We start from the raw sequence: 54,380 nt of genomic DNA, 5'->3' as shown, positions 1-54,380 counted from the left end.
AGGCGGACGGGCTCGTCGACCAGCTCCGCGCGCTGACCCGGGTGCCCTACCGGCAGCTCGACCCGGTCGCCGGGCAGAGCGGCTTCCACGGCCGGCTGGTCGAGCAGCTCGCCTCGCTCGTCGCCGGGCTGCCCGCCGAGTCCCGGCGCCACGCCCGGCTGCTCGGCCTGCCCGACGCCGACCGGCTGCGGCACATCCTGTCCCGGCAGACGGTGACCGAACGCAGCCCGTCCCTGCTGCACGGCGACCTGAACCCGTGGAACCTGGTCCGCCGCGACGACGACCTCGCGCTGACCGTCATCGACTGGGAGCTGGCGGTGGTCGGCGACCCCCTCTACGACCTCGTCCGGCACCTGCACCTGACCCCGGCCCGCCCGGAGATCCGCGCCCGGATGTTCCGCCGCTGGGAGCGGAGCCTGCCGCCCGGGCACACCCGTGGCTGGCGCCAGGACTGGAAGGCGTACCGCCGGCTGGAGGCCGTGCGGTCCGCCTACATCGACCTCGACCGCATCGTCACCGGGGAGGGGCTCGACGCGCCCAACGTCCGCCGGGCGGTCGACTCCTACGCCGTCACCCTGGCGGTGGCCACCGGCGCGCTCGGCCTGCCGGCGGGCCGCCTGAGTACGGGCGTACGGCGGCGGCTGCGTACGCTCGCCCCATGACCGAGCCCGGCCTGCGCGAGCGCAAGAAGCAGCGGACGTACCGCGTCCTGTCCGACACCGCCGTCCGGCTGTTCCTGGAGCGGGGCTTCGACGCCGTGTCGGTCGCCGAGGTGGCCGCCGCGGCCGAGGTCTCCAAGCCGACGCTGTTCCGGTACTTCCCGGCCAAGGAGGACCTGGTCCTGTACCGGATCGCCGACCACGAGGGCGAGGCCGCGCGGGTGGTGGCCGAGGGGCCGGACCCGGTGACGGCGCTGTGCCGGCACTTCCTGGCGGGGCTGGAGCGGTGCGACCCGGTGACCGGGCTGAACGACGACCCCGAGGTGCTCGCCTTCCACCGCCTGCTCTACGGCACCCCCGCCCTCGCCGCCCGGATCCACGCCTACCAGGAACGCTCCGAGGCCGCGCTCGCCGACGCCCTCGGCGGCGGCCTGGAGGCCCGGCTGGCGGCGGCCCAGATCATCGCCGTACAGCGTGTCCTCGCGCTGGAGAACTGGCGGCGGATCGCGGCCGGGGAACGGCTCGCGGACGTACGCGAGGACGCCGTGGCCGCCGCCGGGCGGGCGTTCGGACGGCTGGCCGCCGCACTCCCCGATTTTGATAGACGGTAAATTATGTAACTCGGTAACGTCATTCCGGTACGCTCGGCGGAATGACGTCACCCGAACCCGCCCTCCGGGCCGCCCTCGCCCGGGAACGCGCCCATCACGAGCACTGCCGCGCCGCCCTCGCCGCGATGGTCGACGGCGCCCTGGACCACGTCGTCACCGGCGAGGACGTCTCCGCCTCCGGTGCCGACGCCGAGGTCCTCGGGTACCGGCTGCGCAGCCGCGCCAAGGCACTGCGCGAACTGCCGGAGGGCCCGCTGTTCTTCGGGCGGCTGGACCTCGCCGAGGGCCCGCTGCACATCGGACGGCTGCGGATCTCCGAGCACCCGGCCGCCCCGCCGCTGGTCGTCGACTGGCGGGCCCCCGTCTCCCGCGCCTTCTACCAGGCCACCGCCCGCGATCCACAGGGTGTGGAAGTCCGCCGCCGGTTCGGCTGGGCGCCGGGCAGCCGGGGCGACTCCGCCGACCTCACCGGCCTGGAGGACGAGCACCTCGGCCGGGGCGAGTCCCGCGCGAGCGAGATCGTCGCCCGGGAGATCGAACGCCCCCGGGTCGGACCCATGCGGGACATCGCCGCGACCATCCAGCCCGAGCAGGACGACCTCGTCCGCGCCGCCCTGACGGAGTCGCTCTGCGTGCAGGGTGCCCCCGGCACCGGCAAGACCGCGGTCGGCCTGCACCGGGCCGCGTACCTGCTCTACACCCACCCGCGCCGGATGCGGCGCGGCGGACTGCTGGTCCTCGGGCCCAGCCGCGCCTTCCTCGGCTACATCGAGGAGGTCCTGCCCGCCCTCGGGGAGAGCGGCGTACGGCAGTCGACGCTGACGGAGGAGATCGCCCGGCACCCGGTCACCGGTACCGACGAGGCGCGGACCGCCGCCGTCAAGCACGACGCCCGGATGGCCGAGGTGCTGCGCCGGGCGCTGTACGGGCGGGTGTCCGCGTCGGTGGCGGCGGATCTGGAGGTGCCGGACGGGTCGGTGCGGCGGCGGGTGCCGGCCGGGGAACTGGCGCGGATCGTGGCGGGCGTACGGGACGAGGAACCGCCGTACGACACCGGGCGGGAGCGGGTACGGGCCCGGATCGTGCGCCACCTCCAGGACCGGGCCGAACGGCGCGGGGAGACCTGCGGCGCGGCCTGGGTGCGGCGGATCGGGCGGTCCCGGCCGGTCACCGCCTGCCTGGACGCCGTATGGCCCCGGGTGCGGCCCGAGGAGGTCGTCGCCGGGCTGCTCGGCGATCCGGCGGCGCTGGCCGAGGCGGCCGACGGGGTGCTGGACGGCGAGGAGCGGAAGGCGCTGCTGTGGCGGCGTCCGCCGCGGTCCTGGCGGTCGGCGCGGTGGTCCGCCGCCGACCTGGTCCTCCTCGACGAGGCCGCCGGGCTGCTGGAGCGCCCCGAGGGGTACGGCCATGTCGTCGTCGACGAGGCGCAGGACCTCTCCCCGATGGAGTGCCGGGCCATCGCCCGCCGGGCCGCCTTCGGTTCGCTCACCGTCCTGGGCGACCTGGCGCAGGGGACCACGCCGTGGGCGGCGCGGTCCTGGCGGACGGTCCTCGGCCACCTCGGGCGGCCGGAGGCGGCCGTGGCGGAGCTGACCACCGGGCACCGGGTGCCGCAGGCGGTCGTCGGCCTCGCCAACCGGCTGCTCGGGCGGCTGGACGTGGACGTCCCGGCTCCCCGGTCCCTGCGCGGGGACGGCGAGTTGACGATGCGGCCGGTCGCGTCGTCCGGGGACGTACCGGACGCGGTCGTGGCCGCCGTGCGCGCCGCGCTCGCCCGGGAGGGGTCGGTCGGGGTGATCGCGGCCGACGCGGACCTGGACCGGGTGCGCGCGGCCCTCGCCGCCGCCGGGATCGCGGCGGCCGGCCCCGAGGACCCCGGCGCCCGTCCGGCCGTGGTCCCGGCGCGTGCGGTCAAGGGGCTGGAGTACGACCACGTCGTCGCCGTCGAACCGGCGGCGATCGCGGCGGCGGAGGAGCGGGGGCTCAACCGGCTCTACGTCGTCCTGACCCGGGCGGTGTCGCGGCTGGACGTGGTGCACGGGCGGCCGTTGCCGTTCTGAGCGCGGGTCAGGTCAGGAGGCCGCCCGGGGAGAGGGCCAGCTCGGCGAAGCGGTCGCCGATGCGCAGGTGGGTGGCGGCGTCCGGGTGGAGGCCGTCGGGCAGGGGGAGTTCGGCGTGGTCGGCCTCGCCGTACAGGGCGCGGCCGTCCAGGTGGCGCAGGTGCGGGTCGTCGGCCGAGCGGTCCCGGACGATGCGGGCGAGTTCCTCGCGGACGACGGTGAGGGTGAGCTTTCCGGCGGCGACCTCGGCGGGGTCGCCGGCGGCGTGGAAGCCGAGCCGGCCCTCGGCGAGCGCGGCGGGGTCGAAGGCGGTGGGGCCGGGGGTGTCCTCGTGCAGGGGGCAGTGGATCGGGGAGATCACCAGGAGGGGGGTCGTCGGGTGGCCCTCGCGGATCGTGTCCAGGAAGCCGTGCACGGCCGGGCCGAAGGCGCGCAGCCGCATCAGGTCGGCGTTGACGAGGTTGATGCCGATCTTGACGCTGATCAGGTCGGCGGGGGTGTCCCGCAGCGCGCGGGCGGTGAACGGGTCGAGCAGGGCGCTGCCGGCCAGGCCCAGGTTGACCAGCTCCACCCCGGCGCGCAGGGCGGCGCGGGCGGGCCAGGTGCCGGTGGGGTCCGCGGCGTCCGAGCCGTGGCTGATCGAACTGCCGTGGTGCAGCCAGACCTTGCGGCCCCGGTCGGGGACGGGCTCGGCGGGGGCGTCGGTGCGCAGGGCGACCAGCTCGGTCGTCTCGTTGTGCGGCAGCCAGATCTCGACGTCCTTGTCGTGGTCCGGGAGGTCCGTGAAGCGCAGGGTGGCGGGGGCGCCGGTGCGGTGCTCGGTGCCGCCCGTGCTCAGGTCGACGGTGAGGGTGTGGCCGCCGGCGGCGGTGGCCCGGGCGTGCGGGACGCCGTCGACGAGGAGTTCGTAGACGCCGTCCGGGCGGGGCGGGGCGCCGGTGTAGGCGCGCTTGGTGGGGAGGGTGTGGAGTTCGACGGTGGTGGCGCGGGTGCGGAAGGCCAGCCGCACGCCGGAGGGCTGGCTCTCGGCCAGGGCGAGCTGCGGGTCGGCGCACTGGGCGCGGGCGCGGGCGGGGAGCCGGTGCGGCAGCAGGCCGTGCGGGGTGCGTTCGAGGTCGAGGGCGCCGCGGAGGAGGCCCGGGGTGGTGAGGGGGACGGTGTGCATGGTCAGTGACCTGTCGGTGAGGGGGCGGGGGCCGCGGGCCAGTTGCGCAGCAGGGCGTCGAGGGCGTCGAGGACGCGGGACCAGGACTCGTCGGGGCCGGGGGAGCTGTGGCTGAAGCTGCCGCCCAGCTCCATGCTGACGTAGCCGTAGAAGACGCTGCCGAGGAGGCGGACGGCGTGGGTCTGGTCGGGTTCGGCCAGGTCGTAGCCGCGCAGCAGCGCCCGCGTCAGCTGGGCCTGCCGGACGCCCGCGCTGGCGGCGGCGGTCTGCGGGTCGAGCCGGAGCTGGGCCGCGGCGAAACGGCCGGGGTGCTCGCGGGCGTAGTCGCGGTAGACGTTGGCCAGGGCGGTCAGGGCGTCCCGCCCGGCCCGTCCGGCGAGCGCGTCGGCGGCCCGGTCGGCCAGCTCGGCGAGGGCGAGCAGGGCGATGCCGGTCTTCAGCTCCTGCGAGTTCCTCAGGTGGGAGTAGAGGCTCGCGACCTTGACGTCGAACCGCCTGGCCAGCGCCGACACGGTCACCTGCGCGAAGCCGGCCTCGTCCGCGAGGTCGGCACCGGCTGCGATCAGCCGCTCCCTGGTCAGTCCGGCTCTTGCCATGAGGGTCCTTTCGTTTGCCTAAAGCAGTATGTAGTTGCCTAAAGGGTTTAGGCAAGGGCCTGGTGAGGGAATGTGGGTCGACTGCTGGAGCTGGGGTGCGCCGGGGTGGCGCAGGGGTGGCGCGTCATGGCTAATGGCGTTAGCCTGAGTGTTATGGGTGATAGCGAAGGCGTGGGCGCGACCGCGTTCCTCGATGTCGACGGCGGCGTTGACGGCGGCGTTGACGGCGGCGGCGGGCGGCTGGCGTACGACGTGTCCGGCAGCGGACCGCTGGTGGTCCTGGTGCACGGCATGGGGGACAACCGGGCGGCCTTCCGGGAGGTGGCCGCGCGGCTGGTCGCCGGCGGGTACCGGGTCGCCGCGATGGATCTGCGGGGGCACGGTGAGTCCAGCGCCGGCTGGGCGTCGTACACCCGTACCGACACGGCTCGCGACGTCCTCGCCCTGATCCGGCACCTGGGCGGTCCCGCCGTCGTCGTCGGGCACTCCTTCAGCGGCGGTGCCGCCACCATCGCCGCGGCCGAGGAACCCGGTCTGGTCGACGGCGTCATCGAGATCGGTCCGTTCACCCGCCTCCAGAAGGTCGACGTCCGCGCGCTCTTCTCGAACGCCCGTTACCGCAAGGGCATGGCCCTGCTGATGGGCGCCGGCCTGCTGCGCGGCGTGGGGCTGTGGAAGCGCTACCTCCGCCACGCCTGCCCCGGTGCCAGGCCCGCCGGGTTCGACGCGCACCTCGCCGCGCTGGAGGCGGATCTGCGCAGGCCCGGCCGGATGGCCGTGCTCGCCAAGTCCGGCATGGCCTCGCCCGGCGACGCCGCCGCCCGGCTCGCCGACGTCCGCTGCCCCGCCCTGGTGGTCATGGGCACGCTCGACCCCGACTGGCCCGACCCCCGGGCGGAGGGCGAGGGCATCGTGGCCGCCCTGCCGGCCGGGCTGGGCCGCCTGGAGCTGGTCGAGGGCGCGGGGCACTACCCCCACACCCAGTTCCCCGGCACGGTCGCCGCGCTCGCCCTGGCCTTCCTGGCGGAGGTGCGGCGTGGCTAGGGCGGCGCTGTCCCCGGGCGCGGTCGTGGACGTCGCCCTCGCGATCCTCGACGAGAAGGGACCCGAGGCACTCACCCTCGCGGCGGTGTCCGCCCGGGCGGGGGTGGCCACCCCGTCCCTGTACAAGCACGTGCGCAACCTCGCCGAACTGCGCGCCCTGGTCTCCGCCCGCGTCATCGGCGACCTCGCCGACCAGGTCGGGGAGGCGGTTCTCGGCCGCTCGGCCGACGAGGCGATCCGCGCGCTGCTGACGGCCTGGCGGCGCTACGTCCAGCAGCACCCGAACCGCTACCTGGCCACCATCCAGAGCCCGGACCCGCGCACCGCCGAGGCCGGCGAACGGCTGATCGGCATCGTCGCCGCCGCCCTGCGCGCCTACGGCCTGGAGGACTCCGCCGCCGTCCACGCCATCCGCTGCCTGCGCGCGGCCGTCCACGGGTTCGCCGTACTGGAGGCCCAGGGCGGCTTCGGCCTCCCCGAGGACATGGACGACAGCTACGACCTGCTGATCCGCATGCTGACGGCGGGACTGCACGCACCGGGAGCGGCCGGCTGATCCGCGGGGTTGGCGTCCGCGGGGTGGCTGTCCGCGGGGTTGCTGTCCGTGGGGTCGGCCAGTCCGGTGGGGCCGGTGAGTCCGGTCGGGTTGGGGAGTCGGGTGGGGCCGGTGAGTCCGGTCGGGTTGGGGAGTCGGGTGGGGCCGGTGACGCCGGTCGGGTGGGGGAGTCCGGTGGGGCGGTGAGTCCCGTCGGGTTGGTGAGCCCGGTTGGGCCGGTGAGCCCGGTGAGCCCGGTGGGGCCGGTGAGTCCGGAGGAGTCGGCTAGTCCGTGGTCCGGCCGCACAGCGCGAGGTCGGTGAGCCGTTGGACCGCGCGCTCGGTGCGCAGCAGGTGCTCGGCGCCGGGGGTCTTGCCGCTGGCCGCGATGACGACGGAACGCCGCCCGTCCTCGGTGAACCCCGTACGGACCGTGCCGCCCTCCAGGTCACCGCCGTGGCCCCAGCGGTGGCCGCCGCAGGCCAGCGGCTGCCGCATCAGCCCCAGCCCGTACTCCATCCCGGGGAAGGCCTGGCGTATCTCGTCATTGGCCGGGACCGTGCGGCGCATCTGCGCGAGCTGCGCCGGTGGCAGCAGCCGTCCGTCGAACAGCGCGGTGAAGAACCTGTCCAGGTCGCGCTGTCCGCTGATGAGCGACCCGGCGGCGTCCGCCATGGACATCGTGCGTTCCGTCGTGTCGGTCCAGCCGGCGGAACCGGGGAAGCGCTGGTACGTGTGGGCGTGCGGACCGCGGATGCGGGGATCGTCGCCCGGTTCGTAGGTGTCCTTCAGCCCCAGCGGCCGGATGATCCGGTCCCGGACCTCCTGGGCCCAGGAGCGGCCGGTGACCTTCCGGACGACCATTCCGGCGACGATGTAGTTGGGGTTGGAGTAGTTCCAGTCCGGCGCCGGGTCGTCCGGGGCGGCGGGCGGGAAGTCGGGCGCGTGTTTCATCGCCCGGGCGACGCTCTCCTCCGGCGCCAGGTGGTCGTACCTGGTCCGCTCGAAGTCCGCCGCGGTCTGTCCGGTGTCCTCGGTGTAGTCGTAGTCGTGGATGCCGCTGGTGTGCTGGAGGAGGTTGCGCAGGGTGACGCGGCTGCCGTCGTTGCCGTTGCCGCTGATGACGCCGGGCAGCCACCGGTCGACGGTGTCGTCCAGCGACAGCCGCCCTTCGGCGGCCAGTTGCAGGACGACCGTCGCGGTGAAGGTCTTGGTGACGCTGGCGGCGCGGAAACGCTCGCCCCGGCCCACCGGACGGCCGCCGCCCAGCTCGGCCTCGCCGGCACTGGCCCGGATCCGGCGCCCGCCGTCGCGTATCTCGACGGAGGCGCCGACGTACCCGGCCTCCTTCAGCGTCCGGTCCAGCTCCCGTTGCAACTGGGCCCGGGTGAGCGGCGTACGCGCCGGGCCGCCGTCGGCCGACGCCGCGGCCGGTGACGTCGGGGCACCCGCCAGCACCGCTGCGGTGACGGTCACCGCAGCGGCCCGCCGTGCCCATGAGCTTCGCTCGGTAGCCATGCATCCACTGTCTCCGGGCCGCCCGCCCGGCGCCATGCGGCTGCCCACCAGAACGAGCTGAGGAAAACCGCACCCCGCCGGCCTCAGCCCTTGACCGCCTCCGCGATCCGCTGGGCGGCCTCGGCCGGGGTGAGGCGCGTGGTGTCGACGACCTCGGCCTCGGCGTGCAGCCAGGTGCGGGCGGCCTCGGCGTAGGGCTCCAGGTACTGGAGACGGAACGGGGAGTCCGGCCCGACGACCGTGTCACCCGCGATGCGCTCGCGCAGGGCCGCCCGGTCGGCGTGCAGGACGAAGTGCCGCACCGGGATGCCGTGCCGGTCGAGGCCGGTGCTGATCTCACGCCAGTACTGCTCGACCAGGACCGTCATCGGCACCACCAGGGTGCCGCCGGCGTAGTCGAGCACCCGGCGGGCGGTCTCGACGACGAGCGGTCGCCACGGCGGCCAGTGCTGGAAGTTCTCCGCCCCGGCGCCGGGCAGCTTCGGCTTGATGTCCATGAGCGTCTCGCCGACCTTCTCGGCGTCGAACACCCGCGAGTCCGGAATCAGCCGCTGCACGAGCGCGCCGGTCGTGGTCTTGCCCGCGCCGTGGGTGCCGTTGAGCCATACGATCATCGGCGCTCACGGTAGCGGGCCGGAGCCGTCGGGCGCGTGGGGCAGGTGAACACGCGGGCCGCAAGGCTGAGGAGTCACTGTTGCAAGCACCTTGCTTGCAATAGTTAGCAGAGTCGTGCATCGTGGAGGCATGGCATCGCTCAACGTCGGCAATCTCGGTGAGTACCTGCGCGAGCAGCGGCGCAACGCGCAGCTGTCGCTGCGGCAGCTCGCCGATGCCGCGGGGGTGTCCAATCCGTATCTGAGCCAGATCGAGCGCGGGCTGCGCAAGCCGAGCGCGGAGGTGCTCCAGCAGGTCGCCAAGGCGCTGCGGATCTCCGCCGAGACGCTGTACGTGCGGGCCGGGATCCTGGATGCCGAGCGGGACCGGGAGGAGTACCGGCGGGACGGTGCGACGACGGCCGTCATCCTCGCCGATCCCACGCTCACCGAGCGGCAGAAGCAGGTGCTGCTCCAGATCTACGAGTCGTTCCGCAAGGAGAACGGGTTCGTGGCCGGTGCGCAGGGCGCGGCGGAGGCTCAGGACGCGGAAGGGGGCGACGGCGCCCCCGGCGGTGCCCGCGACGACGTACGCGACCACGTGCGCGACGACGTTCGTGACCACGCGCGCGACGACGTACGTGACCACGCGCGCGACGACGTACGCGACGACACCTCCATACGCGGCCCGCGCGCGGCCGACGCGCGTGCCCGCAGGACCGGCGGCGACGACGCCGCCCCGCGGCGGACGGCCGGGTAGGAAGCGGCCACCGGCCGCCGGCCCCGCGCGGGAGACCCGTACGACGCCCCGAAAACCCTCAGCCGAACGTGATCCGGGAGGACCGTCACCATGGCCATCACCGACGATCTGCGCAAGACCCTCAGCGACCCCACGCCGCTCTACTTCGCCGCGGGCACCGCGGACCTGGCCTGGCAGCAGGCCAAGAAGGTGCCCGTCCTGGTGGACCAGCTGCGCACCGAGGCCCCCGCCCGTATCGAGGCGGTGCGCAACACCGACCCCAAGGCCGTCCAGGAGAAGGCGAGCGCCCGCGTCAAGGAGACGCAGGGGACGCTCCAGACCAAGGTCAACGAGTTCATCGGCTCCCTCGACACCGACCTCAAGAAGCTCGGCGAGACCGCCCAGGACCTCGCGCTGCGCTCGGTCGGCGTGGCCGCCGAGTACGCCGTGAAGGCCAAGGAGACCTACGAGAAGGTCGCCGAGCACGGCGAGCAGGCCGTGCGGACCTGGCGCGGCCAGGCCGCCGAGGGCATCGAGGACGTCGCCGAGGAGGTCGAGGAGCTGGCCGTGGCCGTCGAGCCGAAGGCCGAGCCGGTCAAGGTCGAGGAGGAGAAGCCCGCCCCGGCCACCCCGGTGGCGACTCCGGCGACCGCCGCCGCGGCGAAGAAGACCCCGGCCGCGCGGAAGGCCCCGGCGAAGAAGACCGCCACCACCGGCACCGCCGACACCACCAAGAAGTCCGCGCCGTCCGCCAAGTGACGACGGCGGAAGCCACGGACCGGGCACCCTCGGGGTGCCCGGTCCGTTGTGCGGGTACGGTGACGGCGTAGGGACGACCCGAGTCTGGTGGTGGACGTTGTGCTGATGCAGGGGTTCGCGGGCTTCATGTGGCTGCTGAGCATGGCCCTGATCGTGTTCAGCGGCTTCGCGTTGATCGACGCGGCCACGCGCCGTGAGGACGCCTACCGCGCGGCCGACAAGAAGACCAAGCCGTTCTGGCTGATCATCCTCGGGCTCGCCTTCGTGGTGAACCTGATCTTCAACATCCTGTCGTTCCTGCCGGTCATCGGTCTCATCGCCACGATCGTGTACATGGTCGACGTACGCCCCGCGCTGCGCGGCCTGCCGGGCGGTGGCCGCAATACCCGCCGGGGCAGCAGCAGCGACGGTCCGTACGGGCCGTACAACGGGGGCCGCTGACTCCCGCGCGGGCCGGCTTCCGCGCGGCGGGCCGACGGCTCAGGCCGGCCGGTCCAGCAGCACCACGGCCACGTCGTCCGCCAGCTCGCCGCCGTTCAGGCGGCGGACCTCGTTGACGGTGGCCCGCAGCAGTTCCTCTCCCCGCAGGCCCTCCTCGCGCTGCCGGCGCACCAGCTCCACCATTCCGTCCTGCCCGAGCCTTTCCCGGCCCTCGCCGACATGGCCCTCGATCAGCCCGTCGGTGTAGAGCATCAGGCTCCACTCGGCCCCCAGCTCCACCTGCGTCCGGGGCCAGCGCGCCCCCGGCAGCAGCCCGAGCGCCGGGCCGTTGTTGTCGTACGGCAGCAGCCGCGCGGGTACGCCGGGGCGGGCGACCAGCGGTGCCGGGTGCCCGGCCAGGCACAGTCCGGCCCGGCGGCCGTCCGGCGCGATGTCCACGGTGCACAGCGTCGCGAAGATCTCGTCGTCCCCGCGCTCGTGCTCCAGCACCTCCTGGAGCGTGCCCAGCAACTGGTCGCCGCAGAGCCCCGCCAGGGTCAGCGCGCGCCAGGCGATCCGCAGCTCCACGCCGAGCGCCGCCTCGTCCGGGCCGTGCCCGCAGACGTCGCCGATCATGGCGTGCACGGTGCCGTCGGGGGTGCGGACGACGTCGTAGAAGTCGCCGCCGAGCAGGGCGCGGGAGCGGCCGGGCCGGTAGCGGGCGGCGAACCGCAGCGAGGAGCCCTCCAGCAGCGGGGTCGGCAGCAGGCCGCGCTCCAGCCGGCGGTTCTCCTGGGCGCGCAGCCTGCCCTCGGCCAGCCGCCGCTCGGCGGAGTCGGACCGCTTGCGCTCGACGGCGTACCGGATGGCGCGGCTCAGCAGCCGTCCGTCCAGTTCGTCGCGGAAGAGGTAGTCCTGGGCGCCGACCGCCACCGCCTCGGCGCCGCGCTCGGCGTCGGACGACGAGGTGAGGGCGAGGACGGCGTGCCGGGGCGCGAGTTCCAGTACGTGCCTGAGGACCGCCAGTTCGTCGTCGTCCGCGCCGCCGGGGGCGGGGAGGGCGAGGTCCAGCAGGATGCAGTGGACGTCGTGGGTCAGCAGCCGCTCGGCCTCGGTGAGGTTGCGGGCGGTGCGGACGCGGATCGGCTTGCCGGTCTGGTCCAGCAGGTCGGGCACGATGGGCGAGCCGGCCGGGTCGTCCTCGATGAGCAGCAGGGTCAGGTTGGCGTGCGCGGCGGGCTCGGCGGCGGTCGGTTCCTGGTGGGAGTCCTGCCCGCCTGTGCCTGTGCCGGTGCCGGTGCCGGTGCCTGTGCTTGTGCCTGTGCTGGCGCCGGTGCCTGCGCTGGTGCCGGTGTCTCGGGTGGTGTCCTTCCGTGGTGGGGCCTGTTCGACGGAAGCGCCGCCGTCATGGGACGCGGCCTGCGCCTGACCACTCTCCACGGCCGGGATCGCTCTCTGCCGCGGTACGGGTACGGGCATCGTCCTGGTTCCTTCCCTCCCCCCGAGGGCATGGCGGGGCGAGGGACCTCGACCCACCGACGGGGACCATAGCGGGTGCCGGGCGGGCAGCGGAATGGTGCACGGCACCTGGGCTTGCCAACGGCCACTGTCATATGCCGCGTTCCGTACCGCAGTTGGACAGCCATCCGGGCCCCGGGGGATGACGAACGTCACGTCGCCGCTCGGGCCGCACCGGGCGACGACGTGGGGTCGGTCACGTGGTTTGCCTCATGCAGTGGTGTGCCTCACGCCCGCCCGTGTCACGCGCCCGTCACTCCTCGGGCCGGACCACCCCGAGGATCGGCATCGTGCCCGCCCCCGCGACCGTCACCGTGCGCCCCGGCCGGGGGGCGTGCACGACCTTGCCGTCCCCGACGTACATCCCCACGTGGCTGGCGTCGTCGAAGTAGATGATCAGGTCGCCGGGCCGCATGTCCTCCACGGCCACGCGCTCCAGCTGCCGCCACTGCTCCTGCGAGGTGCGCGGGATGCCCTGGCCGGCCGAGGCCCAGGCCTGTGACGTGAGCCCGGAGCAGTCGAAGGACTCCGGGCCCTCGGCGCCCCAGACGTACGGCTTGCCGATCTGGGCCGTGGCGTACCGTACGGCCTTGGCGCCCTGCTCGGTGACCTCCGCGCCGGTCCCGTCGAGGACGCCGGAGTCGAGCCAGGCGCTCTGCGCCCGCTTCGCCGCCTCGCGCTCCAGCCGGGCGAGGCGCTCCTTCTCCTCCTTCTCCAGCTCGGACTCCAGCTTCTCGGCCGCCGCGATGCGCTGCTCCACCGTCTTCCGCGCGGCGGCCTTCGCCGCGCGGTTGGCCTCCATCCGCTCCCACTGCTCGGAGGCGTCCGCCGCGTAGGTTTTCAGGGCCGCCTGAGCGCGCTTCATCTCGCCGAGGAGGCCCTTGGTGGCGCGCTGGCCCTGGAGCACCCGGCCCGCGCCGTCCAGGAACTCCTGCGGGTCGTCGCTGAGCATCAGCTTGGCCTCGTCGGGCAGGCCGCCGGTGCGGTACTGGGAGCGGGCCGCGGCGGCGGCGCGTGCCTCCAGGTCGTCCAGTTCCTCCTGGCCCTCGACGATCTTCTTCGCCAGCTCGACGACCTGCGCGGACTGCTGCTCGGCCTGCTCCTCGGCCGCGTTGTACGCGTCGGTGGCGGCGGCGGCCTCCCGGTAGAGGCGGTCGAGCCGGTCGCGTACGGCTTCCAGGTCCTTGTCCGGGGTGACGGTGACCGTCGGGGCCGGGGTGGGGCCCGGGTCCGCGAACGCCGTGCCCGGTGTGGTCAGCACCGTCACCGCGCAGACCACGGCCACGGCCGCGGTGATCAGGCCACGCTTCCCCGAACCCATACCTCTGCCCCCACGCTGATCAACCGTCAGTTACGCCCCGTTTCCCCGGGGATCGTGCCATGTCGGATCGCGAAGCGACAGAGGCAGTCAGAGACCGACAGAAGCCGTTCTTTTCCCCGTTGTCCCCCAGGAACACCTCGTCCCCCAGGAACACCACGCCCCCGAGCCGCATCACGCCCCCGAGCCGCACCTCGCCTCCCGCCCGTATGACGAACGGCACGAAACGATCGTTCCTGGCATCCCGTCGTCCCGTCGCTCCGCACAGGTCACCCGCGCGGCGCCAACGCCCCCCACCGCACCGTCACCTCCCCCTGCCGCCACCGCGCAGGCCCGTCCGTCACCGGCCAGTCGGCCGTGAGGTCCCGCACCGCGCGCATCCACCGCTGGCGGGCGCCGTAGGAGGCGTAGGGCGCGGCGGCGGCCCAGGCGCGGTCGAAGTCGCGCAGGAAGGCGTGGACCGGCTCGCCGGGGACGTTGCGGTGGATCAGCGCCTTCGGCAGCCGTTCGGCCAGGTCCGAGGGGCGGTCCAGGGAGCCGAGGCGGGTCGCGAAGGTGACCGTGCGCGGCCCCTCGGGCCCCAGCGCCACCCACACGTGCCGCCGCCCGATCTCGTCGCAGGTGCCTTCGACCAGCAGTCCGCCGCGGGAGTGCCCGGCCGCCGGGGCGAGCCGCGCGCACAGCCGCCGCCACACCGCGGCGACCTCGGCCTCGTCGTACTGGCGCAGCACGTTCGCGGCGCGGACCAGCAGGGGGCGGCCGGGGAGCGGGATCTCGAAGCCGCCGTGCCGGAAGGCGAGGCCCTCGCGCGCGTACGGCTCGGCCGCCGCGACCCGCGCCGGGTCGATCTCGACGCCCACGACACGCGCGCGTGGCGCCACGCCCCGCAGCCGGTGCAGCAGCTCGACGGCGGTCCAGGGCGCCGCCCCGTACCCGAGGTCGACGGCGACCGGATCGCCGGCCCGGCGCAGTTCGGCGCCGTGCGTGGCCGCGATCCACCGGTCCATGCGGCGCAGCCGGTTCGGATTGGTCGTCCCGCGCGTGACCGTGCCCACGGCGCGGGTCCCCCCGCTCGCCGAACGGAGCCGTGGCTGAGGGACGGGCGTGGCGCGGGGAGGCATGCCTACGAGGGTAAGCGGCGGTTCCGGAGCGGAGCCGCCGGTCGTGTGCCGGGGGCCATCGGGGACACCCGGGGTGTCCGGAACGGGAACGCGAACGTCCGGACAGGCCCGTACGCAACCACGTGTCGAACGGTTGAGCGATGAACGGCAATGATTCGGTAAAACCGAGGAAACCGGAATGAGGCACAGCGCTCCCGCGTTGCACTCCGGTGGAGGGCGAGGCGCGCCCTCGGACCGGCCGCCCGCAGCAAGGAGGAACGCCCCGTGAGCCAGTACGCCGGCAGGCTCGGGCGTCGCTCGGCGGCGGCCCCCGCGCGCCTGCGGCCCCGTCGCAGGCCCCGTCGCGTCGCCATGCTCTCCGTGCACACCTCACCGCTGCACCAGCCGGGAACCGGCGACGCCGGCGGCATGAACGTCTACATCGTGGAACTGGCGCAGCGCCTGGCCGCGATCAACATCGAGGTCGAGGTCTTCACCCGGGCGACCACCGCCGCCCTCCCGCCGACCGTGGAACTGTCCCCCGGCGTCCTGGTCCGGCACGTCGACGCCGGCCCCTACGAGGGCCTCGCCAAGGAGGATCTCCCGGCCCAGCTGTGCGCCTTCACGCACGGCGTGATGCAGGCGTGGGCCGGCCACCGCCCCGGCCACTACGACCTCGTCCACTCGCACTACTGGCTCTCCGGCCACGTCGGCTGGCTGGCCGCCCAGCGCTGGGGCGCCCCCCTGGTGCACGCCATGCACACCATGGCCAAGGTCAAGAACGCCAACCTGGCCGAGGGCGACACCCCCGAACCCGCCGCCCGGGTCATCGGCGAGACCCAGATCGTCACCGCCTCCGACCGGCTGATCGCCAACACCCAGGAGGAGGCCGGCGAGCTGGTCCGGCACTACGCCGCCGACCCCGCGCGCGTGGCCGTCGTCCACCCCGGCGTCAACCTCGACCGGTTCCGCCCCGCCGACGGCCGCGCCGCCGCCCGCGCCCGCCTCGGCCTGCCCCAGGACGCGCTGATCCCCCTCTTCGCGGGCCGTATACAGCCCCTCAAGGCCCCCGACGTCCTCCTGCGCGCCGTAGCCGTGCTGCTCACCGAGCGCCCCGAGCTGCGCTCCCGCATCGTCGTCCCCGTCGTGGGCGGCCCCAGCGGCAGCGGCCTCGCCAAACCGGAGGGCCTGCAGAAGCTGGCGGCCCGGCTCGGCATCGCGGACGTCGTACGGTTCCGCCCGCCCGTCGGGCAGGACCAGCTCGCCGACTGGTTCCGGGCCGCGTCCGTGCTGGTGATGCCGTCCTACAGCGAGTCCTTCGGCCTGGTCGCCATAGAGGCGCAGGCGGCCGGCACCCCGGTGCTCGCCGCGGCGGTCGGCGGCCTGCCGGTCGCGGTGCGCGACGGGCGGACCGGCTTCCTGGTGAACGGCCACGATCCGGCCGCGTACGCGCGCGTACTGCGCGATTTCGCCGACCACCCCGACCTCGTGCCCCGCATGGGCGACGCCGCTGCCCGGCACGCGCGGTCCTTCGGCTGGGACACGGCCGCCGCCGCCACCGCCGACGTCTACGCCGCCGCGATGCAGTCCCACCGCCGTCGCGTACCCTCCCACCATGGCTGACGATGCACAGCGGACGGCGGCGCGGACCGTCGAGGAGGCCCTGCGGGACGCCAGCCTGGAGTGGGAGAGCCCCGAGCCCGGCAGCTACGTCGTCACGCTCCCCGGCACCCGCAAGCTCTCCACCACCGTCTCCCTGATCGCCGGCCGCCACTCCCTCTCCCTCAACGCCTTCGTCATCCGCCACCCCGACGAGAACGAGCCGGGCGTCCACCGCTGGCTGCTGGAACGCAACCTCAGGCTCTACGGCGTCAGTTACGCCGTCGACCGCCTCGGCGACATCTACGTCACCGCCCGCCTCCCCCTCCCCGCCGTCACCCCCGACGAGATCGACCGCCTGCTCGGCCAGGTCCTGGAGGCCGCCGACGGCGCCTTCAACACCCTGCTGGAGCTGGGCTTCGCGAGCGCGATCCGCAAGGAGTACGAGTGGCGCACGGCACGCGGTGAGCCGACCCGCAACCTGGACGCGTTCACGTCGCTCACCCAGCGCCCCACCGGCGACGACGCGAGCTGAACAGCCTGTTAATCTGCGGCGATTTCACCCTCCCTACCAGTGAGAGGCCGTGCATGAGCACAGGCAGAACCGGCACCGTGGCCGCGGCGCTCGCGGGAGCGCTCGCCCTGGCGGCGTTCACCGCCCCGGCCGCGGAGGCCGCCGACACCGGCATAGCGGTGTCGAAGGTGGTCCTGAACAAGGGCAAGCCCATCGTGGTGGGCACCACCGCCGAGGTCGAACCGACGATCAGCTTCCACGTCAGCTGGCCCGCGGGGTACTCCATGAGCACCGTGGACTTCGATCCGTTCCTGTACCACGGCACCACCGCCGCCAAGGGCGCCGAGTCCGGCGGCATCTACGCGGGCTCGTACACCTGTTACGAGGACGGCACCCGCGCCGCCGACTGCGAGGGCACCCTCTACATCGACCCGCCCTACCGGCTGGACTCCAACAACGACGCCACCACCTGGAAGCTCGCCGTCCACGCCATGCTGTGGACCAAGAGCGGCAGTGTGAAGGCGGAGGAGTACCTGACCGGCCTCGGCACCGTCCCGGTCAAGCGGGCCGCGAAGGTGACCGTCAACGCCTCCCCGGAACCGGTCGCCAAGGGCAAGACCCTCACCGTCACCGGCAGGGCCACCCGCGCCGACTGGGTCAGGCACACGTACACCGGCTACGCCGGCAAGCTGGCCAAACTCCAGTTCCGCAAGGCCGGCACCAGCACCTACGCCACGGTCAAGACCGTCCGCGCGAACTCCGCCGGCGACCTGAGGACCACGGTCAAGGCCTCCACGGACGGCTACTGGCGCTGGACGTTCGGCGAGACGTCCACCACGGGCGGCGCGACGGCCGCCGGGGACTACGTCGACGTCAAGTGAGCACCGTGGCCGTACTGGTCCGGTAGCGGCCGGGGGTCACCCCCACCAGCTTCTTGAAGTGCCGGGTCAGATGGGCCTGGTCGTAGAAGCCGGTGGCGGTGGCCACCTCGGCCGGGGCGTCGCCCGCGAGCAGCAGCCGCCGGGCCCGGTCCACCCGGCGGGACATCAGGTACTGGTGCGGCGCGATCCCGTACGCCCCGCTGAACGCCCGTACCAGATGGGCCGGATGGGCCGGCAGCAGCGCCGTGGCCTCCTCCAGGCTGAGCCCCTCGACGAGCCGCTCGTCGAGCAGTTCGCGCAGCCGCCGCGCGAGCACGGGATCCCGGCGCGCGGGACGGGCCTCGGCCGGCCGCAGATGCGTGCGCAGCCGCTCCCCGATCAACGTCAGCCGGCTCTCCGCCTCCAGCGCCTCCCCGGGCCGCGCCAACGCGGCGTGCAGCTGCCCCACCCTGCGCCGCAGCACGGGGTCGCGCACGTCCGGCCGGTCCACGGCCGGCCCGATCAGATCGTCCCCCAGCCGGGAGCCGTCGAGGTACAGCACCCGCTTGCGGAAGCCGCCCGGCGTGGCGGGGGAGCCGTTGTGCGGGACGTGCGGCGGCAGCAGGGTCACCGTGTCGTGCGGGGTGCCGTGCTCGTGCCGGTCCAGGTCGTACCGTACGGCCCCGTCGTCCACGATCAGCAGCGTCCACGCCTCGTGCACGTGCATCGGATAGGCGTACTCGGTGAACCGGGCGTGGAAGACCTCCACGACGCCCGGGACGCGCGGACGCCAGGCGGAGACGGCGGTTCCGTCCCTGAGTGCGCTCCTGGGTACGGCCATGCAAAAAACGTACAAGACCGGTCCGCGGACCGGCCGCCATGCTCGCATCATGGAAGGCACGACTGACACCGAACCCGTCCGCTTCGACACCAAGATCGCCGTACTGCTCCGCGCGGACCTGGAGACCTGGCAGCGCCTGAACGTGACCGCGTTCCTGGTCAGCGGCCTCGGCCCGCAGGTCCCCGAGGTGGTCGGCGAGCCGTACGAGGACGCGGACGGCGTCCCCTACCTCCCCATGTTCCGCCAGCCGGTGCTGGTCTTCGAGGGCACGAAGGAGACCCTGAAGACGGCCCACACCCGCGCCCTGACCCGCGCCCTGCCCCGCTCCGTCTTCACCGCCGACCTCTTCACCACCGGCAACGACCGCGACAACCGCGCGGCGGTACGCGCCGTCCCCACCGCCGACCTGGACCTGGTGGGCCTCGCGGTGTACGGGCCGAGAAACGCGGTGGACAAGGTGCTGAAGGGGGCGCGGATGCATCCGTGAGTTCCGCCCGGGGCGCTTGAGGAGGGACTACGGTCGAAACCGTCACCGAGGAGGCCCCCGATGCGCAGCGTGACCTATTCGATGAATGTCTCACTCGACGGCTACATCGTCGGACCGGACGGCCGCTTCGACTGGTCGGACCCCGACGACGACGTCTTCCGCTTCTGGATCGACGAGATCCGAGACGTCGGCGTCCATCTCCTGGGCCGACGGCTGTACGAGACGATGCTGTACTGGGAGACCGCCGACCAGGACCCGTCGCTCGACGCGTCGACGCGAGAATGGACCGCGCTGTGGAAGCCGCTCCCCAAGGTGGTGTTCTCCCACTCCCTCACGGCGGTTCAGGGCAACGCCCGCCTGGCCTCCGGCGACCCGGCGCAGGAGATCGAGCGGTGGCGGGCCGAGCCGGGAGAGGGCGACATCGCGATCGGCGGCGCGACCCTCGCCGCCGACGTGGCCGCGGCGGGCCTGATCGACGAGTACCGGACCATCGTCTACCCGGTGCTGGTCGGCGGCGGCGTCCCGTTCTTCCCCCGGAATGAACGCCGGGTGGACCTCGAACTCGTCGAGACCCGGACCTTCGGGTCAGGGGTTGTCTACCTCCGTCACCGAGTGGCTCGATAGGAAATGCCGAGCTCCGCGGCTCTCGGCGATACGGAGAACGTCCGTCAGGGACTCGGCCAGACGCGTGAGCTGTCTCTGCCGCGGCGCCCTCGGCGTGGTGGCAGTAGACCTATGGATCACCTGGCCGAAGTATGCGAGGGCGCTACGGGACCGGCGGGGCATGAGTCCGCCCGCCGGCCTTGGGGCCGACCGGCGGACTTGTGGGCAGGGTGCCTTACTGCCGTTCGAGGAACCCGGCGAGTTCGGGTAGCTGCTTGCGAGGGAAATGCAGCAGGGCGGCCGCGTCGAGTCCCTCCGGTACAAGGGGGACATGCATACGCCAGGAACCGGGGCGCCATCGGTGGCTGACCCGGTCGGCGAACGCCGGCGCTTGCGAGAGCAAGGCAACGAGGCGCACAGCGTCGGTGATCGGGAGCTTGACCAAGGCCCAACCGAGGTGATAGGCGATGAACCCGTCGGCGCCGTAACTGAGGGGCTTTTCGGCTTGTGCCCGGACACCTGCGGTTGCCTCGCCGACGTCTTGGCAGCAGGCGAGCGTCGTGTAGTCGAGGCGCCACAGTTCACGGATGGTGGGAACCATGTCCGTGTCGATCTCGACCGACGTGCCCTCGCGGGTGGTGAGTGTCCTGTGCGGGTGAATGAGCGGGTCCGGCATGGGTGCGCCTCCTCAAGAACGACGGTAGGCGGCCCATTGGCCGGCTGCGGCGGCGAGATCGTGAATCCACGCGATGTCGGGTGCGTCCGCGGCGATACCGGCCCAGAGCCGCTCTTGAGCGGTCGCGAAGGCGTCGAGGGCACGCCGGGGCGCGGTGGACCACGCGGGCGTCTTGGCGGCCCACTGTTCAGCGGCTGCGGGCGTGTGGCCGGCTGAGGTGAGCCAGACGACCCAACAGGCCGCGTCGATCCATGCGGCGCCGCGTGTCGGCCATGCCCAGTCGACGACGCGGGCGGCGTTGTCCGCGATCAGGACGTTGTCGGGGTGCCAATCGGTGTGCAGCAACGTCTTGCCGCGCAGCAACTCGGCGTCATGGGGGTCGTCGATGTAGTCCGCGAGGCGCTGCTCGATGTGCTTGAGTTCCAGGCCGACCGGGGCCCGGACGCCGGAAAGGGTAATGATCGCCTCGGCGACGAGCGGCAGGTCGTCGGAGTGCGGGCGGTAGTCCGCGGGCCGGCCGTCGAGGTGCTCGAAACCGAGCAGGTCCCAAGTCCCATCGTTGATCCGCCAGAGCAGGCGTGGGGCGAGAGGCGCCACATAGGGGGTGATCGTGGCCTCGCGGGTCTGTGTCCACGCGCGAGGGTGGTCGGTGCTCATTCCCTTGACGAAGACACGACCGGCGCGGGTGTCGAGGGTGGCGGCGATCTCGCTGTTGAGTCCCCTGCTGGCGGTTTCTGCTGCGTAGACAGGGCCGGTACGGGCCTCGACGGCCTCACGGGTGGCGTTGGGCAGGTCTTGCCATTGCAGTCTCATGGTCACCACGGCGGGAGTGTAGGTGGTCGGGCGGTACACGCGAGGCCGCTCGCGCGGGGCGGGCGGCCTCAGGACGGGGGCGGCTCAGTTGTACGGGTTGTCGTCTCCGCAGCCCCTCATGACGTCGCCGCCGGCGATCTCGTCGAGGTCGACGAACTCGCACTCGTCCTCGGGGGCAGGTCGTACGGTGATCTCCACTGCTGTGGCAGTCATGGGCGTGCTTCCTTTCTCAGGCGTGCTGGCAGTAGCGGTTCAGAGGCGAGCCGGCTCGGCGGTGCATCTTCACGACCGGCATGCACGTGGTGCACTTCTTCTGCAGGGCGCAGCTCGTGCATGCGTCCTGACGCTGAAGTGCCCGGTCAGCGATGGCGCCGAGCCGCGCCAATCCCGCGACACCCTCTTTGAGCAGTGGTATCGGGTGGTCACGGGAGACCTTGCAGACGGTTGCCAAGCCGAAGGGGTTCACGTTGAGGGACGTGTGGCCGGCGTCGCATCCAGTGAAGGGGGATTCCTTGCCGAGGAGCTCCGGGACCTGCTCAGCGAGGGGCTCGGCGCCGCCTGCGAAGGTCGGGGAGATGTGGGCGTACTCGCGGACGCGCGAGGCGTAGCGGTGGGCGAGTGCCCGCATGGCCTCGGCCTCGTGGGCGTTCCTGCGGGTGATGATCACGCTCAGGGACAGCGGCAGACCGGCCTCGGCGGCTGCGGTGAGGCCGCGCATGAAGTTGTCGAAGGAGCCGCGGCGCTGTGTGAAGCCGTCGAAGGTCTGTGCTGTGGCGCCATACACACTGAGCGTCACCCGGTACGGGCGCCGGGAGGTGAGCAGGTCGAGCATGGCCGGGCGGTGCAGGGTGGACCCGTTCGTCAGGATCTCCACCATCATCCCGAGGTCGTACGCGAGCGCGTACGTCTCCGGAAAGTGGCTGTCGATCGTGCACTCGCCCCCGCCGAGTTCGATCCACACGATTCCCGCGTCGCGCAGGATGTGCAGCAGGCACTCGCGAGGCTTCCATGCGAGACCCTCGTGCACCTTGTCGCCGTAGACGCAGTGGCCGCACGCCCAGTTGCACCCGTTGTTCACCTCGTACGAGGCGCGACCGTGGCCGTATGGAGAGGGAGAGCGGATCAACAGCGCGTCACGTGCCGGGCTTTCTCCCAGATCGAGCCGCCAGCGGCGCCGAGCGGCTTTGCGCAGCCACTCGGGAATCGGTCCCTTGATCGTGGCATCGCGCAGTTCCACGTATTGGTGTTGCTTGATCCTGATGCCTGCGGCGCTTCCCGGGCGTAAGACAAAGCAGTCCGAGAGGAACGGAGCGACGATCAGCTGATGCATTGCGACCTCCAATGGCAGAGGGAGTATGCGTACAAGTCGGGTGGGTCTCACCGGGCAGACGGAAGGTCGGTGTCCCCGCGTGGGCTGTGCTCATCGCCGGCATCGAGTACAGGCAGCCGCGCTCCGCGGCTCTCGGCGACGCGGAGGGCGTCTCGCAGAGCCTCGGTCAGCCGGGCGGAGAGGAACCTCAGCTCGCCGGCGCTCGCTCCGGGGGTACTGAGCAGCGCCTGTGCGTGGCTGACCAACTCGGCGCCCATCCCGAGCTGCACGGACTCGATCCGGTCCGCGACCCGGGAGACGTAACCCCTTCCGCTGCCGTCGGTGATGAGGTAGCAGGGCTTTCCTTCGGGGCCGGACCAGGGCAGAAGACGGGTCAGCCGGCGCGGGGCGGGAGTGGTCGGGTCGGTGTCCATCACGCGGCCACCCTTTCGCCGGTCGTCCCGACGCCCTGGACCGCCACCCCGTGGAACCGGCGTGGGCCGACATGGGGACAGCGGTACTGACGCTGTCGTTGCCGACGACGCTTCAGGTGCTCCCGCTGGCCAGGGGCGACGAGGTAGGGGCGTACGAGAGGGGAGTCCTTGCCTCGGAGGCGGGGCTGGTCGGCCGGCCGGTGATGTACGCGGGGCTCGGTGCGGACGTTCGGTGCGGTGGCCGACCGTCGCGATACGCGAACGGGACGCGAGACGGCGCGGTGCCGACCGCGCGGAGGGAACATCAGCCTCAGCAGCAGCGCGCAGAGGCGGGCGATACAGTGCGGCATGTCTACCTGGTTCCTTCAGGTGGGCCATGCCCCCGGGCCGTGTCAGCGGTCGCGGGGGTCCGTCATCGATGACGGCGCTGTAACGCTAGGGCGAGCGAGCCGGTACGGACAGTGACGCCATGTGCCACTGCCCCGACCGACTGGGACAGGACGTCCTACCCCTCGATGTTCAGACGGTCCGCGAGTTCCAGGACGGGCGAAGTCCGACGGCGTTCCCGGTTGCGCAGGTCGGTCACCAGGCGGCGACTCGTGGAGTGGTAACGCATCCACTCCGGGGCCGCGCGCTCGGCCGCCAGGAGAGCTTGGAGTGCGCCGCCGTCCCTGTTGAGGTCCGCGTGAGCGAGAGCGCGGTCGACATGGAAGCGTGCACGCCACGTCGGCGGCAGTGACGCCAGGCCGGTCACCGCACGCGCCGCACGGAGCGCCTCGCAGGTGTCCCCCATCTCCACGAGGAAGTTGACCTCTGCCACACCCACGTTGGTCGGGCCGAAGGGTGTCGCGTAATCGAGCCGGTCCACCCCGATCCGGGCCGCCGCCGCCCTGGCCATGCTGAGGAACTCCCGGACGGCGTCCCGTCGTTCCAGCCGGACCGCAGCGGTGGCGGCGCGGAGCAGCAGGACTCCCCACAGGGCGAGTTCGAGGGGGTGGGACCTGAAGCCCGGCTCGATGCGCTCGGCTGCTGACAGTGCGACTCGCTCGGCATCGGCCAGGCGGCCCTGTTTGGTGAGGACCCATGCGAGGCTGGAGTAGCCGACCGATTCCAGATGAGGATCATCCGCCCTCGCGACTGCGGCCATGGAACGCTCCAGAGCGGTGAAGGCCGCGTCCTCCTTCCCGAGCGCGGTGAGAGTGGTGGCGGCGACCTGATAAGCCTCGGCGAGGACGGAGTGGGCTGCCGCCGCATCGGTGCCGCTGTGCGACCGCGCTGCGTCCTTGGCGTCCCGGATCAACTGGGGGAGCAGGGTGCCGATCTCTCCTAAGCGTCCTTCGCGCCGAATGCGCTCGGTCGAACGCAGGGAGTTCCGCAACTGGGCGATTGCAGGTGGCTCTTCCGGCTCCGCCTCTTCTTCGCCGATCAGATCGGACACGGGTGAGACGGCCTGTCGCAGCGCGAGAACAGAGGGCGGGTCCTCCTCGCCACGCACCTCGAAGGTGGTGGGCTGGCCGAGGAGAGCGGACGGTTCGACGTCCAGCGCACGCGCCAACGCGTTGATGGTGGCGAGGCGGGCGGTCTGCCGTACTCCCTGTTCGAGCTTGCGGACGATGTCGACCGACAGGCCGGCATGTTCGGCGAGTCCTTCCTGCGTCAGCTTCCGACGCACACGCAGCCGGGCCACCCGGTCCCCGATACTGGCTTCTTCGTGAAACTGCAAGGCGTACCCCCGCGAGTCGGTCTTGCTGACCACGTTACGTCGCGCGGGCATCGCATGCGGTGACGAGTCAGTGCCTGGCGGAGTCAGTGCCATTGGCAAGGAGCGCCCATGAGTGAGGGCTTCGGGCTGGTCGTCCGCTTCACGTTGCGCGATCAGCAGGCGGACACCGCCTTTGACGGCCTGTGTGCTGAGACCTTGGCAGGGATCAAGTCACGAGAGCCAGAGACGCTGACCTACGTCATGCACATTCCTGTGGATGAGCCGCTGGTCCGCGTTTTCTACGAGTTGTATGCCGACCGGACCGCGTTCGAGGCGCATGAGGAGCAGTCGCACACCAATCGGTTCCTGGCCGAACGCGAGCAGTTCCTGACCGGCACGGAAGTGACGTCCCTGGACGCCATCGCCGGAAAGCGGGCGGTGCAACCGGGTTCGTCCCCCTCAGGCCCGGCTGACCTCCGCCTCCGCAGGTGCGGGCCCGCCGTCGGTGACGGTGGACGCCGTCGCGGACAGCCGCCGCATCAGCACCCCGTACCCCACCGCGGCCACCGTGCCGATCACCGCGCACACGCCCCACAGCCAGGCCGCGCCGTACCGGTCGATGACGAAACCGCTCATCAGCGGCGCGACCAGCGCGGCGACGGACCAGGACATGCTGTACATGCCCTGGTAACGGCCGCGCCCCCGCGCCGGCGAGAGCTGGACCACCAGCCCCGTCTGGGTCGGCGCGTTGACGATCTCGGCCAGGGTCCACACGCACACCGTGAGGGCGAAGACGCCGACCGACCCGGCGAAGGCGGTGAGCCCGAATCCGTACCCGGCGAGCAGTGACGACACGATCAGCAACCGCCGGGGATCGCGGTGCTCGATGAAGCGGGTCACCGGGATCTGGAGTACGACGATGAGCAGGCCGTTGACGGCGATGGCCAGGCCGTAGTCGGCCGCCGAGAACCCGGCGTCCCCCATCGCCACCGGCAGCCCCACGGACCCCTGCTGGAAGATCAGCGCCACCAGGAACGACAACCCCACGACACTCATGAACCGCCCGTCGCGCAGCACCGTGCCCAGCGACACGGGAACCTCGTCGGTCGTGGCCGCCCGGACCTTCGGCCGGGACTCGGGCACCTTCAGGAAGACGACGACCGCGCAGACCAGCGTCATCCCCGCCTCGATCAGGAACCCGGCGAGATAGCTGAACTCCGCGATGAACCCGGCCGCCATGGACGACACGGCGAACCCGAGGTTGATCGCCCAGTAGTTCAGCGAGAAGGCCCGCACCCGGTCCTCGGGCCGCACGATGTCCGCCATCATCGCCTGCACGGCCGGCCGCGAGGCGTTGGAGGCCGCGCCCACCAGGAAGGCGACGGCCGCGATGGCCACCGGGTCCCGCACGAAGCCGAGCAGCGCGACGGAGGCCGCCGTCGACGTCTGCGCCACCAGCAGCGTCGGCCGCCGCCCCAGCCGGTCGGCCATCACCCCGCCGGCCAGCGAGGAGATCACCCCGCCCAGCCCGTGCAGGGAGGCGACGAGACCGGCGTACGAGGCGGAGTAGCCGCGGTCCAGCGTCAGGTACAGCGCCATGAACGTGGCGACGAAGGCACCGAGCCGGTTGACGAGGGTGCTGGTCCACAGCCACCAGAACTCGCGGGGGAGCCCCGAGACGGACTCCCGGACGGCACGTATCGGACCGGCGGCTGGCATGGATCCCCCGTAGAGCAAATGTAAGCACCGAACAAGCAAGCACACCTTACTCATCCGTCGTCCCGGCGACCACTGGATTAACACCCGGCCCGGGCCGTCCGTCCACCGGGCACCGGGGGCGGCCGCCGCGGGGCGTCGATTACGCTCGGACCCATGGCCGACGCACCGTACAAGCTGATCCTCCTCCGCCACGGCGAGAGCGAGTGGAACGAGAAGAACCTGTTCACCGGCTGGGTGGACGTCAACCTCACCCCGAAGGGCGAGAAGGAGGCGACGCGCGGCGGTGAGCTGCTGAAGGACGCCGGCCTGCTCCCCGACGTCGTGCACACCTCCCTCCAGAAGCGCGCCATCCGCACCGCGCAGCTGGCCCTGGAGTCCGCCGACCGCCTCTGGATCCCGGTCAACCGCTCCTGGCGCCTGAACGAGCGCCACTACGGCGCCCTCCAGGGCAAGGACAAGGCCCAGACCCTCGCCGAGTTCGGCGAGGAGCAGTTCATGCTGTGGCGCCGCTCCTACGACACCCCGCCGCCGGCGCTCGCCAACGACGCCGAGTACTCCCAGTTCTCCGACCCGCGCTACGCGACCCTCCCGCCGGAGCTGCGCCCGCAGACGGAGTGCCTGAAGGACGTCGTCGCGCGGATGCTCCCGTACTGGTTCGACTCGATCGTCCCCGACCTGCTGACCGGCCGGGTCGTCCTGGTCGCCGCCCACGGCAACTCGCTCCGCGCCCTGGTCAAGCACCTCGACGGCATCTCCGACGCCGACATCGCGGGCCTCAACATCCCCACCGGCATCCCGCTCTCCTACGAACTGGACGCCGACTTCAAGCCGCTCAACCCCGGCGGCACCTACCTCGACCCGGACGCGGCGGCGGCGGCGATCGAGGCGGTCAAGAACCAGGGCAAGAAGAAGTAAGCACCCACGAACGAGCCCCCTGCCCGCGAGTCCTTCGCCGGGAGGGGGCTTTTTCGGTGCGTCCGGGCCGTTGCAAGGCATCGGGTGGCGGGGCAGGGCCCGGTCCTGTGTGCACGCCGCCGCATGTTTCCGCAGGCGGCGCGAGCCGATCGGTCGTGGTGAGCGCGGGCTCGTACTCGTGCTGCAGGCACGCGGACGGCCCTGCGGCCGGGCACTCGGCAACGAGATCCTCGGGCCACGGGGGCGTCGACGCGGTCTTCTTCGGCGCTCCCTTCATCGCCGACCCCGACCTGGTCGAGCGCTTCGCGCGGGGCACCCGCTGTGGGAAGGAGCTGACGTTCAGGGACGTGATGCTCGGATCTCGACCTCCGTCGTGACGGTCGCCTTGCTCTCACTTCCCCTCGCGGCGATCTCCACCTTTCCCTCGTGTCCTCGCCGGCACTCGTTCTCCTCGACGGCGATCTCCACGGGGCCGATCTCGCCGCTGCTGTCGGCTCGGTACGTGTGCCGGCCGCCGGGGGAATCGTGGGAGCAGGACCCGGAACGCGCGGTGATATGGACGTCCTCGCCTGGCATGAACCGCTGACCGGAAAGGATGAACGTATCTCCGGGGTGGACTGCGGCGGGTTCGGGGAAGATGAGGGGAGGCAAGGTCTCCCTCGAACTGCGAGAAGGCGCGAAATCCCGGTCCGGCCTCGTGTCTCCGAGGCTGTGCGCGGTGGTGGAGGCGGTGACGGACGATTCCGGAGGGGTGGTCGTGCCGTCCGTGTCTCTCGCCAGGTTCACTCCGTTCGTCACCGCTCCGACGACGAGGGTCACCACGACGCCGGCCAGGGCCAGCTTCTCGGTCCTCTTCCAGTCTTCCTTCGCGTTGTCGCTCAGGAGCACGCGGGAGCCGAGGCGTCGTTCGACATAGAGGAGGAGCAACGAGCTGAACAGCGCGGTCGTGATCCAGTTCCAGGCGAACTGGCGGGTGCCCAGGACTGCGACGGCCGCCGCCAGGGTGGCACCCGACAGGAGGCACCGCAGCGCGATGTGGACCCCATGGGTCAGCAGCTTGTCGACGAACGTCGGCTGTGGTTCGAGGATGCTCTTGATCTCGCGGACGAAACCCGGGGCGAAATAGTCGTCGTCCCCTTGGGCCACGAGCTTGATCGAGCTTCGCTTCACGCTCATCCGGAACGAATTCCGGCCAGAAAATGCCTCGATCGAAAAAGTGCGAACAATAGTCGGCGATCCGGCTCTTTGCGTCACGGAGGCGAGGGACTTGTTCTTATGCTCGTAACGTCCACTCGTTATGCAGTATTCGATGTGATCGAGGGGGTGGAATTTCTGCTCTACGGCAGCCGTGATGTTGTCGAGCTGGGCCTTGCTGATGGTGCGTCCGGCGAGCTTGCGCCTGAACCTGCACGCCATTGGACTCTGTGCCTCTCTTTGTGTCAGCCCCGCGAGGTCTGAAGTGCAAAAATGCAGCCACTTGGTAAGCGGCTGCTCATTCGCAATGGCTCAGAATGGGCACCGACACGGCTTACTCTGAGTCCGTCTTCACTTTACTGCATCCGATAACGCCCCGTACCTGCCGCCCGGGGTGCCTCGTGAGCCTCAAACGTGAAGAGACGTCACTTTCCACTTGTTCGATAGAGCAAAACGTTTCTTCGGGTGAATGATCGAGCACATTCCAACGTGTCCGCACATTCTCGCGCGCGCACGCGGAACCTGACGCACCGAGAAGCACGTCCGCGTCTGCTCCGGCAGGAACAAGTGACGGATGCCCCCTACGCAGAACGCCGTCGCGCCTGCCGATCACGTGCGTACACGACAGACGCGACCGGATCGAGCGACGGTCGCTCGATCCGGTCGCGTCTGTCCTGGCCGGCGGCGGCCCGGAGAGAAGCCCGAGGAATCCGCCTCAGCTCGCCCCGCCCTGGCCCACGCTGCCCATCGGGCCGACCTTGACGGTGGAGCCGGAGCCGTCGGTGACGGGCAGGGAGGCGGCGCCCGGCCAGTCGAGGGTGACCGACTTGGTCTCGTTGGGCGGGGTCACCACGAGGCCCGTGATGCGGACGCCGGAGCCGCCGGAGTCGTTGACCGGGTAGGTGATGCCGAAGGACACCGACTCCCCGTCCGCGAGGGTCACGGGGTCGGAGTCCTGGCCGGTGCGCTCGGCGGACAGGTCCCCCGCGTTGGTCTTGAGGTCGACGCCCGCGTAGCCGGACAGGATGCAGTCCTGGCCGCCGCCGTTCTTGAACGTGACCGCGACCATTCCTTCGGGGTCACCTCCGATGGTGGCGTCCGTCGCGGTGACCTCCAGTGCGTCGGTGCTGCAGTTCCCGGCCGCGGCGTTCGCGTCCGAGCCGGTCCCGGACCCGGTGGCCGTGCCCTGGTCCGTGGCGGACTCCCCGGCGGAACCGCTGCCCGCGGACGACGCGGACGACGCGGTGGACGCGGACGTCCCGCTGCTCTGTGCCGCGCTGTCGTCGCCGTTGCAGGCGGTGAGCGAGAGGCCGGCGGCAAGGGCCAGGGCGGTGAAGGTGAGCTTGCGAACGCGCATCGTTTCTTCCTCGGTCTCGGTGGGACGCGGTAGCGCTGCTCGGTCCGAGTCGGAGTCGGAGTCGGTACGAGCGGGCGTTTCTGACAACGAGGAGCCGCCGGACCCGTTGCTCCGTTCCGCCCGGCCGCCCGTCAGGACACCCCTGTTACAGAGTCCCCGGACGGCCCTGGACGACGGGTCCGGACCCGTCGCCCGCCGGGACGGAGCTGTGACCCGGCGGAACTTGACCACGGACGTACCGGCGCCCGCACGGCGAAACCGCCCTGCCGTCACGCCGCCAAGGCCAGGTCACCGGGCCGATCGACCGCGATTGAGTCGTTCCCGTGCTCCGCCGGGGCCCCGTGGGCCGTGAGGGCGGGTCATACTGAGGTCAATGACAAAGCCACTGAAGCGCCATCTGCCCACCAGTCCCTTCAAGGCACCGGTCGCACCGCCGCTCAAGGAGTTCGCCGTCGGCGACCAGGTCACACACGACATGTACGGCCTCGGCCGGGTCATCGGCATCGAGGACGGAATCGCGGCGCTCGTGGACTTCGGTTCCGCCCGGCAGCGCATCCTGAGCCCCTACGCCAAGATGAGCAAGCTCTAGACCGCGGCGACCGACCGCTACACGAACGGGAGATCTCTCATCGACTCGACCTCGCTGTTCTCCGCTCCCGAGGGAGCGTACAGCCACGCCACCGCGGCCTCGCCGCCGCCGGTGACCAACCCCTTCCTGACCCCGGACCTCGGCCCGGAGGAGGACTGGACCCCGGCGGACGAGGAGCCGGCGTCTTCCCGGACCCGGACCTGACTCCACCGCCGCCGCCGGGTCCGCCCGCGTCCTGAGCAGCGGCACACACCTTCCCGCACGTACGACTCGTACGACCCGTCACACCGTGAGCGGCACCTCGTGGATCTCGTCGGCGCGGTGGCCCGCCTTGGTGTGGACGCGCTGCACCGCGTCCGCGGACGGCGCCTCGGAGAGGCAGTAGACCGTGCCGGAGTCCGGGTCCGCCCAGGCCCGGGCGAAGTGCACGTCCTCGTCCTTCTCGATGGCCAGATCCGCCTGGTGTGCCTGGTGGAGCTGGTCGGCGGTGATGCCGTGCATCCCGTGATGGACGTCCATGAATCGAGCCATGGCCTCGCACCTCCTGCGGTCGCGGCGGTCGTCCCTCTTCCGTTCGCCCCGTTCGCCCCGTTCGCCCCTCTTCCATGGTGCGTCCGTACGCGGGCCGGGGCGACCCCCGGGCCGTACGGCGGAGGGCCCCGGCGTGCACCGGGGCCCTCCGTCTCGCTTCCGTACCGTCAGCCGCACTGGCAGGGATTGCCCGACTGACAACCGCAGCCGCAGCCCGAGCCGCAGCCGCAGGAGGCGATCAGAGGCAGGCTCCTGATGTCGGTGGGCTGCTCGGTCGGGCGTTCCCGCGCGGGGTCGGGCGTCGTGCTGGGGGATTCGGCCATGGTCCCTCCTGAGAGTGGTGCCTGTGCCCATTGGAAGCCCGGGGCAGCGGTCGCATCAACGGCGCACAGAGGCGCCGACGCACGCCCCGGCGCGGCCCCCGCACGCCCTGGCGGGAGCGCGTACCGCCCACCCGCGCGCCCCACCGAGGCGAGAACGCGACCGGAACGGCGACCCCGCCGCGGGCTCAGGCCCCCTCCACCCCCGTCACCGGCTGGATGTCCGGCTGGATCTCGTCCGCGTGCTCACCGGTGACCAGGTACACCACCCGCTTGGCCACGGCCACCGCGTGGTCCGCGTACCGCTCGTAGTAGCGGCCCAGCAGCGTCACGTCGACGGCCGTCTCGATGCCGTGCTTCCACTTCTCCTCCATCAGGTGCTGGAAGAGCGTGCGGTGCAGCAGGTCCATCTCGTCGTCGTCCTGCTCCAGCTGGAGCGCCAGGTCGACGTCCTTGGTGATGATGACCTCGGCCGCCTTCGCCATCAGGCGCTGCGCGAGCTGGCCCATCTCCAGGATGGTGGCGTGCAGGTCCTGGGGGACCGCGCGCTCCGGGTAACGCAGCCGGGCCAGCTTCGCGACGTGCTGCGCCAGGTCGCCCGAGCGCTCCAGGTCCGCCGACATCCGCAGCGACGTCACGACGATCCGCAGGTCCGTCGCCACCGGCTGCTGCCGGGCCAGCAGGGCTATCGCCTTGGCCTCCAGGTCGTGCTGGAGCTCGTCGACCTTCTGGTCGGCCTCGATCACGCTCTCGGCCAGCTTCAGGTCGGCGTCGAGGATGGCGGTCGTGGCGCGCCCGATCGCCGACCCGACCAGCCGGGCCATCTCCACCAGTCCGTCGCCGATCGAATCCAGTTCCTCGTGGTACGCGTCCCGCATCTTCGGTTCCCTCTCGTACGTCCTGTCAGGGGGCTCCTGTCAGGGGGTCTTGACTCCCACGCTGCCACGTTCCGGCTCGTACGCGTCCGTTTCCGGCATCTCAAATGAATCAGTACTGGCTCCAAGGTGAACTCTGGGCGACGAGTGTTCGAGGTCGCACCCCGATGGCTTCGGCCGGGCCGCACCCCATGCCTAACCTGGACGCATGGACGTGAACGCGGCGGTCGCCGCAATGGCAGCGATCGCCGGAGCACTCACCGGCGTCATCGCCACGCTCGCGTTCCGCTGGAGCGAGCGCGACCAGAAGCGCCCCACCCGCACCTCGCTGCACACGGACCCGGTGCTTCCGCCGGGTGTGGACACCGTCCTGTCGGTCCTGAGGTCCTCCGCCGTCGTGCTCGACGAGGAGGACGCCGTGGTCAAGGCCAGCTCGGCGGCGTACGCCCTCGGCCTGGTCCGCGGCGGCAAGCTCGCCGTCGACCCGATGCTCCAGATGGCGCGCGACACCCGGCGGGACGGCGAGATACGGCAGGTCGAGCTGGACCTGGCCCGGCGCGGCACCGGACGGGGCGAGGCCCTGGCGGTCTCCGCGCGCGTCGCTCCCCTCGGCTCCCGCCTGGTGCTGCTCCTCGTCGAGGACCTCACCGAGGCCCGGCGCATCGAGGCGGTACGGCGCGACTTCGTCGCCAACGTGAGCCACGAGCTGAAGACGCCGGTCGGCGCGCTCTCGCTGCTGTCCGAGGCCGTCATGGACGCCTACGACGACCCCGAGGCCGTGACCCGCTTCGCCGGGCGCATGCAGATCGAGGCCACCCGGCTCACCAACCTCGTACAGGAACTGATCGACCTCTCCCGGGTCCAGAACGACGACCCGCTGGAGGACGCCGAGCCGGTCCGCGTCGACGAACTGGTCGCCGAGGCCATCGACCGCTGCCGGCACGCCGCGGGCACCAAGCAGATCACCATGGCCGCCGGCGGCACCGCGGACCTGCGGGTGCACGGCAACCGCGGCCAGCTCGCCGCCGCCCTCGGCAACCTCGTCGAGAACGCCGTCAACTACTCGCCCGCCCGCACCCGCGTCGGTATCGCCGCCCGTCGCGTCTCCGCCTCCGGCGGTGACATGATCGAGGTGGCCGTGACCGACCAGGGCATCGGCATCTCCGACAAGGACAAGGAGCGCATCTTCGAGCGCTTCTACCGCGTCGACCCGGCCCGGTCCCGCGCCACCGGCGGCACCGGCCTGGGCCTCGCGATCGTCAAGCACGTGGCCGCCTCGCACGGCGGGGAGGTCACGGTGTGGAGCGCCGAGAACCAGGGCTCCACCTTCACCCTGCGGCTGCCGGAGGCGGGCTCGGCCCGCGTCCGCGCGCGGCAGCGTCCCGACCGCTTCGGACTCGCCGACGACGCCGACGACGACGCCGAGGACATGGCGGGCCCGGCCGGCCTGGCGGACACGGAGCGTGCGGAGGCCGCAGAAGGCACGCACGACACGCACGACACGCAGGACACGGGGGGCCCGGCGGACGACCGGTCCACCGCTTCCTCCGTCGCGTCCCCCGCCGCACCAGCCGCCCCCGCCGCATCCGCCGGACCAGTCACACCCGCCACACCCGCCACACCCCCTGCTCCATCCCCGTACCAAACGCTTCCCGCCCCGGAGGTCCTTCCGTGACCCGTGTGCTCGTCGTCGAGGACGAGGAGTCCTTCTCCGACGCCCTGTCGTACATGCTCCGCAAGGAGGGCTTCGAGGTCGCCGTCGCGACCACGGGGCCCGACGGACTCGACGAGTTCGAGCGCAACGGCGCCGACCTCGTCCTCCTCGACCTGATGCTGCCCGGCCTGCCGGGCACCGAGGTCTGCCGTCAGCTGCGGTCCCGCTCCAACGTCCCGGTGATCATGGTCACCGCCAAGGACAGTGAGATCGACAAGGTGGTCGGACTGGAGATAGGGGCCGACGACTACGTCACCAAGCCCTTCTCCACCCGCGAACTGGTCGCCCGTATCCGCGCCGTACTGCGCCGCCGCGGCGAGCCGGAGGAGGTCACCCCGGCCGCCCTGGAGGCCGGGCCCGTCCGGATGGACGTCGACCGGCACGTGGTGACCGTGGCCGGCGCCAAGGTCGACCTGCCGCTGAAGGAGTTCGACCTGCTGGAGATGCTGCTGCGCAACGCCGGCCGGGTACTGACCCGGATGCAGCTCATCGACCGGGTCTGGGGCGCCGACTACGTCGGTGACACCAAGACCCTCGACGTCCACGTCAAGCGCCTGCGCGCCAAGATCGAGCCGGACCCGGGCGCGCCGCGGTACCTGGTGACGGTCCGCGGCCTCGGCTACAAGTTCGAGCCGTAAACCGCCGCGGACCACGCGCACGCACCACGCCGAAGGGCGGGACTCCCGGTGTCGGGGGTCCCGCCCTTCGGCGTACGGGGCTCAGTGGCCGGAGGTGTCCGTGTCCGCGTCCGCGTCGGCGGAGACGCCGGCGGACGCCGAGTCCGTCGGGGTGCCCGACGCGGAGGCCTCGGCTCCGGCGTCACCGGACGGGTCGCCCGACGCGTCACCGGCCTGGCGCTCGGAGGTCTCCTCGTCGGGGGAGGCGGACGACGTCGCCGGGTTCTCGGTGGCGTCCGGCGAGGTCGGGACCTCGCTCGGGCCCCACGAGGTGAAGTAGCTCTCGGCCGGGACGACGAACGCCTTCAGGCTCACGTCACCGGCCTTGCTGAAGGTGAAGGTGATCTTCTGCGCGTCGCCGTCCTGGACGGCCTCGCTGCCGTTGGTCAGCACGGCGGCGGCGTTGTTCTCGCCGCCGATGATCAGGGAGCCCCCGGCCGGGACGGTCAGCTCCTTGCCCTTGACCGGCTTCAGCTCCGCGGTCTTGCCGGTGCCGTCGACGCGGATCGACTCCAGCGTCTGGGCGGTGGAGCCGTTGTTGAAGAAGGTGGCGGAGACGGCGGCCGGGCCGGTCGACTCGGGGTCCGGCTGGGTGACGACGATGGCGTTCTGGATCTTGATGTCGCCGACGGTCGTCGCGGCGTTGTCCGGCTTGATCTGCAAGGTCTGGGCGTTGTTGCCGGCACCGCACGCGGCGAGCGAGGCGATCGAGAACGCGATGGCGGCGGCGGCGAGGGCGCCGCGTCGAAGGCTGCTGCTCACGGCGGCGGCAACTCCTTGACTCGTCGAGGCGGCGGCAACGGATAAAGCCGCCCTAAGTGATGGTCAGCGGCTTCAGGTTACCGACCGGGTCGCCCGCCGCCGCACCCGACCCTCCCCCTCTGGGCTCCGGCTTCGCCCGGAGGGCGGCCCGGCCGTCCTCCGGCGCACCGGATCACAGCGGCCACCTGAGAGCACGGTGTCACCCGTGCCACACAAGCCACACCAGTCACATTGAGCCATCCGTGCCCCGTCATTCACATAAGAACCTCGTGGAGAACCCTCGCGGCATACCACCGGCCGAACGGACCACACATTTTCCGTGAAGGAATGTGCGGGCGGGGGCGGAATTGATCACGGGCCGGGTAGTGCGAACGTGTCGTGATCAATTCTGGATTCGTCCGGAAGCCCGCCCAGGGCACCGAACGGAGTAGCGGAAGTCGCACGCATGGAACCGGACATAAGGGGACGTTCGGCCGCCCGGTGGGGCCTCCGGAGGTGTGTGACGGCGGTGTTTCGCCCGCCCTGAAGAGCCGCTCCGACCTGCGAATACCTTCTTCCGGTCGGCCCGCGCAGCACGTCCCGGTTGCTGTTGTCAAGCCCCGAGATATGCCCTGACCTGCGAAAACGCCATTCAGAACCCGCCGTTTCCGTGTTACCCTGGATAGCCACGGAAGGGGTACCTGTCACATGACGTTCAAGGTTGGCGACACCGTGGTCTATCCCCATCACGGGGCCGCGCTGATCGAGGCTATCGAAACTCGCCAGATCAAAGGCGTGGACAAGACCTACTTGGTGCTGAAGGTCGCCCAGGGCGACCTGACGGTACGTGTGCCAGCGGACAATGCGGAGTTCGTCGGCGTGCGTGATGTGGTCGGTCAGGACGGGCTGGACCGGGTCTTCGAGGTGCTGCGCGCGCCGTACGCCGAGGAGCCCACGAACTGGTCGCGTCGTTACAAGGCAAACCTGGAGAAGCTCGCCTCCGGCGATGTCATCAAGGTCGCGGAGGTGGTACGCGACCTGTGGCGCCGGGAGCGTGAGCGCGGACTCTCCGCCGGTGAGAAGCGCATGCTCGCCAAGGCCCGCCAGATCCTGGTGAGCGAGCTGGCTCTCGCGGAGAACACCAACGAGGACAAGGCCGAAGCCCTGCTCGACGAGGTGCTCGCCTCCTGAGGCGCTCCTCCTGAAGTACGGCTCCTGAAGCACGGCGGAACCCCTCGGTTCCGCACATGAAATGCCGCGGTGCCCGATGACGTCTTTGCCGTCGCGGGCGCTGCGGCATGTCCGTACCCAGGTGCCTTCCGCACGGTGCTTTCCGTACGCTCACCCCGGGGGAATTCCTGAGACCTCCCCCGAGTCCTGGTGTGCCGGGCCCGGGCAGCTGCCTCGACCAGTGTCACGGAAGGGTCCGGTCAAGGCGTCGCGCCCGGCACTCCCAGGGCCATACCCACGCCAGGCCAGCACACAAACCTGACAGGAACCGATGTCTGACGAATCGCGTCCCTCGCCCGCGGACACCCCTGTGACCAGCCCCGCAGGGGCCCGTACCGCCGCCGTCATCCCCGCTGCCGGACGGGGCGTGCGCCTCGGGCCCGGCGCTCCCAAGGCCCTGCGCACGCTGGGCGGCACGCCGATGCTCATCCACGCGGTCCGCGCGATGGCCGCCTCCCGCGCGGTCTCCCTGGTCGTGGTCGTGGCGCCGCCCGACGGAGCCGTCGAGGTCAAGACCCTGCTCGCGGCCCACGCCCTGCCCGAGCGCACCGACTTCACGGTCGTCCCGGGCGGCGAGTCCCGTCAGGAGTCCGTACGGCTCGGCCTGGACGCGCTGCCGCCCGAGTACGACGTCGTCCTCGTCCACGACGCCGCCCGGCCGCTGGTGCCCGTCGACACGGTGGACTCCGTCATCGAGGCGGTGCGCGAGGGCGCCCCGGCGGTGGTGCCGGCGCTGCCGCTCGCCGACACGGTCAAGGAGGTCGCGCCGGCCGCGGTGCCCGGCGGGGCCGAGCCGGTGGTGGCGACGCCCGAGCGGGCGCGGCTGCGGGCGGTGCAGACGCCGCAGGGCTTCGACCGGCAGGTGCTGGTGCGGGCCCACGCGGAGGTGACGGAGAACGTGACCGACGACGCGAGCATGGTGGAGCAGCTCGGGCTGACGGTGATGGTGGTGCCGGGCCACGAGGAGGCGTTCAAGGTGACGCGCCCGCTCGACCTGGTGCTGGCCGAGGCGGTCGTGGCGCGCAGGAGGCTGAACGATGGCTTCTGACGCCGTGCGGGAGACCCTCCCGGTCCTGCCGAGGGTCGGCATCGGTACCGACATCCACGCCTTCGAGGACGGGCGCGAGCTGTGGTGCGCCGGGCTGAAGTGGGAGGACGAGGGACCCGGACTGGCCGGGCACTCCGACGCGGACGTGGTCGCGCACGCGGCGTGCAACGCGCTCTTCTCGGCGGCCGGGCTCGGGGACCTGGGACAGCACTTCGGGACCGGGCGGCCCCAGTGGTCCGGGGCGTCCGGGGTGACGTTGCTGACGGAGGCCGCGCGGATCGTGCGCGCGGCCGGGTTCCGGATCGGGAACGTCGCCGTCCAGGTCGTCGGGGCCCGGCCGAAGGTCGGCAAGCGCCGGGCCGAGGCGGAGAAGGTGCTCTCGGACGCGGTGGGGGCGCCGGTGTCGGTGTCCGGCGCGACGACGGACGGGCTCGGGTTCCCGGGCCGGGGGGAGGGGCTGATGGCGGTCGCGACGGCACTGGTCGTCTCCGACCCGGCCGCTGCCCGCCCGCCCGCCTGACCCGGCCGGCACCAAGGGTCCCCGCCCCCGCGGGCGGGGGCTCCGTCCGCCCGGGGTCCCGGAAAGTCATGGGGCACTGTCCGCGGGCCACTACCCTGGACTCGTGACTATTCGGCTGTACGACACCAGCGCCCGGCAGATCCGTGACTTCGCCCCCCTCACGCCGGGCTGCGTCTCGATCTACCTGTGTGGCGCCACCGTGCAGGCCGCCCCGCACATCGGGCACATCCGGTCGGGGCTGAACTTCGACATCATGCGCCGCTGGTTCGCGTACCGCGGCTACGACGTCACGTTCATCCGCAACGTCACCGACATCGACGACAAGATCATCAAGAAGGCGGCCGAGCAGAACCGCCCCTGGTGGTCCATCGGCTACGAGAACGAGCGGGCGTTCAACGACGCCTACGCCGCCCTCGGCTGCCTGCCGCCCAGCTACGAGCCGCGCGCCACCGGCCACATCACCGAGATGGTCGAGATGATGCGCGGCCTCATCGAGCGCGGCCACGCCTACGAGGCCGAGGGCAACGTCTACTTCGACGTACGGTCGCTGCCCGGATACCTGTCCCTGTCCAACCAGGACCTCGACGACCTCCGCCAGCCCTCCGGCGAGGGCGAGACCGGCAAGCGCGACCCGCGGGACTTCGCGATGTGGAAGGCGGCCAAGCCCGGCGAGCCGAGCTGGGAGACGCCGTGGGGCCGGGGGCGGCCCGGCTGGCACCTGGAGTGCTCGGCCATGGCGCACAAGTACCTGGGCCGCGAGTTCGACATCCACGGCGGCGGGATCGACCTGATCTTCCCGCACCACGAGAACGAGATCGCCCAGGCCAAGGGCTTCGGCGACGCCTTCGCCCGCTACTGGGTGCACAACGCCTGGGTCACCATGAGCGGCGAGAAGATGTCCAAGTCGCTCGGCAACAGCGTCCTCGTCAGCGAGATGGCCAGGCAGTGGCGGCCCATCGTGCTCCGCTACTACCTGGGCACCCCGCACTACCGCTCCACCATCGAGTACAGCGAGGAGTCGCTGCGCGAGGCGGAGACCGCGTTCGCCCGGATCGAGGGATTCGTGCAGCGCGCCGTCGAACTGGCCGGCACCACCGTCGAACCCGCCGCCGAGGTGCCGCCCGCCTTCGCCGAGGCGATGGACGACGACCTCGGCGTCCCGCAGGCGCTCGCCGTCGTGCACACCACCGTCCGCCAGGGCAACAGCGCGCTGGCCGCCGACGACAAGGACGCCGCCGTCGCGCGGCTCGCCGAGGTGCGGGCCATGCTCGGGGTGCTGGGCCTGGACCCGCTGGACGCCCGCTGGGCCGGCGAGAGCGAGCGCGGCGAGGACCTGAACGGCGTCGTCGACAGCCTCGTACGCCTCGTGCTCGACCAGCGGGAAGCGGCGCGCGGCCGCAAGGACTGGGCCACCGCGGACGCGATCCGCGACTCGCTCGGGCAGGCCGGGCTGGTCATCGAGGACAGCCCGCAGGGACCCCGCTGGAGCGTCGGCCCCCGCTGACCGGCACCCTCGACCGAAGATCTCAACCGAAGATCGACTGTGCCGCCCGGCCCCCCGGGCGGCACACTGCATAAGACTTACTGACAGACATCAGAGAGCGAGACACGTACTCATGGCCGCTAACAACCGCCGCATGTCCGGCAAGAAGGGCGCGCAGGTCGGCAGTGGCGGCCAGCGGCGCCGGGGCCTGGAAGGCAAGGGGCCCACGCCGCCCGCCGAGATGCGCAAGGGACACGTCAAGCAGCGCGCCGCCGCCGCGAAGAGCCGCCGCGCCCAGGGGCGCACGCAGGCGCGGCGGGGCGGCAGGTCGGCCTCCGAGATGGTCGTCGGCCGCAACCCCGTCGTCGAGGCGCTGCGCGGGGGCGTGCCCGCCTCCACGCTCTACGTCCAGCAGTTCATCGACAGCGACGAGCGGGTACGGGAGGCGCTCCAGCTCGCCGCCGAGCGCGGCGGCATCAACCTCATGGAGGCGCCGCGCCCCGAGCTGGACCGCATGACCAACGGGCTGAACCACCAGGGGCTCGTCCTCCAGGTGCCGCCCTACGAGTACGCCCACCCCGAGGACCTGCTCGACGCCGCCGCCGACGACGGCGAGGACGCGCTGATCGTCGCCCTCGACGGGGTCACCGACCCGCGCAACCTCGGCGCCGTCGTCCGCTCCGTCTCCGCGTTCGGCGGGCACGGCGTGGTCGTGCCCGAGCGGCGCGCGGCCGGGATGACCGCGGGCGCCTGGAAGACGTCCGCCGGCACGGCCGCCCGTACGCCCGTCGCCCGCGCCACCAACCTGACGCGCGCGCTGGAGCAGTACAAGAAGGCCGGGGTCACGGTCGTCGGACTGGCCGCCGACGGGGAGGTCGAGGTCGGTGAGCTGGAGGCCCTGGCGGGGCCCGTCGTCATCGTCGTCGGCAGCGAGGGCAAGGGACTGTCCCGGCTGGTCGGCGAGACCTGCGACTTCCGGGTGCGCATCCCGATGCCGGGCGGCGCCGAGTCGCTCAACGCCGGTGTGGCGGCGGGCGTCGTGCTCTACGAGGCGGCCCGCAGGCGTTCCTGACGGGCACCGGACGGTGCCGCTGGTGCGGGTGATCTTGACGGGGTCCGGACAGACTCGGCGGGTCAAGGCAGTGTCCTAACGTCACGTCACTCGGTTAGATGAGTGTGGACACCAGAACACCCCGCACACCCACGGGGGACCGCTCGTCGGGAATCGACGACGCTCCCGCGCTGAGCATGGTGAAGGTGCCGAGCGATCCGGCCGAGGTCATCGTCAACCACGCGAGTTTCCGCGTGCAGTTGGGTACCTCGGCGGGGCGGACCAGGTCCGCGCGGATCACCCGGCATCTGAGCGCCACCCAGGACACCGCCCGCATCCCCGTCGTCGGCACCGACGCGCGGACGGGCGCCCCGGCCGCGCCCGCCCGCCGCCGTCCCGTCGTCTGGAGCGGCCGGTCCGACCCGGACGACACCGGTGCCCACCGGCTGCTCCAGGCCGTACGGGCCGGCGCCGCCCCGGCCGACCCCGGCGCCACCCAGGTCATCCCGCACGTCGACGCCGACGGCCCGCCCGGCGACGGCTACGACGACGGGTACGGCGACACGTACGCCGAGTACGACGACCGCTCCACCCAGACGCTCCCGACCCCGGTCGTCGGCGCCCAGCGCACCGGCGGCAGTACCGGCGGCAGCACCGACGGCACCCGGCTGCTGCCCGCCATGCGCACCGTCGGCAGCGCCTACGACGAACCCGGCTTCGGGCAACCGCCCTACCCGGACGAGGAGTACGGCGCCTACGAGGACGAGGCGGACGACGGCCTCGAACCGGCCGGACCGCGCTCCGGGCAGCACACCGACGACCCCGCGCGGCACGCCTACTACCCCGGCCGCCGGATGAACCTGGGCGTCGTGCTGCTCCCGCTGCGCGTCTTCCTCGGCTTCATCTCCGTCTACGCCGGCATGGGCAAGCTCTGCGACCCGGTCTACTTCGACGGCGGCGAACGCGGCTCCATGGTGAAGTGGCTGAACACGCTGCACCCGTGGGAAGTCGCCGAGCCACTGCGCCAGTTCGCCCTCGCCCACCCGGTCGGCTCCGGGCTGGTCATCGCCTTCCTCCAGGTCATCGTCGGCGTCCTGACCGTGCTCGGCTGCTGGCAGCGGGTGGCCGCCGCGGTCGGCGCGTTCCTGTCGGCGGCCCTGCTGCTCACGGTGAGCTGGAAGAGCGTCCCCGTCTACGACGCCCCCGACATCATCTACCTCGCCGCCTGGTCGCCGCTGGTCATCGCCGGGGCGCCGGTGTACTCGGTCGACGGCCGGCTCGCGGGCGGTGCCTGGCGGCGGCTGGGCCCGCGCTCCGACATCTGGGAGCTGCGCCGGTACGTGCTGCGCCGCGGCGCCCTGATCACCTTCCTCGTCACCGGCGTGACCCTGCTGGTCGGCTCGCTCCTCGGCGGCGCCGTGCGGGACGCGGGCCGGGTGGTCGTCCCCGGGCCGGGCGAGAGCCCGCGCAACGAACTGCCGGGCTCGCCGCTGCCCGAGGAGCCCGGCGAGCGGCAAGGCGGCAGCCCCGAGGCGTCCACCTCGCCGACCCGGGGCGCCACCTCCGGGACGACGACCGGCCCCAGCGGCGCAGCCACCACGCCGGGCGCGGCCCGCACCACCGACGGTGCCGCGACGGGCGGTGCGCCGAGCCAGACCCAGGGGACCACGGGCGGGCAGGCCCCGCCGCCCCGGTCCGACCCGGCCGGACAGGCCCCGAGCACCAGCGCCGGGCCGACGGGCGGCGGCGCCACCACGGGCGGCGGCTCCGCCGCGACCAGCGGTACGGGCACCGGCTCCGGCACGGAGACCGGTGGCGGCGGCGACGGCGGCGGGACGACCTCTCCCGGGCGGCCCGGTCTCGTCGGGGGCCTGCTGGGCTGACCGCACGGGACGGACGTACCCGCAGGGGCCCCGCACCTCCGTGAAACACGGAGGTGCGGGGCCCCTCGGCTTGCTTCCCGCGTCCTGTGCGGGCGGGTGGTCAGCGGTTCAGCGCGGCCAGTTCCTTCGCCGCCTCCGTCAGGTCCTTCGCGGTGTCGATCGCCCGCCAGTAGGAGCCCTGGGGGATCGGGAAGCCGGACAGCCGGCGCTCGCGGGCCAGCCGGGGGAACGTCGTCCGCTCGTGGTCACCGCGCTCCGGGAGCATCGCGGCGAACGCCGGGGAGAACACGTAGACGCCCGCGTTGATCTCGAACGTCGACGGGGGCGCCTCGATGAAGTCGGTGATGCGGCCGAAGCCGTCCGTCTGCACGGCGCCCCACGGCAGCCGCGGACGGGCCAGGGCGAGGGTGGCGACGGCGTCCCGCTCGGTGTGGAAGTCGGCCATGTCGCGCAGCGAGAACCGGGTCCAGATGTCGCCGTTGGTGGCGTACCAGGGGCGGTCCGGGTGGGGCAGGCGGGCGGCGGCGTACTTCAGGCCGCCGCCGCGGCCGAGCGGCTCGGGTTCCACGACGGTCGTCACGGAGACCGGCAGGTCGGTGTCGTCCAGCCACTTCTGGAGCACCTCGGCGAGGTGGCCGCAGGAGACCACCACGTCCGTCACGCCCTCCTCGGCGAGCCAGGCGAGCTGGTGACCGATGATCGGCGTCCCCGTGCCGGGGATCTCGACCATCGGCTTGGGCCGGTCGTCGGTGTACGGGCGCAGCCGGGAGCCTTGGCCGCCGGCGAGGACGACGGCTTGGGTGGGGCGGCGGGACACGGTCGGGTCGGTCATGAGCCGCACTTTACGGGGGTGCGGCTCGGGGACGTACGCCGTGGTCCGGCGAGGGGGCGAGGGGGTCGGGCGGGGGGCAAGGGGGCGAGGGGGTCCGGCGGGGGCGGGCGGTACGTGACCGGTCGCGTCCGCGCGGCGGAGCCGTACGGGGTCACGGGGCCGCGCCCCCCGGGGGCGTCGTCGGCCGCCGGCCCTCTCGCGGGTCAGCTGTGGGCGGACAGGACGCCCGAGGCGAAGGCGGTGTCGCAGACCGGGCGGGAGTAGGACTGGGCGCGGGTCGGGCCGTAGACGCGGACCGCGGCCCGGCCGAGGGCGCGGGCGATGGAGGCGCAGTGCCGGGCGAGCGCCGGGCGTTCGTCGACGGCCTCCTGGAGGTGGGTGAGGGCGACGCCCGGGTCCTCCTCCTGCAACTCGGTCAGCAGCCGGTCGCGCAGCACCTCCTGCGGGGCGCGGGCGGCGGCGGGCGAGGACGCCTCGGGGGCGGTGACGTCCGACGCGGTGAGCACCGAGTTCGAGGGTGCCCCCGACCAGTTGACCCGGGTGACCGCGAGGGTCCCGGAGAGCACCAGGACGACGGGCAGGACGAAGGCGAGGGAGCGGCCGATCCGGCGGGCGGGTCCCCGGCCGCGTCGCGTCTTCAGGGCGGTGGAGTGCTTCACGGAGTGCTTCACGCGAGTGAGGGTAGCGTCCGGTAATGATTTGGCGACATTTAGTCACCGGTTCGGGGGATGAGAAAGGGGGTCCGTGGAGGCGGGAGGTTGACGAACGGGGGTCGAAACGTCGGGTGTGCCGGGGTATTTGTCGACAACGGGAAGGGCCCCGCGGCAAGGCCGCGGGGCCCTTTTCGTCATCGCGGGTGAATGTTCCCCGCGAAACCTCGGCTGTGCTCTTCCGCCCTCGTCAGTCGGAGAGGCGCTCGCCCGTGGAGGTCGAGAAGACGTGGGTCTCGCCCGGCCGCGGCACGACGTGCACGGTGGCGCCCTTCTCCGGGATCGCGCGGCTGTTGACGCGGACCACCAGGTCCTTGGTCTCGCCGCCGACCTGGACCGTGCCGTAGACGTAACCGTCGGCGCCGGTCTCCTCGACGACGTTGACCGTGACCGCGAGGCCGGCCGGGGCGTCCGCGGTGGCCTTCGCCAGGCCGGCGGCGGCACCGCCGCCCAGCTCGGCGACGTCGAAGTGCTCGGGGCGGACGCCGACGGTGACCGTGCGGTCGCCCTTGTCGGCGGCGGCCTTGAGCGCGTCCCGGTTGACCGGCACCACGCTGTTGCCGAACTTCACGCCGCCGTCGGTGATCGGCACCTCGACGAGGTTCATCGCGGGGGAGCCGATGAAGCCGGCGACGAAGAGGTTGGCGGGCTTGTCGTACATGTTGCGCGGGGTGTCGACCTGCTGGAGCAGGCCGTCCTTCAGCACGGCGACCCGGTCGCCCATCGTCATGGCTTCGACCTGGTCGTGGGTGACGTAGACGGTGGTGATGCCCAGGCGGCGCTGGAGCGAGGCGATCTGCGTACGCGTCGACACGCGGAGCTTGGCGTCCAGGTTGGACAGCGGCTCGTCCATGAGGAAGACCTGCGGCTCACGGACGATCGCGCGGCCCATCGCGACACGCTGGCGCTGACCGCCGGAGAGCGCCTTCGGCTTGCGGTCCAGGTACTCGGTGAGGTCGAGGATCTTCGCGGCCTCCTCGACCTTCTGCCGGATCTCCGCCTTGTTGACGCCGGCGATCTTGAGTGCGAAGCCCATGTTGTCGGCGACGGTCATGTGCGGGTACAGCGCGTAGTTCTGGAACACCATGGCGATGTCCCGGTCCTTGGGCGGCAGGTGGGTGACGTCGCGGTCACCGATGCGGATGGCGCCGCCGTTGACGTCCTCCAGGCCCGCGAGCATGCGCAGGGAGGTGGACTTGCCGCAGCCGGACGGGCCGACGAGGACGAGGAACTCGCCGTCCGCGATCTCGATGTCGAGGCCGTCGACGGCGGGCTTGGTGGAACCCGGGTAGACCCGGGTCGCCTTGTCGAACGTGACAGTGGCCATGGTGAAAGGCCCCCTTCTACCGGCAGGAACGTGCCGGACGATCCGTTGTAGGAAGGTGGTGCCACGACGGGGGTCCGGGCTCGGGTCCGTCGCGGTGTCCGTGGATGTTCAGTTGTGGAGGTTCGTGCCTGGTGTAGGCCACACAGGTGAACTGGGTCAGGACGGTACCCCGCGTTCACCTGGTCTGTCAGTACCTGAGGCGGCGTGAACTTCAGGGGAATTCGGCGGGAGGCGTGTGTAGCGCCGGGCCAGTGCGGCCACGGTGTCCGCCACGGCCCGGCGCAGGGGCTCGGGACCCAGCACCTCCGCCTCCGTGCCGAGCCGCAGCAGGTCGCCGACCGCGACCGCCTCCGTCTCGACGGGCAGCTCCACCTCCGCCCAGCCGTCCGCGCCGGCCGGCTCGGCGCCCTCCAGGGCCCGCGCGCCCGCCGCCCCGAACAGCATCGGCAGCAGCTTCCGGCCCCGGGGGGAGATCCGGAGCCGGGCCGTGCCCCGGTGCAGCCGGGCCTCCAGCCGCCGGGAGGACTCCGCCCAGTGGGCGGCGAGCGAGAATCCGGCGGGGCGGTCGAAGACCTCGTCCGTCACCTCGGCGCCGAGGAAGCGGGAGACGCGGTACGTACGCGGCGCCCCGGCTTCCCGGTCCGTCCCCTCCTTCCCGTCCTTCCCGTCCTGCACCGCCGCCACCAGGTACCAGATCCCGCCCTTGAGGACGAGGCCCAGCGGGCGCAGCTCCCGCTCCACCTCCCCGGCCCAGCGCCGGTAGCGGGCGCGCACCACCCGCTGGTCCCACACCGCCCCCGCGACCGCCTCCAGGTACGGCACCGGGTCGGCGTCCCGGAACCACGCCGGGGCGTCCAGGTGGAAGCGCTCCTGGACCCGCGCCGCCCGCCCGGCGGCCGTGGCCGGCAGCGCCGCCCGCAGCTTGAGCTGAGCCGACGTCAGCACCGCGCCCAGGCCCAGGTCACGGGCCGGGCCCGGCGCCCCCGCGAGGAACAGGGAGGTGGCCTCGGCGCCGGTGAGACCGGTCAGCCGGGTGCGGTAACCGTCCATCAGGCGGTAACCCCCGGCGGGGCCCCGGTCGGCGGCCACCGGGACACCGGCCGCGCCGAGCGCCTCGACGTCCCGGTAGACCGTGCGGACGGACACCTCCAGTTCGGCGGCGAGTTCGGGCGCGGTCATCCGGCCGCGGCTCTGCAGCAGCAGGAGCAGGGAAAGGAGCCGGTCGGCGCGCATGGCGGCCATTGTGGCCGGTGCGGTGCCGTACCTGACAGGAGGTGTCAGGTACGGCGTCCAGAGTGGTCCCGCACCGCGTCGCACCGACGGAGAGGACACCGCCCATGCCCGGCACCCGCACCACCGGCCACTTCACCGCCGCCGACTGGAAGGAACACCCGCTCACCCCGGCCGACGAGATCCCACGCGTCGCCCGCGCTTCCGTGACCAACAGCTTCACCGGCGGCATCGAGGCGTCCGGCACGGTCTGCGAGTACGTCATCGTCTACGTCCCCGGCGCCACCGGCCCCTCCACCGGCCCCTCCACCGGCACCTTCATCGGCACCTTCACCGGCATGGAGCTGCTGACCGGCCGCCTCGACGGCCGCGAGGGCACCTTCGCGGTCGAGGAACGCGGCAGCTTCGACGCCGACGGGACCGTGCACTGCGCCTTCGAGGTGGTCGCCGGGTCGGGGACGGGGGAACTGACCGGGGTGCGCGGGACGGGGGAGTTCACCGCACGGCACGGGGAAGCGTCGGTGGCGTACGCGTTCACGTACGAGCTGGGGTGACGGGGAACGTCCTGGCTCAGGGAAACGGGGGCTGTGTACAGTGGAGCAGCCTTCGCGCGGGTACGCGCGCGGTGCCTCCTTAGCTCAGATGGCCAGAGCAACGCACTTGTAATGCGTAGGTCGTCGGTTCGAATCCGACAGGGGGCTCTGGGGAACCCCAGGTCACGGGGCTCGTGGCCTGGGGTTCTGTGCGTGGGACGGGGAACGGCCCCCGCCTGTGGCAGGCGAGGGCCGTTTCCGGGGGCGGGTGGGGGCGGTCAGGAGCCGTCGCCCGTGGAGCGGCTGAAGAACTCGACCTCGGCGATCGCCACCTGCTTCTTGTCGGAGGTGCCGTACGCGGACTCGATGGTGAAGCGGACCGCGCTGACCTCGCCGACCCGGAAGGCGCGGCGCTGGCCGCCGGCCGCCTGGTCCAGGGTGAGGTTGCGGGTCTTCTTCGTGCCGTCCTTCATGGTGATCGTCGCCTTGACGCGGTGCGGCAGCGCCTGCTCCTGGAGCTTGTCGGCGCGGCTGGAGACGCCCGAGGTGACGATCACGTCGAGCAGGCGGACCGGCTCGCTGAAGCGGGCCTCGATCCACTGGCCCTCGCCGGACTGGGCCACGCCCGGGCCCCACCAGGTGTTGCTGAGCTTGTCGAAGACGAGTTCCGGCTTGTGGCCGGGGTAGGAGCGGGACGCCTTCACCGAGTCCGGGGCGACCGGGGCGCGCTTGGCGAAGTGGTCGCGGGTGGCCTGGTAGCCGTCGGGGATGTAGATGATGCCGAGGACCACCGCGGTGATGGTGACCGCGATCCAGATCCAGGTGCCGATCTGGTCGAAGGTGCGGCGCAGGCGGGGGCGGTCGCCGGCCCAGGGGGTCTCCTGGGTGCCCCGGAACATACGGCGCCACCAGGGGAGCGGGCGGGCGTCCTGGCGTTCGTCGCCGGCCAGCGGCATGGCGCAGCGGACGCAGAAGTGGCGGTCGACGCGGTTGGGCGTGGCGCACCAGGGGCAGGGCGGGCCGCTCTCGCCCTCCTGCGGTCCCACGGGCCGTACCGTGGGCCGGTCGGCCACCGGGACGCCGGGCAGGACGGGGGCGACGGCCGGGTCCGAGGGGACGGTGCGGGCCTCGGGGTCGGCGACGGGGACGAGGAGGGAGCGGGCGCGGTGGGCCATGGTGTCGCCCATGTCGGGGGCGGCGGGGGCCGCGGGGGCGGGGGCCGCTCCGGCGGTGGGCAGGGGGGTGGTGGCCGCGGAGTCGCTGCGGTCGGGGGGCGGGGTGGCTGACGGGGTGGCGGCTGTGGCGGCGGTCGCGGTGGGTGCGGTGGGGGCGGTGGGGGCTCCTTCGGGGGCCGTGGCGGGGGCCGTGGCGGGGGACGGGGGTTCGGGCGGGGTGGATGTGTCCTGAGCGGTGGGTCCTTGCCGGGGGGCCTGGGTTCCCTGGCCGGCCGGGGGTGCGGTCGTCGGGGCGGCCGTGGCCGTCGGCGCGGAGCCGTTGGCGCGGGCGGCGGCCGTGGACTCGGCGTTCGGGGTGGAGCGGGAGCGGGAGGAGGACTCCCAGCTGAGGACGGAGCCGCAGGCGTCGCAGAACGACTGGCCCGGTTCCGCACGGGTGCCGCACTCCGCGCAGTTCTGCGTGGTCATCTCTCCGAAGTCCTTTCGGCGGCGGTCACCTGGACCGTGTAGGGCATGTGAGCGGGACGGGCGGCCGCCACGAGGGCGTCCAGGCGGTGCGTGTCCGCCGGAACCGGGTCGGGCAGGCGGATGGCGACGTGCAGGTGCGGGCGCCGGTCGCCGGGGACCGGGCCGAGCGGGCGGGCGCTCCATTCGGCGCCGCCGCTCTCGGTGATCTCGGGTTCGACGCCGAAGGCGAGGCGGACCGCTTCGGACAGGCCCCGGCGGGTGCCCCGTACGCGGTGCAGGTGGGCGGCGGCGGCCACGGTGGCGCGCAGCCGGTCCTCGGCTTCGGTGCCGTCGGTCTCCGCGCCGATCCAGTCGCCGAGCCACCGGGTGAAGTCGGCGGGGGCCAGCGACGGGACGAAGTAGGCGTGCAGGCAGTCCAGGACGTTGAGGATCGGTGCCATGACGTCGTCCAGGCCGCCGACGAACCGCAGCGCCAGGTCGTCGTCGGCGAAGACGGCCGGGAGCATCAGGCCGATGGGCGCGGAGGAGCCGAGGCCGTCGACGGAGCCCCTCACCGGTCGTCTCCGATCACGCGGACCCGGTGGTCGAAGGAGAAGACCAGGGACGGGGCGCTGAGGTCGATGCGGTCGGTGGCGTCGCCGCGCTTGCCGGTCAGCGGGTCGGCGGGGTGCAGGATGACCTCGTCGACGAGTTCGACGCCCGGGACGCGCTGGAGCACCGCGAAGATCTCGCCGGCCTGGACGGGGCGGCCGAAGGGCCAGCCCTTGCCGTCGGCGCCGCCGGTGAGCGGGTCGAGGTGGCGGTAGAGGGCGTCGTGGGCCTGGCGGCGCACCTTGTCGGTGTCGGCGGCGCGGAAGGCGTGCAGCGTGGCGACGACGGTGACGCCCTGGTAGAACGGCGGGCCGACGGCCAGGCGGGTGCCGATGAGGCGGCGGACGTCGAGGTAGCGGGTGATCCGGTCGAGCAGCGCGTCGCCGGGGACGAGCTGTTCGAAGCGGAGCCGGCCGCCGGGGTCGGGGACGGCCTGGGGGACGACGAGGACGCGGACGGCGTAGGCGCCGTGTTCGCTCTCCTCGCCCTCCAGGCAGGTGATGCGGGCGGTCTCGGGGGCGGCGCGGCGGGCGAGTTCCTCGTAGTCGCGCAGGGTGACGGCGCGTTCCTGGGCGCGCAGCGTGATGGGGGCGCGGACCTTCGCCTCCTCGACGGTCTCGCCGTCGACGCCGCCGCGGGCGGCCTCGCGGTTGACGACCTCGCTGACGAACGGGATGGAGGTGCGCAGGATGCGTACGGCGCCGCGGGCGACGTTGCCGGCCCGGCCGCCGCCGGTGCGGTAGCGGCGGGCGCGCAGCACGGCGCCCTTCGGGGGGACCATGCCGTACTGGCGGAGGCTGCCGTCGGGTTCGCGGACGGAGGGGCCGAAGGCGATCTCGCCGGTGGTCGGGTCCAGGGTGATGTGCCGGTCGTCGGGGCGGGAGCCCGCGAAGTGCGGTACGACGTCCCAGTCGACCCAGCCGTCGTGCTCGGCGCTCTGCAGCAGGACGGGCGGGGTGTCGCCGACGACGGGGGCGTGCTCCAGGCGCAGGCGCTGGCCGGGCAGGCCGGTGGACTCGCCGAGTGCCTCGTCGTAGACGGTCTCGGCGTGGATGGCGGTGGTGGTGCCGCCGATGGTGCAGGCCTCGGCGGAGCGGACCGTCGGGGAGGTGGTGTAGAAGGGCTGGTCGGGCAGCGGTTCGGTGACGCGGCAGCGCAGCCAGCCCGCCTCGTGGCCGCCGGTGCGGGAGAGCACGTGGGTGCCGGGGACGTGCAGGACGATCTCGCCGGGGCGGTTGAGGCCGCCGGTGCCGTCGCGGTCGACCTCGCAGGGCTGCCAGCCGTCCTCGGTCCAGGCCTCCCAGACCAGGGGAGGCTGGCGGGGGTCGACGCCGACGCCGTCGACGCGGCTGTCGAGTTCCAGGACCACGGCGCAGTGCGGCACGGCGGCGGTGAGGCCGAGCAGCATGCAGTCGCCGGGGCGCGGGGACTCGGCGAAGCACAGGATGTCGGTGCCCTCGGCGAGGTCGTGGGTGCGGTCGGCGACGGCCTCGCCGCGCTGCTGGACGACCAGGTGGCGCAGGGCGCTGGGGGCGATGCGCAGGTCCCGGTCGACGGCGAAGACGACCGCTTCCTCGTTCTCCGTGCGCAGGGTGGCGACCTCGGTGCCGACCGGTACGGAGACGGCCTCCTCCTGCGGCGCGGACAGCCAGAAGGTGACGTCGGTGCGGGCCGCGGTGGGCGGGAAGAGGGTGATGCCGACCAGGTCCAGGAAGGCGAGGTGGTTCTTCTCCGGGACCCGGTTGAGCCGGTAGACGATCTGGTCGGCCATGTGCGCGACCGTCTCGACGAGGGTGACGCCGGGGTCGGAGACGTTGTGGTCGGTCCACTCCGGGGCGCGCTGCTGGATGTAGCGCTTGGCGTCGTCGACGAACTGCTGGAAGCGGCGGTCGTCGAGGTTCGGGGAGGGCAGGGGCATCAGCGGTCGCTTTCGGGGAGGGTGCCGGGGCCGTCGGACGGTGCCGGTGTGCCCGGTTCCTCGTGGGAGGGGATGACGTAGAACGGGAAGACGAGGCTGCGCGGGTTGTTGGTGCCGCGGATGGAGTAGCGGACGTCGATGAGGAGGGTGCTCTCCTCGGCGCCCACCGACACCTCCACGTCCTGCACCTCGATGCGCGGCTCCCAGCGGTCCAGGCTGAGGTAGACCTCGTGCTGGATGCGGCCGGCGGTCTGCTCGTTGACCGGGGCGAAGACCAGGTCGTGGATGGCGCAGCCGAACTCGGGGCGCATGGGCCGTTCGCCCGGCGCGGTCGACAGGACGAGCCGGATGGCCTCCTCGATCTCCTTCTCGCCGCTGACCAGGGCGATGCCGCCGGTCGGCCCGATGCGCAACGGGAACGACCAGCCGGAGCCTACGAACTGTTCGGCCATCAGCGGGCCACCTGCCTTCCTGGACTGCGGGTCATGACGCACCCGGTATGGGAATCGTGGCCACCTTGAAGATCGGGGACATGACCGTGAACTGGGCGCCCGTGACCCTGGTCTGGACGGGGGAGGTGAGGTTCAGGCCGGCGGTGCCGGTGATGTTCGTCATCGCCCCGCCGGTCAGGTTGGCGACCGCGCCCGCCGTCAGGTTCAGGGCGGCTCCCGCGTTGACGCCGATCTGCGTGGCGGCCCGCATGTTGATCAGGCTGCCGCTCTGCAGGGTGAGCGGGCCGCCGCTCTTGATGGTCAGGGAGCGTCCGGCGGTCAGGGTCATGCTGGTGCCGGCGTCCACCGACACCGAGCGGCTGCCCTTGATGCTGACCGTGCCCTTGCTGTCGACGGTGATCGCGGTGTTGGCCCGGTCGAGGTTGATGACCAGTTTGTCGTCGCCGGACTGGATGCGTACGCCCTGCTTGCGGGCGAGTTTGGCGCTGAGCAGGTCGACGCGGTTGCCGGTGCGGTCGGAGATGGTGTGCCGGCTGGCCTGGTTGCGGGCACCCGCGTAGAGCTGGACGTCGTTCTTGGTCTCCTGGTCACGGCCGTTGTAGAGCCCGCCGATGACGAAGGGGTGGTCGAGGGCGCCCCGGTCGAAGGCGACGAGCACCTCGTCGCCGACGTCCATCGGGAAGAAGCCGCCGCCGCCCTTGCCGCCGTACTGCACCGAGCGCGTCCAGTCGCTGACGTAGGTGTCGTCCAGCCAGGGGAACTTGAGCTTGACCCGGCCTCGTTTGAGCGGGTCGGTGACATCGGTGACGACGGCGTTGGCGACGCTGGGCAGCTTGGGCGAGGTCCCGGTGCCGCCGGAGGCCAGGCCGTACAGGGAGCGCCACTGGCGTCCGCTGACGGTGAGCGCGGACTCGTAGTGCTCGCCGCTGCCGAAGCTGTGGCGGACGGAGGTGACGGTGTACTTGCCCTCGAAGGGCTTGCCGGTGTCGGCGAGCGCCACCGGGACGCCGGGCCGCAGCTTGGGGTTGCCGCGGACGGCGACCTCCAGTTCGGCGAAAGCGGAGGTGACGTCGTCGGCGAGGGCTTTGGCGGCGTAGGTGACCTCGGCCTGCTTGTCGTAGGGCGTGGCGGTCTCCACCAGCTTGGCCGGCGGGAAGAAGCGGGCCGCGCTGCCGGGGGTGGCGCCGATCTCGAAGCCCGGGTTGGTGGTGGCCGGGGCGGTGGCGACGATCTCCTTGGCGAGGTTGACGTCCCAGCCCCGTGACTCCACCTTGGCGACCTGGTCGGCGGCGGTGACGGCGGTGCGCAGCCGCAGGATGTCGTGCCGGGCCTGGAGCACGAAGGGGCTCTTGTCACCGTCCGTCTCCGGGGAGGGCGCGCCGGAGGACGGTTTGGGCGAGACGAAGTTGAACTTGCCCTTGGCGTCCAGGGACATGACCATCTCGTTCTCGTCGGCGAGCCGCGCGATGAAGTCCCAGTCGGTGACGTTGCCCTGGCTGATGAACTCGTACGGCGTCTTCGTCGACTCGATGCGGCCGACCGGCACGCTGTTGAGCTTGACCAGTTTCCGCACGATCGAGGAGGCGGTCTCGTTGGTGTACGCGGCCACCCGGCGCTGGCGCAGCAGGCGGTGGCCGAGGTCGTAGCCGCGGATCACGGTGAAGGAGCCGGTGCCGTCGTAGTCGGCCTCCAGGGCGGTGACCTCGCCGGTCAGCAGCGGGTCGGCGACGCCCTTGCCGTTGGCGACGGGGGTCAGGACCACCTTGCTGCCGAAGTTGACGCCGAGCCGGGTCAGCAGGGTCCGGTTGGGGTCGCGGAAGGTGAGGCGGAACGCGGCGGGGACGCCGACGCCCTGGTCGACCCAGCCTCCGACCAGCAGCGGGGCGATCGTCTTGCGCAGCTCGACGCCGTTGATCTTGACCTTGATGATGTTGGAATACGTCAGCGGCGGCATCAGCGGTGCACCTCTCCGGTGGCGGGGAGGAGCAGGTCGGTGCCGGTGGGCAGCTGCGCGGGGTCGTCGATCCCGTTGGCCTCGGCGATGGCCCGCCAGGCGGAGGCGTCGCCGTACTCCTGCCAGGCCAGCGACTGGAGCGAGTCGCCGGCGACGACGCGGTGCACGCGCTGGGCGGTGAGGGCGCCCGAGGTCGGGTTCTGGCCCTCGGTGGCCTGCGGCAGCTCGTGCAGCTGGAGCTGGCAGGTGGCGCGGATCGGGATGCCGGAGGTTCCGAACAGCGTGTACGAGACGTCGACGGAGCCGACGTAGGCGGTGAACCGGGCCGTGGAGAAGGAACCCCACTGGAAGACCACCCAGGGCGGCGAGGGCCGGTCGTCGGCCAGGCTCTTGCTCGTCACCACGCAGCACTTCAGCAGGAGGTCGACCTGCTTGAGGACCTTGTTGCCGCTGGGCTGGTCCGAGGAGTCCAGGAAGATCTCCACGGACATCTCACGGGCCACCGGACTCATGAACTCGGGTATCGCGGCGTTGCGGGTGCTGGCCGCGTGCCCTTCCTTCCACTCGGCGCGGCGGGACAGGGTCAGCTGCGCCGGGTTGAACTGGAAGGTGAAGGTCTCGATGAGGGCGCCCGGCGAGGTGCTGTCGCCGGCGGGCGGCTCGTGGATGGCGAGGGTGGCGTGGACGAGACTCTTGCCGGCGCCGCTGCTTTTGGCCATGAGGTGGGCCGCTCCTTTCGTTCCGCTGCTTCCGGTGGTTCCGGTGGTTCCGGTGGTTCCGCTCGGGCTGTTCAGTCGGTGAAGCCGTGGTGGGCGATCTCCAGGACCTCCGTGGCGACGGCCGGGCTGCCGGCGTCGAAGGACGGTCCCT

55 protein-coding genes, 1 tRNA gene and 1 pseudogene (2 of these 57 cut by a window edge) are annotated in these 54,380 nt (G+C 72.3%); 26 read left to right on the top strand and 31 right to left on the bottom strand.

From position 1 onward, the window contains the following. The 3 genes in view from ACIQR3_RS12495 to ACIQR3_RS12485 are tightly spaced (at most 41 nt apart) and all read left to right on the top strand, a layout consistent with a single transcriptional unit that may run on beyond the window. Positions 1–662: the 3' portion of a phosphotransferase family protein gene (locus ACIQR3_RS12495; RefSeq protein WP_403537663.1), read on the top strand. 1,516 nt of this gene lie to the left of the window's left edge; only the last 662 of its 2,178 coding nucleotides appear in the window; its start codon lies beyond the left edge, outside the window; its stop codon occupies positions 660–662. Continuing rightward, a complete protein-coding gene (locus ACIQR3_RS12490) occupies positions 659–1,270 on the top strand; it encodes a TetR/AcrR family transcriptional regulator (protein WP_403537661.1) in 612 nt (203 codons plus the stop codon). The genes ACIQR3_RS12495 and ACIQR3_RS12490 overlap by 4 nt, the downstream gene beginning before the upstream one ends. A 41-nt stretch (positions 1,271–1,311) precedes the next feature. Then, on the top strand, positions 1,312–3,330 hold the full coding sequence (locus ACIQR3_RS12485) for a HelD family protein (protein ID WP_403537659.1): 2,019 nt from the start codon (positions 1,312–1,314) through the stop codon (positions 3,328–3,330). A 7-nt stretch (positions 3,331–3,337) separates the two neighbouring features. Here the strand turns inward: ACIQR3_RS12485 and ACIQR3_RS12480 are convergent, their stop codons facing one another. Further along, complete coding sequence (locus tag ACIQR3_RS12480) at positions 3,338–4,495, bottom strand: SGNH/GDSL hydrolase family protein (RefSeq protein WP_403537658.1); 1,158 nt, start codon at positions 4,493–4,495, stop codon at positions 3,338–3,340. Positions 4,496–4,497: 2 nt separating this feature from the next. Continuing rightward, positions 4,498–5,091, bottom strand: a complete 594-nt coding sequence (locus tag ACIQR3_RS12475; RefSeq protein WP_403537656.1) for a TetR/AcrR family transcriptional regulator — start codon at positions 5,089–5,091, stop codon at positions 4,498–4,500. 153 nt (positions 5,092–5,244) lie between these two features. On the opposite strand from ACIQR3_RS12475, the gene ACIQR3_RS12470 reads away from it, so the two are divergent. Beyond that, positions 5,245–6,135, top strand: a complete 891-nt coding sequence (locus ACIQR3_RS12470) for an alpha/beta fold hydrolase (protein ID WP_403537654.1) — start codon at positions 5,245–5,247, stop codon at positions 6,133–6,135. Further along, positions 6,128–6,691: a TetR/AcrR family transcriptional regulator gene (locus ACIQR3_RS12465; RefSeq protein WP_403537652.1), complete on the top strand. Its 564-nt coding sequence runs from the start codon at positions 6,128–6,130 to the stop codon at positions 6,689–6,691. Before ACIQR3_RS12470 ends, ACIQR3_RS12465 begins: the two co-directional genes overlap by 8 nt. A 264-nt stretch (positions 6,692–6,955) precedes the next feature. Here ACIQR3_RS12465 and ACIQR3_RS12460 read toward each other — a convergent pair whose 3' ends face one another. Beyond that, complete coding sequence (locus ACIQR3_RS12460; protein WP_403537650.1) at positions 6,956–8,188, bottom strand: serine hydrolase domain-containing protein; 1,233 nt, start codon at positions 8,186–8,188, stop codon at positions 6,956–6,958. 83 nt (positions 8,189–8,271) lie between these two features. Further along, entirely contained in the window at positions 8,272–8,802 is a 531-nt protein-coding gene (locus ACIQR3_RS12455) for an AAA family ATPase (RefSeq protein ID WP_403537649.1), read from the bottom strand. A 130-nt stretch (positions 8,803–8,932) separates the two neighbouring features. Here ACIQR3_RS12455 and ACIQR3_RS12450 point away from each other — a divergent pair, with 130 nt between their 5' ends. The 3 genes from ACIQR3_RS12450 (at position 8,933) to ACIQR3_RS12440 (ending at position 10,720) form a co-directional block, all read left to right on the top strand. Beyond that, positions 8,933–9,541 (top strand): helix-turn-helix domain-containing protein, encoded by a 609-nt coding sequence (locus tag ACIQR3_RS12450; protein WP_403537647.1) that lies wholly within the window; start codon positions 8,933–8,935, stop codon positions 9,539–9,541. A gap of 90 nt (positions 9,542–9,631) precedes the next feature. Next, a complete protein-coding gene (locus ACIQR3_RS12445) occupies positions 9,632–10,279 on the top strand; it encodes a hypothetical protein (protein ID WP_403537645.1) in 648 nt (215 codons plus the stop codon). Between the two features lie 105 nt (positions 10,280–10,384). Then, positions 10,385–10,720, top strand: coding sequence for a DUF2516 family protein (locus ACIQR3_RS12440; protein ID WP_215170612.1), 336 nt, complete (start codon positions 10,385–10,387; stop codon positions 10,718–10,720). A 39-nt stretch (positions 10,721–10,759) separates the two neighbouring features. Here the strand turns inward: ACIQR3_RS12440 and ACIQR3_RS12435 are convergent, their stop codons facing one another. From ACIQR3_RS12435 to ACIQR3_RS12425, 3 genes are all read right to left on the bottom strand, one after another. Further along, positions 10,760–12,178, bottom strand: coding sequence for a PP2C family protein-serine/threonine phosphatase (locus ACIQR3_RS12435; RefSeq protein WP_403537643.1), 1,419 nt, complete (start codon positions 12,176–12,178; stop codon positions 10,760–10,762). A gap of 292 nt (positions 12,179–12,470) precedes the next feature. Continuing rightward, positions 12,471–13,538, bottom strand: a complete 1,068-nt coding sequence (locus ACIQR3_RS12430) for an NlpC/P60 family protein (RefSeq protein ID WP_403537641.1) — start codon at positions 13,536–13,538, stop codon at positions 12,471–12,473. A 266-nt stretch (positions 13,539–13,804) separates the two neighbouring features. After that, complete coding sequence (locus ACIQR3_RS12425; protein ID WP_403537640.1) at positions 13,805–14,590, bottom strand: class I SAM-dependent methyltransferase; 786 nt, start codon at positions 14,588–14,590, stop codon at positions 13,805–13,807. 330 nt (positions 14,591–14,920) lie between these two features. Here ACIQR3_RS12425 and mshA point away from each other — a divergent pair, with 330 nt between their 5' ends. Genes mshA through ACIQR3_RS12410 form a run of 3 tightly spaced genes read left to right on the top strand, consistent with a single transcriptional unit; the run spans position 14,921 to position 17,629 of the window. Further along, positions 14,921–16,258 carry a D-inositol-3-phosphate glycosyltransferase gene (mshA, locus tag ACIQR3_RS12420; protein ID WP_403537639.1) on the top strand — a complete coding sequence of 446 codons (1,338 nt, stop codon included), beginning with the start codon at positions 14,921–14,923 and terminating at the stop codon, positions 16,256–16,258. After that, positions 16,251–16,769, top strand: coding sequence for a YbjN domain-containing protein (locus ACIQR3_RS12415; RefSeq protein WP_403537637.1), 519 nt, complete (start codon positions 16,251–16,253; stop codon positions 16,767–16,769). The genes mshA and ACIQR3_RS12415 overlap by 8 nt, the downstream gene beginning before the upstream one ends. 53 nt (positions 16,770–16,822) lie before the next feature. Then, positions 16,823–17,629: a hypothetical protein gene (locus tag ACIQR3_RS12410; protein ID WP_403537636.1), complete on the top strand. Its 807-nt coding sequence runs from the start codon at positions 16,823–16,825 to the stop codon at positions 17,627–17,629. Here the strand turns inward: ACIQR3_RS12410 and ACIQR3_RS12405 are convergent. After that, entirely contained in the window at positions 17,622–18,449 is an 828-nt protein-coding gene (locus ACIQR3_RS12405; protein WP_403537634.1) for an AraC family transcriptional regulator, read from the bottom strand. The two genes, ACIQR3_RS12410 and ACIQR3_RS12405, sit on opposite strands and share 8 nt — an antisense overlap. 49 nt (positions 18,450–18,498) lie before the next feature. Between ACIQR3_RS12405 and ACIQR3_RS12400 the strand changes: the two genes are divergently transcribed. Beyond that, positions 18,499–18,936: a DUF2000 domain-containing protein gene (locus ACIQR3_RS12400; protein ID WP_215166137.1), complete on the top strand. Its 438-nt coding sequence runs from the start codon at positions 18,499–18,501 to the stop codon at positions 18,934–18,936. A 60-nt stretch (positions 18,937–18,996) separates the two neighbouring features. Continuing rightward, complete coding sequence (locus ACIQR3_RS12395) at positions 18,997–19,560, top strand: dihydrofolate reductase family protein (protein ID WP_403537632.1); 564 nt, start codon at positions 18,997–18,999, stop codon at positions 19,558–19,560. Between the two features lie 214 nt (positions 19,561–19,774). Here ACIQR3_RS12395 and ACIQR3_RS12390 read toward each other — a convergent pair whose 3' ends face one another. From ACIQR3_RS12390 to ACIQR3_RS12365, 6 genes are all read right to left on the bottom strand, one after another. After that, entirely contained in the window at positions 19,775–20,215 is a 441-nt protein-coding gene (locus tag ACIQR3_RS12390; protein ID WP_403537630.1) for a hypothetical protein, read from the bottom strand. 12 nt (positions 20,216–20,227) lie between these two features. Beyond that, positions 20,228–21,028 (bottom strand): aminoglycoside phosphotransferase, encoded by an 801-nt coding sequence (locus tag ACIQR3_RS12385; RefSeq protein ID WP_403537812.1) that lies wholly within the window; start codon positions 21,026–21,028, stop codon positions 20,228–20,230. A gap of 84 nt (positions 21,029–21,112) precedes the next feature. After that, positions 21,113–21,241: a hypothetical protein gene (locus tag ACIQR3_RS12380; RefSeq protein WP_403537628.1), complete on the bottom strand. Its 129-nt coding sequence runs from the start codon at positions 21,239–21,241 to the stop codon at positions 21,113–21,115. A 16-nt stretch (positions 21,242–21,257) separates the two neighbouring features. Then, positions 21,258–22,358 (bottom strand): radical SAM protein, encoded by a 1,101-nt coding sequence (locus tag ACIQR3_RS12375; RefSeq protein WP_403537626.1) that lies wholly within the window; start codon positions 22,356–22,358, stop codon positions 21,258–21,260. Positions 22,359–22,405: 47 nt separating this feature from the next. Further along, a complete protein-coding gene (locus tag ACIQR3_RS12370) occupies positions 22,406–22,771 on the bottom strand; it encodes a hypothetical protein (RefSeq protein WP_403537624.1) in 366 nt (121 codons plus the stop codon). A gap of 505 nt (positions 22,772–23,276) precedes the next feature. Further along, complete coding sequence (locus ACIQR3_RS12365) at positions 23,277–24,527, bottom strand: helix-turn-helix domain-containing protein (RefSeq protein ID WP_403537622.1); 1,251 nt, start codon at positions 24,525–24,527, stop codon at positions 23,277–23,279. A 75-nt stretch (positions 24,528–24,602) separates the two neighbouring features. On the opposite strand from ACIQR3_RS12365, the pseudogene ACIQR3_RS12360 reads away from it, so the two are divergent. Continuing rightward, positions 24,603–24,827: pseudogene (locus tag ACIQR3_RS12360) on the top strand (putative quinol monooxygenase); the annotation flags it as partial. A gap of 105 nt (positions 24,828–24,932) precedes the next feature. Here ACIQR3_RS12360 and ACIQR3_RS12355 read toward each other — a convergent pair. Then, positions 24,933–26,192: an MDR family MFS transporter gene (locus tag ACIQR3_RS12355; protein WP_403537620.1), complete on the bottom strand. Its 1,260-nt coding sequence runs from the start codon at positions 26,190–26,192 to the stop codon at positions 24,933–24,935. A 153-nt stretch (positions 26,193–26,345) separates the two neighbouring features. Here ACIQR3_RS12355 and ACIQR3_RS12350 point away from each other — a divergent pair, with 153 nt between their 5' ends. Next, a complete protein-coding gene (locus tag ACIQR3_RS12350; RefSeq protein ID WP_215166147.1) occupies positions 26,346–27,107 on the top strand; it encodes a phosphoglyceromutase in 762 nt (253 codons plus the stop codon). Positions 27,108–27,446: 339 nt separating this feature from the next. On the opposite strand, the gene ACIQR3_RS12345 is transcribed toward ACIQR3_RS12350, so the two are convergent. Both ACIQR3_RS12345 and ACIQR3_RS12340 read right to left on the bottom strand, forming a co-directional pair. Further along, a complete protein-coding gene (locus ACIQR3_RS12345) occupies positions 27,447–28,523 on the bottom strand; it encodes a hypothetical protein (protein ID WP_403537618.1) in 1,077 nt (358 codons plus the stop codon). A gap of 493 nt (positions 28,524–29,016) precedes the next feature. Next, positions 29,017–29,658, bottom strand: a complete 642-nt coding sequence (locus ACIQR3_RS12340; protein WP_403537616.1) for a DUF4232 domain-containing protein — start codon at positions 29,656–29,658, stop codon at positions 29,017–29,019. A 373-nt stretch (positions 29,659–30,031) separates the two neighbouring features. On the opposite strand from ACIQR3_RS12340, the gene ACIQR3_RS12335 reads away from it, so the two are divergent. After that, positions 30,032–30,247 (top strand): hypothetical protein, encoded by a 216-nt coding sequence (locus ACIQR3_RS12335; RefSeq protein ID WP_215166151.1) that lies wholly within the window; start codon positions 30,032–30,034, stop codon positions 30,245–30,247. A 282-nt stretch (positions 30,248–30,529) separates the two neighbouring features. Here the strand turns inward: ACIQR3_RS12335 and ACIQR3_RS12330 are convergent, their stop codons facing one another. Next, complete coding sequence (locus ACIQR3_RS12330) at positions 30,530–30,778, bottom strand: SCO4226 family nickel-binding protein (protein WP_403537614.1); 249 nt, start codon at positions 30,776–30,778, stop codon at positions 30,530–30,532. Positions 30,779–31,286: 508 nt separating this feature from the next. Then, the gene (phoU, locus tag ACIQR3_RS12325; RefSeq protein WP_403537612.1) at positions 31,287–31,976 is read right to left on the bottom strand and encodes a phosphate signaling complex protein PhoU; all 690 of its coding nucleotides are present in this window, start codon (positions 31,974–31,976) and stop codon (positions 31,287–31,289) included. 205 nt (positions 31,977–32,181) lie between these two features. On the opposite strand from phoU, the gene ACIQR3_RS12320 reads away from it, so the two are divergent. Continuing rightward, complete coding sequence (locus tag ACIQR3_RS12320) at positions 32,182–33,648, top strand: sensor histidine kinase (protein WP_403537610.1); 1,467 nt, start codon at positions 32,182–32,184, stop codon at positions 33,646–33,648. Beyond that, entirely contained in the window at positions 33,645–34,325 is a 681-nt protein-coding gene (locus ACIQR3_RS12315; RefSeq protein ID WP_215166158.1) for a response regulator transcription factor, read from the top strand. The genes ACIQR3_RS12320 and ACIQR3_RS12315 overlap by 4 nt, the downstream gene beginning before the upstream one ends. Before the next feature lie 81 nt (positions 34,326–34,406). Here ACIQR3_RS12315 and ACIQR3_RS12310 read toward each other — a convergent pair whose 3' ends face one another. After that, entirely contained in the window at positions 34,407–35,126 is a 720-nt protein-coding gene (locus tag ACIQR3_RS12310; protein ID WP_403537608.1) for a DUF461 domain-containing protein, read from the bottom strand. A 687-nt stretch (positions 35,127–35,813) separates the two neighbouring features. Here ACIQR3_RS12310 and ACIQR3_RS12305 point away from each other — a divergent pair. The 6 genes from ACIQR3_RS12305 (at position 35,814) to ACIQR3_RS12280 (ending at position 42,320) form a co-directional block, all read left to right on the top strand. Next, positions 35,814–36,296, top strand: coding sequence for a CarD family transcriptional regulator (locus tag ACIQR3_RS12305; RefSeq protein ID WP_003953493.1), 483 nt, complete (start codon positions 35,814–35,816; stop codon positions 36,294–36,296). A 310-nt stretch (positions 36,297–36,606) separates the two neighbouring features. Further along, complete coding sequence (gene ispD / locus ACIQR3_RS12300) at positions 36,607–37,383, top strand: 2-C-methyl-D-erythritol 4-phosphate cytidylyltransferase (protein ID WP_403537607.1); 777 nt, start codon at positions 36,607–36,609, stop codon at positions 37,381–37,383. Further along, positions 37,373–37,903: a 2-C-methyl-D-erythritol 2,4-cyclodiphosphate synthase gene (gene ispF, locus ACIQR3_RS12295; RefSeq protein WP_403537606.1), complete on the top strand. Its 531-nt coding sequence runs from the start codon at positions 37,373–37,375 to the stop codon at positions 37,901–37,903. The genes ispD and ispF overlap by 11 nt, the downstream gene beginning before the upstream one ends. Positions 37,904–38,006: 103 nt before the next feature. Next, entirely contained in the window at positions 38,007–39,407 is a 1,401-nt protein-coding gene (gene cysS, locus ACIQR3_RS12290; protein ID WP_403537604.1) for a cysteine--tRNA ligase, read from the top strand. Positions 39,408–39,519: 112 nt separating this feature from the next. Next, on the top strand, positions 39,520–40,458 hold the full coding sequence (gene rlmB / locus ACIQR3_RS12285) for a 23S rRNA (guanosine(2251)-2'-O)-methyltransferase RlmB (RefSeq protein ID WP_215166165.1): 939 nt from the start codon (positions 39,520–39,522) through the stop codon (positions 40,456–40,458). A 98-nt stretch (positions 40,459–40,556) separates the two neighbouring features. Next, entirely contained in the window at positions 40,557–42,320 is a 1,764-nt protein-coding gene (locus tag ACIQR3_RS12280; protein WP_403537602.1) for a DoxX family membrane protein, read from the top strand. 100 nt (positions 42,321–42,420) lie between these two features. On the opposite strand, the gene ACIQR3_RS12275 is transcribed toward ACIQR3_RS12280, so the two are convergent. The 4 genes from ACIQR3_RS12275 to ACIQR3_RS12260 form a co-directional block, all read right to left on the bottom strand. Next, positions 42,421–43,152: an NDP-sugar synthase gene (locus ACIQR3_RS12275; RefSeq protein WP_403537601.1), complete on the bottom strand. Its 732-nt coding sequence runs from the start codon at positions 43,150–43,152 to the stop codon at positions 42,421–42,423. Between the two features lie 203 nt (positions 43,153–43,355). Continuing rightward, positions 43,356–43,811 carry a hypothetical protein gene (locus ACIQR3_RS12270; protein WP_215166172.1) on the bottom strand — a complete coding sequence of 152 codons (456 nt, stop codon included), beginning with the start codon at positions 43,809–43,811 and terminating at the stop codon, positions 43,356–43,358. 241 nt (positions 43,812–44,052) lie between these two features. Continuing rightward, complete coding sequence (gene msiK, locus ACIQR3_RS12265) at positions 44,053–45,189, bottom strand: diacetylchitobiose ABC transporter ATP-binding protein MsiK (protein WP_403537600.1); 1,137 nt, start codon at positions 45,187–45,189, stop codon at positions 44,053–44,055. A 156-nt stretch (positions 45,190–45,345) separates the two neighbouring features. Next, positions 45,346–46,422: a helix-turn-helix transcriptional regulator gene (locus tag ACIQR3_RS12260; RefSeq protein ID WP_403537598.1), complete on the bottom strand. Its 1,077-nt coding sequence runs from the start codon at positions 46,420–46,422 to the stop codon at positions 45,346–45,348. 104 nt (positions 46,423–46,526) lie between these two features. On the opposite strand from ACIQR3_RS12260, the gene ACIQR3_RS12255 reads away from it, so the two are divergent. Then, entirely contained in the window at positions 46,527–46,973 is a 447-nt protein-coding gene (locus ACIQR3_RS12255; protein WP_403537597.1) for a DUF3224 domain-containing protein, read from the top strand. A 73-nt stretch (positions 46,974–47,046) separates the two neighbouring features. Further along, positions 47,047–47,120: transfer RNA gene (locus tag ACIQR3_RS12250), tRNA-Thr, on the top strand. 110 nt (positions 47,121–47,230) lie between these two features. Here the strand turns inward: ACIQR3_RS12250 and ACIQR3_RS12245 are convergent. From ACIQR3_RS12245 to ACIQR3_RS12215, 7 genes are all read right to left on the bottom strand, one after another. Further along, positions 47,231–48,595, bottom strand: a complete 1,365-nt coding sequence (locus tag ACIQR3_RS12245; protein ID WP_403537595.1) for an NADase-type glycan-binding domain-containing protein — start codon at positions 48,593–48,595, stop codon at positions 47,231–47,233. Continuing rightward, complete coding sequence (locus ACIQR3_RS12240) at positions 48,592–49,101, bottom strand: phage tail protein (RefSeq protein WP_403537810.1); 510 nt, start codon at positions 49,099–49,101, stop codon at positions 48,592–48,594. Before ACIQR3_RS12240 ends, ACIQR3_RS12245 begins: the two co-directional genes overlap by 4 nt. 44 nt (positions 49,102–49,145) lie before the next feature. Next, a complete protein-coding gene (locus ACIQR3_RS12235) occupies positions 49,146–51,104 on the bottom strand; it encodes a putative baseplate assembly protein (RefSeq protein ID WP_403537594.1) in 1,959 nt (652 codons plus the stop codon). After that, positions 51,104–51,556, bottom strand: coding sequence for a GPW/gp25 family protein (locus ACIQR3_RS12230; RefSeq protein ID WP_215174808.1), 453 nt, complete (start codon positions 51,554–51,556; stop codon positions 51,104–51,106). Before ACIQR3_RS12230 ends, ACIQR3_RS12235 begins: the two co-directional genes overlap by 1 nt. A gap of 31 nt (positions 51,557–51,587) precedes the next feature. After that, entirely contained in the window at positions 51,588–53,510 is a 1,923-nt protein-coding gene (locus ACIQR3_RS12225) for a VgrG-related protein (RefSeq protein WP_403537592.1), read from the bottom strand. Beyond that, the gene (locus ACIQR3_RS12220) at positions 53,510–54,229 is read right to left on the bottom strand and encodes a LysM peptidoglycan-binding domain-containing protein (RefSeq protein ID WP_403537590.1); all 720 of its coding nucleotides are present in this window, start codon (positions 54,227–54,229) and stop codon (positions 53,510–53,512) included. The genes ACIQR3_RS12225 and ACIQR3_RS12220 overlap by 1 nt, the downstream gene beginning before the upstream one ends. Before the next feature lie 71 nt (positions 54,230–54,300). Next, a protein-coding gene (locus ACIQR3_RS12215) for a phage tail protein (protein ID WP_215174814.1) crosses the window boundary here: on the bottom strand, positions 54,301–54,380 show its 3' portion. It continues 343 nt past the right edge of the window; 80 of the gene's 423 nt are visible here — the last part of the coding sequence; its start codon lies beyond the right edge, outside the window — the gene reads right to left on this strand; its stop codon occupies positions 54,301–54,303.

Origin of the sequence: Streptomyces sp. NPDC090994 (assembly GCF_044768905.1) — a bacterium.
Taxonomy (GTDB): domain Bacteria; phylum Actinomycetota; class Actinomycetes; order Streptomycetales; family Streptomycetaceae; genus Streptomyces.
This window is presented reverse-complemented; position numbering and strand designations above follow the sequence as displayed.

What these genes read in the sequence shown, in the direction of transcription:
- ACIQR3_RS12490 (WP_403537661.1), top strand. Translation starts at nt 659, where the DNA reads ATGACCGAGCCCGGCCTGCGCGAGCGCAAGAAGCAGCGGACGTACCGC.
- ACIQR3_RS12485 (WP_403537659.1), top strand. Translation starts at nt 1,312, where the DNA reads ATGACGTCACCCGAACCCGCCCTCCGGGCCGCCCTCGCCCGGGAACGC.
- ACIQR3_RS12480 (WP_403537658.1), bottom strand. Translation starts at nt 4,495, where the DNA reads ATGCACACCGTCCCCCTCACCACCCCGGGCCTCCTCCGCGGCGCCCTC.
- ACIQR3_RS12475 (WP_403537656.1), bottom strand. Translation starts at nt 5,091, where the DNA reads ATGGCAAGAGCCGGACTGACCAGGGAGCGGCTGATCGCAGCCGGTGCC.
- ACIQR3_RS12470 (WP_403537654.1), top strand. Translation starts at nt 5,245, where the DNA reads ATGGGTGATAGCGAAGGCGTGGGCGCGACCGCGTTCCTCGATGTCGAC.
- ACIQR3_RS12460 (WP_403537650.1), bottom strand. Translation starts at nt 8,188, where the DNA reads ATGGCTACCGAGCGAAGCTCATGGGCACGGCGGGCCGCTGCGGTGACC.
- ACIQR3_RS12455 (WP_403537649.1), bottom strand. Translation starts at nt 8,802, where the DNA reads ATGATCGTATGGCTCAACGGCACCCACGGCGCGGGCAAGACCACGACC.
- ACIQR3_RS12450 (WP_403537647.1), top strand. Translation starts at nt 8,933, where the DNA reads ATGGCATCGCTCAACGTCGGCAATCTCGGTGAGTACCTGCGCGAGCAG.
- ACIQR3_RS12445 (WP_403537645.1), top strand. Translation starts at nt 9,632, where the DNA reads ATGGCCATCACCGACGATCTGCGCAAGACCCTCAGCGACCCCACGCCG.
- ACIQR3_RS12440 (WP_215170612.1), top strand. Translation starts at nt 10,385, where the DNA reads ATGCAGGGGTTCGCGGGCTTCATGTGGCTGCTGAGCATGGCCCTGATC.
- ACIQR3_RS12435 (WP_403537643.1), bottom strand. Translation starts at nt 12,178, where the DNA reads ATGCCCGTACCCGTACCGCGGCAGAGAGCGATCCCGGCCGTGGAGAGT.
- ACIQR3_RS12430 (WP_403537641.1), bottom strand. Translation starts at nt 13,538, where the DNA reads ATGGGTTCGGGGAAGCGTGGCCTGATCACCGCGGCCGTGGCCGTGGTC.
- ACIQR3_RS12415 (WP_403537637.1), top strand. Translation starts at nt 16,251, where the DNA reads ATGGCTGACGATGCACAGCGGACGGCGGCGCGGACCGTCGAGGAGGCC.
- ACIQR3_RS12410 (WP_403537636.1), top strand. Translation starts at nt 16,823, where the DNA reads ATGAGCACAGGCAGAACCGGCACCGTGGCCGCGGCGCTCGCGGGAGCG.
- ACIQR3_RS12405 (WP_403537634.1), bottom strand. Translation starts at nt 18,449, where the DNA reads ATGGCCGTACCCAGGAGCGCACTCAGGGACGGAACCGCCGTCTCCGCC.
- ACIQR3_RS12400 (WP_215166137.1), top strand. Translation starts at nt 18,499, where the DNA reads ATGGAAGGCACGACTGACACCGAACCCGTCCGCTTCGACACCAAGATC.
- ACIQR3_RS12395 (WP_403537632.1), top strand. Translation starts at nt 18,997, where the DNA reads ATGCGCAGCGTGACCTATTCGATGAATGTCTCACTCGACGGCTACATC.
- ACIQR3_RS12390 (WP_403537630.1), bottom strand. Translation starts at nt 20,215, where the DNA reads ATGCCGGACCCGCTCATTCACCCGCACAGGACACTCACCACCCGCGAG.
- ACIQR3_RS12385 (WP_403537812.1), bottom strand. Translation starts at nt 21,028, where the DNA reads ATGAGACTGCAATGGCAAGACCTGCCCAACGCCACCCGTGAGGCCGTC.
- ACIQR3_RS12380 (WP_403537628.1), bottom strand. Translation starts at nt 21,241, where the DNA reads ATGACTGCCACAGCAGTGGAGATCACCGTACGACCTGCCCCCGAGGAC.
- ACIQR3_RS12375 (WP_403537626.1), bottom strand. Translation starts at nt 22,358, where the DNA reads ATGCATCAGCTGATCGTCGCTCCGTTCCTCTCGGACTGCTTTGTCTTA.
- ACIQR3_RS12370 (WP_403537624.1), bottom strand. Translation starts at nt 22,771, where the DNA reads ATGGACACCGACCCGACCACTCCCGCCCCGCGCCGGCTGACCCGTCTT.
- ACIQR3_RS12355 (WP_403537620.1), bottom strand. Translation starts at nt 26,192, where the DNA reads ATGCCAGCCGCCGGTCCGATACGTGCCGTCCGGGAGTCCGTCTCGGGG.
- ACIQR3_RS12350 (WP_215166147.1), top strand. Translation starts at nt 26,346, where the DNA reads ATGGCCGACGCACCGTACAAGCTGATCCTCCTCCGCCACGGCGAGAGC.
- ACIQR3_RS12345 (WP_403537618.1), bottom strand. Translation starts at nt 28,523, where the DNA reads ATGGCGTGCAGGTTCAGGCGCAAGCTCGCCGGACGCACCATCAGCAAG.
- ACIQR3_RS12340 (WP_403537616.1), bottom strand. Translation starts at nt 29,658, where the DNA reads ATGCGCGTTCGCAAGCTCACCTTCACCGCCCTGGCCCTTGCCGCCGGC.
- ACIQR3_RS12335 (WP_215166151.1), top strand. Translation starts at nt 30,032, where the DNA reads ATGACAAAGCCACTGAAGCGCCATCTGCCCACCAGTCCCTTCAAGGCA.
- ACIQR3_RS12330 (WP_403537614.1), bottom strand. Translation starts at nt 30,778, where the DNA reads ATGGCTCGATTCATGGACGTCCATCACGGGATGCACGGCATCACCGCC.
- phoU (WP_403537612.1), bottom strand. Translation starts at nt 31,976, where the DNA reads ATGCGGGACGCGTACCACGAGGAACTGGATTCGATCGGCGACGGACTG.
- ACIQR3_RS12320 (WP_403537610.1), top strand. Translation starts at nt 32,182, where the DNA reads ATGGACGTGAACGCGGCGGTCGCCGCAATGGCAGCGATCGCCGGAGCA.
- ACIQR3_RS12305 (WP_003953493.1), top strand. Translation starts at nt 35,814, where the DNA reads ATGACGTTCAAGGTTGGCGACACCGTGGTCTATCCCCATCACGGGGCC.
- ispD (WP_403537607.1), top strand. Translation starts at nt 36,607, where the DNA reads ATGTCTGACGAATCGCGTCCCTCGCCCGCGGACACCCCTGTGACCAGC.
- ispF (WP_403537606.1), top strand. Translation starts at nt 37,373, where the DNA reads ATGGCTTCTGACGCCGTGCGGGAGACCCTCCCGGTCCTGCCGAGGGTC.
- rlmB (WP_215166165.1), top strand. Translation starts at nt 39,520, where the DNA reads ATGGCCGCTAACAACCGCCGCATGTCCGGCAAGAAGGGCGCGCAGGTC.
- ACIQR3_RS12280 (WP_403537602.1), top strand. Translation starts at nt 40,557, where the DNA reads ATGAGTGTGGACACCAGAACACCCCGCACACCCACGGGGGACCGCTCG.
- ACIQR3_RS12275 (WP_403537601.1), bottom strand. Translation starts at nt 43,152, where the DNA reads ATGACCGACCCGACCGTGTCCCGCCGCCCCACCCAAGCCGTCGTCCTC.
- msiK (WP_403537600.1), bottom strand. Translation starts at nt 45,189, where the DNA reads ATGGCCACTGTCACGTTCGACAAGGCGACCCGGGTCTACCCGGGTTCC.
- ACIQR3_RS12260 (WP_403537598.1), bottom strand. Translation starts at nt 46,422, where the DNA reads ATGCGCGCCGACCGGCTCCTTTCCCTGCTCCTGCTGCTGCAGAGCCGC.
- ACIQR3_RS12255 (WP_403537597.1), top strand. Translation starts at nt 46,527, where the DNA reads ATGCCCGGCACCCGCACCACCGGCCACTTCACCGCCGCCGACTGGAAG.
- ACIQR3_RS12245 (WP_403537595.1), bottom strand. Translation starts at nt 48,595, where the DNA reads ATGACCACGCAGAACTGCGCGGAGTGCGGCACCCGTGCGGAACCGGGC.
- ACIQR3_RS12240 (WP_403537810.1), bottom strand. Translation starts at nt 49,101, where the DNA reads ATGCTCCCGGCCGTCTTCGCCGACGACGACCTGGCGCTGCGGTTCGTC.
- ACIQR3_RS12235 (WP_403537594.1), bottom strand. Translation starts at nt 51,104, where the DNA reads ATGCCCCTGCCCTCCCCGAACCTCGACGACCGCCGCTTCCAGCAGTTC.
- ACIQR3_RS12230 (WP_215174808.1), bottom strand. Translation starts at nt 51,556, where the DNA reads ATGGCCGAACAGTTCGTAGGCTCCGGCTGGTCGTTCCCGTTGCGCATC.
- ACIQR3_RS12225 (WP_403537592.1), bottom strand. Translation starts at nt 53,510, where the DNA reads ATGCCGCCGCTGACGTATTCCAACATCATCAAGGTCAAGATCAACGGC.
- ACIQR3_RS12220 (WP_403537590.1), bottom strand. Translation starts at nt 54,229, where the DNA reads ATGGCCAAAAGCAGCGGCGCCGGCAAGAGTCTCGTCCACGCCACCCTC.